At 46.8% G+C, this 57,671-nt stretch carries 46 protein-coding genes, 6 tRNA genes, 6 rRNA genes, 1 pseudogene and 1 riboswitch (2 of these 60 only partly in view); of the genes and pseudogenes, 44 read left to right on the forward strand and 15 right to left on the reverse strand.

What is annotated here, in order from left to right; all coding sequences use genetic code 11:
* A protein-coding gene (locus M1D72_RS07920) for a class I SAM-dependent methyltransferase (protein WP_456296560.1) crosses the window boundary here: on the forward strand, positions 1-167 show its 3' portion. 646 nt of this gene lie to the left of the window's left edge; only the last 167 of its 813 coding nucleotides appear in the window; the start codon falls outside the window, past its left edge; its stop codon occupies positions 165-167.
* Positions 168-211: 44 nt separating this feature from the next.
* Complete coding sequence (gene dinF / locus M1D72_RS07925) at positions 212-1,546, forward strand: MATE family efflux transporter DinF (protein ID WP_456296561.1); 1,335 nt, start codon at positions 212-214, stop codon at positions 1,544-1,546.
* Between the two features lie 63 nt (positions 1,547-1,609).
* Here the strand turns inward: dinF and sthA are convergent, their stop codons facing one another.
* Entirely contained in the window at positions 1,610-3,010 is a 1,401-nt protein-coding gene (gene sthA / locus M1D72_RS07930; RefSeq protein ID WP_456296562.1) for a Si-specific NAD(P)(+) transhydrogenase, read from the reverse strand.
* A 285-nt stretch (positions 3,011-3,295) separates the two neighbouring features.
* Between sthA and fabR the strand changes: the two genes are divergently transcribed.
* Entirely contained in the window at positions 3,296-3,937 is a 642-nt protein-coding gene (gene fabR / locus M1D72_RS07935; protein ID WP_390197201.1) for an HTH-type transcriptional repressor FabR, read from the forward strand.
* Entirely contained in the window at positions 3,937-4,311 is a 375-nt protein-coding gene (locus tag M1D72_RS07940) for a YijD family membrane protein (RefSeq protein ID WP_390197204.1), read from the forward strand. Before fabR ends, M1D72_RS07940 begins: the two co-directional genes overlap by 1 nt.
* A gap of 49 nt (positions 4,312-4,360) precedes the next feature.
* Here the strand turns inward: M1D72_RS07940 and trmA are convergent, their stop codons facing one another.
* A complete protein-coding gene (gene trmA, locus M1D72_RS07945; RefSeq protein ID WP_456296563.1) occupies positions 4,361-5,467 on the reverse strand; it encodes a tRNA (uridine(54)-C5)-methyltransferase TrmA in 1,107 nt (368 codons plus the stop codon).
* Between the two features lie 149 nt (positions 5,468-5,616).
* A riboswitch (cobalamin riboswitch) is annotated at positions 5,617-5,817 on the forward strand.
* A gap of 45 nt (positions 5,818-5,862) precedes the next feature.
* On the opposite strand from trmA, the gene M1D72_RS07950 reads away from it, so the two are divergent.
* Together M1D72_RS07950 and murI are read left to right on the forward strand one after the other, a co-directional pair.
* Positions 5,863-7,695: a TonB-dependent receptor domain-containing protein gene (locus M1D72_RS07950; protein WP_456296564.1), complete on the forward strand. Its 1,833-nt coding sequence runs from the start codon at positions 5,863-5,865 to the stop codon at positions 7,693-7,695.
* Positions 7,696-7,825: 130 nt separating this feature from the next.
* Complete coding sequence (murI, locus tag M1D72_RS07955) at positions 7,826-8,626, forward strand: glutamate racemase (RefSeq protein ID WP_456296565.1); 801 nt, start codon at positions 7,826-7,828, stop codon at positions 8,624-8,626.
* On the opposite strand, the gene M1D72_RS07960 is transcribed toward murI, so the two are convergent.
* Positions 8,589-9,047, reverse strand: a complete 459-nt coding sequence (locus M1D72_RS07960; protein WP_456296566.1) for an RNA recognition motif domain-containing protein — start codon at positions 9,045-9,047, stop codon at positions 8,589-8,591. The genes murI and M1D72_RS07960 overlap by 38 nt on opposite strands.
* Before the next feature lie 543 nt (positions 9,048-9,590).
* Between M1D72_RS07960 and M1D72_RS07965 the strand changes: the two genes are divergently transcribed.
* From M1D72_RS07965 to M1D72_RS08020, 12 genes are all read left to right on the forward strand, one after another.
* Positions 9,591-11,143: ribosomal RNA gene (locus M1D72_RS07965) — 16S ribosomal RNA — on the forward strand.
* Between the two features lie 67 nt (positions 11,144-11,210).
* Positions 11,211-11,287 (forward strand) — tRNA-Ile (locus M1D72_RS07970).
* A 39-nt stretch (positions 11,288-11,326) separates the two neighbouring features.
* Positions 11,327-11,402: transfer RNA gene (locus M1D72_RS07975), tRNA-Ala, on the forward strand.
* A 361-nt stretch (positions 11,403-11,763) separates the two neighbouring features.
* A 23S ribosomal RNA gene (locus M1D72_RS07980) occupies positions 11,764-14,654 on the forward strand.
* 123 nt (positions 14,655-14,777) lie between these two features.
* Positions 14,778-14,894: ribosomal RNA gene (gene rrf, locus M1D72_RS07985) — 5S ribosomal RNA — on the forward strand.
* A gap of 350 nt (positions 14,895-15,244) precedes the next feature.
* Positions 15,245-16,797: ribosomal RNA gene (locus tag M1D72_RS07990) — 16S ribosomal RNA — on the forward strand.
* An 89-nt stretch (positions 16,798-16,886) separates the two neighbouring features.
* Positions 16,887-16,962 (forward strand) — tRNA-Glu (locus M1D72_RS07995).
* A 1-nt stretch (position 16,963) separates the two neighbouring features.
* Positions 16,964-17,039, forward strand: a tRNA-Lys gene (locus M1D72_RS08000).
* A gap of 44 nt (positions 17,040-17,083) precedes the next feature.
* Positions 17,084-17,159 (forward strand) — tRNA-Val (locus tag M1D72_RS08005).
* Between the two features lie 405 nt (positions 17,160-17,564).
* Positions 17,565-20,455 (forward strand): 23S ribosomal RNA (locus M1D72_RS08010).
* A gap of 161 nt (positions 20,456-20,616) precedes the next feature.
* Positions 20,617-20,732: ribosomal RNA gene (gene rrf, locus M1D72_RS08015) — 5S ribosomal RNA — on the forward strand.
* Together the 16S, 23S and 5S rRNA genes with 6 tRNA genes alongside form the textbook arrangement of a ribosomal RNA operon.
* 44 nt (positions 20,733-20,776) lie before the next feature.
* A tRNA-Asp gene (locus tag M1D72_RS08020) sits at positions 20,777-20,853 on the forward strand.
* Positions 20,854-21,184: 331 nt separating this feature from the next.
* Here the strand turns inward: M1D72_RS08020 and M1D72_RS08025 are convergent.
* Both M1D72_RS08025 and M1D72_RS08030 read right to left on the reverse strand, forming a co-directional pair.
* Positions 21,185-21,802 (reverse strand): uracil-DNA glycosylase family protein, encoded by a 618-nt coding sequence (locus M1D72_RS08025; protein WP_456296567.1) that lies wholly within the window; start codon positions 21,800-21,802, stop codon positions 21,185-21,187.
* The gene (locus tag M1D72_RS08030) at positions 21,802-22,728 is read right to left on the reverse strand and encodes a D-2-hydroxyacid dehydrogenase (RefSeq protein WP_456296568.1); all 927 of its coding nucleotides are present in this window, start codon (positions 22,726-22,728) and stop codon (positions 21,802-21,804) included. Before M1D72_RS08030 ends, M1D72_RS08025 begins: the two co-directional genes overlap by 1 nt.
* A gap of 71 nt (positions 22,729-22,799) precedes the next feature.
* On the opposite strand from M1D72_RS08030, the gene M1D72_RS08035 reads away from it, so the two are divergent.
* Positions 22,800-23,390, forward strand: coding sequence for a YjaG family protein (locus M1D72_RS08035; RefSeq protein ID WP_390196315.1), 591 nt, complete (start codon positions 22,800-22,802; stop codon positions 23,388-23,390).
* A gap of 35 nt (positions 23,391-23,425) precedes the next feature.
* On the opposite strand, the gene M1D72_RS08040 is transcribed toward M1D72_RS08035, so the two are convergent.
* Complete coding sequence (locus tag M1D72_RS08040; protein ID WP_390196318.1) at positions 23,426-24,490, reverse strand: CNNM domain-containing protein; 1,065 nt, start codon at positions 24,488-24,490, stop codon at positions 23,426-23,428.
* Positions 24,491-24,824: 334 nt separating this feature from the next.
* On the opposite strand from M1D72_RS08040, the gene hupA reads away from it, so the two are divergent.
* A complete protein-coding gene (gene hupA / locus M1D72_RS08045) occupies positions 24,825-25,097 on the forward strand; it encodes a nucleoid-associated protein HU-alpha (RefSeq protein WP_390196320.1) in 273 nt (90 codons plus the stop codon).
* 49 nt (positions 25,098-25,146) lie between these two features.
* Positions 25,147-25,845 (forward strand): DUF1481 domain-containing protein, encoded by a 699-nt coding sequence (locus tag M1D72_RS08050; RefSeq protein WP_390196324.1) that lies wholly within the window; start codon positions 25,147-25,149, stop codon positions 25,843-25,845.
* A gap of 44 nt (positions 25,846-25,889) precedes the next feature.
* Here the strand turns inward: M1D72_RS08050 and purD are convergent, their stop codons facing one another.
* The 3 genes and pseudogenes from purD to M1D72_RS08065 all read right to left on the reverse strand — a co-directional run.
* Positions 25,890-27,179, reverse strand: coding sequence for a phosphoribosylamine--glycine ligase (purD, locus tag M1D72_RS08055; RefSeq protein ID WP_456296569.1), 1,290 nt, complete (start codon positions 27,177-27,179; stop codon positions 25,890-25,892).
* Between the two features lie 167 nt (positions 27,180-27,346).
* Positions 27,347-28,939, reverse strand: a complete 1,593-nt coding sequence (gene purH, locus M1D72_RS08060; RefSeq protein WP_456296570.1) for a bifunctional phosphoribosylaminoimidazolecarboxamide formyltransferase/IMP cyclohydrolase — start codon at positions 28,937-28,939, stop codon at positions 27,347-27,349.
* Positions 28,940-29,086: 147 nt separating this feature from the next.
* A pseudogene (locus M1D72_RS08065) lies at positions 29,087-29,155 on the reverse strand (phosphoribosylamine--glycine ligase); the annotation flags it as partial.
* Positions 29,156-29,216: 61 nt separating this feature from the next.
* On the opposite strand from M1D72_RS08065, the gene zntR reads away from it, so the two are divergent.
* The 11 genes from zntR (at position 29,217) to M1D72_RS08120 (ending at position 40,508) form a co-directional block, all read left to right on the forward strand.
* A complete protein-coding gene (zntR, locus tag M1D72_RS08070; RefSeq protein ID WP_390196333.1) occupies positions 29,217-29,618 on the forward strand; it encodes a Zn(2+)-responsive transcriptional regulator in 402 nt (133 codons plus the stop codon).
* A 78-nt stretch (positions 29,619-29,696) separates the two neighbouring features.
* Positions 29,697-30,275 (forward strand): aminodeoxychorismate/anthranilate synthase component II, encoded by a 579-nt coding sequence (locus M1D72_RS08075; protein WP_390196628.1) that lies wholly within the window; start codon positions 29,697-29,699, stop codon positions 30,273-30,275.
* A 380-nt stretch (positions 30,276-30,655) separates the two neighbouring features.
* Complete coding sequence (locus M1D72_RS08080; protein ID WP_456296571.1) at positions 30,656-31,867, forward strand: aspartate aminotransferase family protein; 1,212 nt, start codon at positions 30,656-30,658, stop codon at positions 31,865-31,867.
* 91 nt (positions 31,868-31,958) lie between these two features.
* Entirely contained in the window at positions 31,959-32,978 is a 1,020-nt protein-coding gene (gene astA, locus M1D72_RS08085; protein ID WP_456296572.1) for an arginine N-succinyltransferase, read from the forward strand.
* Between the two features lie 28 nt (positions 32,979-33,006).
* Positions 33,007-34,467, forward strand: a complete 1,461-nt coding sequence (gene astD, locus M1D72_RS08090; RefSeq protein WP_456296573.1) for a succinylglutamate-semialdehyde dehydrogenase — start codon at positions 33,007-33,009, stop codon at positions 34,465-34,467.
* A 134-nt stretch (positions 34,468-34,601) separates the two neighbouring features.
* Entirely contained in the window at positions 34,602-35,393 is a 792-nt protein-coding gene (locus tag M1D72_RS08095) for a 2-oxoadipate dioxygenase/decarboxylase family protein (RefSeq protein ID WP_456296574.1), read from the forward strand.
* 298 nt (positions 35,394-35,691) lie between these two features.
* The gene (gene kduI, locus M1D72_RS08100; RefSeq protein WP_456297370.1) at positions 35,692-36,531 is read left to right on the forward strand and encodes a 5-dehydro-4-deoxy-D-glucuronate isomerase; all 840 of its coding nucleotides are present in this window, start codon (positions 35,692-35,694) and stop codon (positions 36,529-36,531) included.
* A 167-nt stretch (positions 36,532-36,698) separates the two neighbouring features.
* Complete coding sequence (locus tag M1D72_RS08105) at positions 36,699-37,688, forward strand: TRAP transporter substrate-binding protein (RefSeq protein ID WP_456296575.1); 990 nt, start codon at positions 36,699-36,701, stop codon at positions 37,686-37,688.
* Between the two features lie 59 nt (positions 37,689-37,747).
* The gene (locus tag M1D72_RS08110) at positions 37,748-38,278 is read left to right on the forward strand and encodes a TRAP transporter small permease (RefSeq protein WP_390196347.1); all 531 of its coding nucleotides are present in this window, start codon (positions 37,748-37,750) and stop codon (positions 38,276-38,278) included.
* A gap of 9 nt (positions 38,279-38,287) precedes the next feature.
* On the forward strand, positions 38,288-39,595 hold the full coding sequence (locus M1D72_RS08115; RefSeq protein WP_390196350.1) for a TRAP transporter large permease: 1,308 nt from the start codon (positions 38,288-38,290) through the stop codon (positions 39,593-39,595).
* Between the two features lie 145 nt (positions 39,596-39,740).
* Positions 39,741-40,508, forward strand: coding sequence for an IclR family transcriptional regulator (locus M1D72_RS08120; RefSeq protein ID WP_390196353.1), 768 nt, complete (start codon positions 39,741-39,743; stop codon positions 40,506-40,508).
* Between the two features lie 66 nt (positions 40,509-40,574).
* On the opposite strand, the gene crp is transcribed toward M1D72_RS08120, so the two are convergent.
* From crp to M1D72_RS08150, 6 genes are all read right to left on the reverse strand, one after another.
* On the reverse strand, positions 40,575-41,207 hold the full coding sequence (crp, locus tag M1D72_RS08125; RefSeq protein ID WP_011079297.1) for a cAMP-activated global transcriptional regulator CRP: 633 nt from the start codon (positions 41,205-41,207) through the stop codon (positions 40,575-40,577).
* A 243-nt stretch (positions 41,208-41,450) separates the two neighbouring features.
* The gene (locus M1D72_RS08130; RefSeq protein ID WP_390196360.1) at positions 41,451-42,320 is read right to left on the reverse strand and encodes a phosphoribulokinase; all 870 of its coding nucleotides are present in this window, start codon (positions 42,318-42,320) and stop codon (positions 41,451-41,453) included.
* Positions 42,321-42,486: 166 nt separating this feature from the next.
* Positions 42,487-42,699 (reverse strand): YheU family protein, encoded by a 213-nt coding sequence (locus M1D72_RS08135; protein WP_456296576.1) that lies wholly within the window; start codon positions 42,697-42,699, stop codon positions 42,487-42,489.
* A 42-nt stretch (positions 42,700-42,741) separates the two neighbouring features.
* A complete protein-coding gene (locus M1D72_RS08140; protein ID WP_456296577.1) occupies positions 42,742-43,716 on the reverse strand; it encodes a hydrolase in 975 nt (324 codons plus the stop codon).
* A gap of 10 nt (positions 43,717-43,726) precedes the next feature.
* Positions 43,727-44,206: a TIGR02444 family protein gene (locus tag M1D72_RS08145; protein ID WP_456296578.1), complete on the reverse strand. Its 480-nt coding sequence runs from the start codon at positions 44,204-44,206 to the stop codon at positions 43,727-43,729.
* Entirely contained in the window at positions 44,203-46,125 is a 1,923-nt protein-coding gene (locus tag M1D72_RS08150) for an ABC transporter ATP-binding protein (protein ID WP_456296579.1), read from the reverse strand. The genes M1D72_RS08145 and M1D72_RS08150 overlap by 4 nt, the downstream gene beginning before the upstream one ends.
* A gap of 146 nt (positions 46,126-46,271) precedes the next feature.
* Between M1D72_RS08150 and kefG the strand changes: the two genes are divergently transcribed.
* From kefG to rplD, 12 genes are all read left to right on the forward strand, one after another.
* Positions 46,272-46,841, forward strand: coding sequence for a glutathione-regulated potassium-efflux system ancillary protein KefG (kefG, locus tag M1D72_RS08155; protein WP_390196372.1), 570 nt, complete (start codon positions 46,272-46,274; stop codon positions 46,839-46,841).
* Positions 46,831-48,633: a glutathione-regulated potassium-efflux system protein KefB gene (gene kefB / locus M1D72_RS08160; RefSeq protein WP_390196374.1), complete on the forward strand. Its 1,803-nt coding sequence runs from the start codon at positions 46,831-46,833 to the stop codon at positions 48,631-48,633. The genes kefG and kefB overlap by 11 nt, the downstream gene beginning before the upstream one ends.
* Before the next feature lie 16 nt (positions 48,634-48,649).
* Complete coding sequence (locus M1D72_RS08165) at positions 48,650-48,847, forward strand: YheV family putative zinc ribbon protein (RefSeq protein WP_390196376.1); 198 nt, start codon at positions 48,650-48,652, stop codon at positions 48,845-48,847.
* Between the two features lie 87 nt (positions 48,848-48,934).
* On the forward strand, positions 48,935-49,453 hold the full coding sequence (gene slyD / locus M1D72_RS08170) for a peptidylprolyl isomerase (RefSeq protein ID WP_390196379.1): 519 nt from the start codon (positions 48,935-48,937) through the stop codon (positions 49,451-49,453).
* 159 nt (positions 49,454-49,612) lie between these two features.
* Positions 49,613-50,554: an isoaspartyl peptidase/L-asparaginase family protein gene (locus tag M1D72_RS08175; protein WP_390196381.1), complete on the forward strand. Its 942-nt coding sequence runs from the start codon at positions 49,613-49,615 to the stop codon at positions 50,552-50,554.
* A gap of 137 nt (positions 50,555-50,691) precedes the next feature.
* The gene (locus M1D72_RS08180) at positions 50,692-51,990 is read left to right on the forward strand and encodes an adenylosuccinate synthase (protein WP_456296580.1); all 1,299 of its coding nucleotides are present in this window, start codon (positions 50,692-50,694) and stop codon (positions 51,988-51,990) included.
* 213 nt (positions 51,991-52,203) lie between these two features.
* Complete coding sequence (gene motX / locus M1D72_RS08185; RefSeq protein ID WP_390196385.1) at positions 52,204-52,839, forward strand: flagellar protein MotX; 636 nt, start codon at positions 52,204-52,206, stop codon at positions 52,837-52,839.
* A 168-nt stretch (positions 52,840-53,007) separates the two neighbouring features.
* Positions 53,008-55,461, forward strand: coding sequence for a ribonuclease R (rnr, locus tag M1D72_RS08190; protein WP_456296581.1), 2,454 nt, complete (start codon positions 53,008-53,010; stop codon positions 55,459-55,461).
* A gap of 14 nt (positions 55,462-55,475) precedes the next feature.
* Entirely contained in the window at positions 55,476-56,225 is a 750-nt protein-coding gene (gene rlmB / locus M1D72_RS08195) for a 23S rRNA (guanosine(2251)-2'-O)-methyltransferase RlmB (protein ID WP_390196393.1), read from the forward strand.
* A gap of 416 nt (positions 56,226-56,641) precedes the next feature.
* Positions 56,642-56,953, forward strand: coding sequence for a 30S ribosomal protein S10 (gene rpsJ, locus M1D72_RS08200; protein WP_001181007.1), 312 nt, complete (start codon positions 56,642-56,644; stop codon positions 56,951-56,953).
* 14 nt (positions 56,954-56,967) lie between these two features.
* Positions 56,968-57,597 (forward strand): 50S ribosomal protein L3, encoded by a 630-nt coding sequence (rplC, locus tag M1D72_RS08205; RefSeq protein WP_390196447.1) that lies wholly within the window; start codon positions 56,968-56,970, stop codon positions 57,595-57,597.
* Positions 57,598-57,613: 16 nt separating this feature from the next.
* Positions 57,614-57,671, forward strand: the beginning of a protein-coding gene (gene rplD / locus M1D72_RS08210; protein WP_093278417.1) for a 50S ribosomal protein L4. It continues 545 nt past the right edge of the window; only the first 58 of its 603 coding nucleotides appear in the window; it begins with the start codon at positions 57,614-57,616; its stop codon lies beyond the right edge, outside the window.

Raw genomic sequence — 57,671 nt, forward strand, 5'->3', positions numbered from 1 at the left:
AACCTTCTGAAGCCTTGGTGAATTACTTGCCTTGGGTACGTTGGAGTCAAACTTTCTCACCATTAGAACGTCAGTGCCAGCGTTGGAAGTTTTGGCAACGTTGCCTTAAGCGTTTTCCCTACCTAAAACATCGTTTAACCCCAGTTTTGGTTCAGCTTCGCTGGTGATCACGGTACACTCTCGGGTTGTTTTTCTCCGCAAGAGTGTGTCCGTGCAAATCTTTAAAATCCTGTCCGATCGTGCGATGCACAAAAGTGTGCTGCTGCTGGCCATTCCTATGGTGCTGTCCAATATTACCGTTCCGCTATTGGGCTTGGTGGATGCGGCGGTCATTGGTCATTTGGAGCATGCCTATTACTTAGGTGGTGTTGCTTTAGGGAGCACCATGCTGAGTGTGACTTTTTGGTTACTTGGTTTTCTTCGAATGTCGACCACCGGATTAACCGCACAAGCTTATGGGGCAAAAAATCCTCATCAACTTGCTCTAATATTGGTTCAGGGGCTGACGATGGCATTGGCGTTCGCTGCTCTATTTTTGCTGCTCAAACCTTGGTTATCTGACTGGGTCTTTTCTTGGAGTGATGCCAGCCAAGACGTAAAGTTTTACAGTCAGCAATATTTTGCTATTCGTGCCTGGAGTGCTCCGGCGGCGCTGAGTAATTTTGTCCTGCTAGGGTGGTTACTGGGCACTCAAAATAGCCGTGCGCCGATGTGGATGGTCATTATCTCCAACGTTACCAACATCGTTTTAGATGTATGGTTTGTCATTGGATTAGATTGGAAAGTACAAGGCGCCGCACTCGCATCGGTGATTTCCGACTACACCGCCATGAGTTTTGCCTTGTGGTGTGTGTACCGAACTTGGCAAAGTCAGTCGCTGGTGAAGTGGACTGAATTACTGGCTCAAGTCGGCTCAGGTATTGGCCGCTTTATTAAACTCAACCGCGATATTTTCTTACGCTCATTGTGCTTACAAGCCGCCTTCAGTTTTATGACGTTTCAAGGGGCGAGCTTTGGTGATCAAGTCGTTGCCGCTAATGCGGTGCTTATGAGCTTTTTAATGATCATTTCCTACGGGATGGATGGTTTTGCTTATGCAATGGAAGCGCTGGTGGGTAAGGCGGTTGGTGCCAAAGTTCGCACTGAGCTAACTGCATCGATGGTGGGGACGAGCTTTTGGGGTATCGTGATCTGTTTGCTACTAACCCTAGTATTTGGCGTGTGGGGAACTCAATTGATTGCGATGATTACTGATATCCCAGCGGTTCAACAGCAAGCGAACGTTTATCTTCCTTGGTTAATTGCGATGCCGCTTATTTCGATGTGGTGTTTTTTGCTTGATGGTGTATTTATTGGGGCCACGAAGGGAAGCGAGATGCGTAATGGTATGGTGGTCGCGACCAGCAGCTTTTTTCTAGTATTTTGGCTGTTCTCGGCATGGGGTAATCATGCTTTGTGGGCGGCAATGTTGACCTTTATGGCGATGCGCGGAGTAAGTTTAGCGTGGATCTTCGGACGTCAGTGGCGGCAGCAGACGTTTTTGTAACTTCTCGAATAGGCAAATGAAAAGCCGCTCATATGAGCGGCTTTTTGATGAACGTTGCCTGTATTAAAATAATCGGTTCAAGCCATTTAATGCTGCGACACGGTAGGCTTCCGCCATGGTGGGGTAATTGAAGGTGGTATTCACGAAGTACTCGATGGTATTGGCAGTACCTTTCTGCTCCATAATGGCTTGGCCAATGTGAATAATTTCTGCCGCGCGTTCACCAAAACAATGGATACCTAAAATCTCTTTGGTTTCTCGGTGAAAGAGGATTTTTAAGCTGCCGACATCTTTGCCGGCAATTTGCGCTCTTGCGAGATGTTTAAATGATGATCGACCTACTTCATAAGGCACTTTGGCCGCGGTCAGCTCTTGCTCTGTTTTTCCGACCGAGCTGATTTCAGGAATGGTATAAATGCCCGTTGGAATATCTTCAATCAAGTAACCTTGTGCTTCGCCTTGAGTAATTGCCTGAGCGACAAAGCGCCCTTGGTCATAAGCCGCGCTGGCAAGGCTTGGATAGCCAATTACATCGCCGATCGCATAAATATGGTCGACTTCGGTTTGATAGTTGGTGTTGACTTTGACTTGTCCGCGCGAGTCAGAAGCTAATCCCACCGCTTCTAAATTGAGCTTATCGGTATTACCGGTGCGTCCATTGGCGTAGAGCAAGCAATCGGCTTTCATTTTCTTACCCGATTGCAAATGCACAATCACGCCATCATCGGTACCTTCGACTTTTTCGTAAGTTTCATCATTACGAATCACCACTCCGTTGTTCCAGAAGTGATAGGAAAGCGCGTCTGAGACTTCGTTGTCAAGGAAAGACAACAAACGATCACGGGTGTTGATCAGATCCGTTTTGACACCTAAGCCACGGAAGATAGAGGCATACTCACAGCCAATCACACCCGCACCATAAATAATAATGTGTCGAGGGTCATGTTTTAGATTGAGGATAGAGTCACTGTCGTAGATACGGTCATGAGCGAAATCGACATCCGCAGGGTGATAGGGGCGTGAGCCTGTCGCGATAACAAACTTATCCGCTGTATAGTGCTCAATGGTGTTATCCGCTTTCGTGACCGAAACGGTATTGTTGTCTGTAAATTGTGCGGTGCCGAAAATCAAGCTGCAGTGGTTGCGATCATAAAAACCTTGGCGAAGCCGAGTCTGTTTGTCGATAACCGACTTAGCATGACCTAAAATATCAGAAAAGGTGGCATGAACATTGGGTTGATTACGGCTAAACAGTGGGTTGCTATTAAATTCAATGATGCGGCTGACTGCATGGCGCAGGGATTTGGAGGGGATAGTCCCCCAGTGGGTACAACCACCACCGATACTGCTTTCTTTTTCGATCACCGCAACATTGAGCCCGGCCTTGGTTAATCCCATTGCGGCCCCTTCACCGCCAGGACCACTACCGATAACGATGACATCAAAGTGGTTGGTCTGCGCCATAATCTAATCCTTGTTATATGCTGTAACATTGCTTTAGCGAGATTTTAACTCATATGTTGTAGTGGTAAATGAATTGCATAGCAGAGAGTGGGGGGGATCACGGAGTTTGTAGCGAAGTTGAAAAATTGCGACGATTATTATTGACCGCGCGTCGGGAAGATTGAAAAAGTGCGCAAACTCGATTTAATTGAGAGTCGGATTAGATGCTGACGGTTTTACGCTTATGTCTGGCAAGGAATCGCGGTATATTAGCAATAAATCCAAAGACAACAATGAATAAACTCCATGGGAATCCGTGCTCAACAGAAAGAAAAAACTCGCCGTTCGCTGATTGATGCCGCTTTTAGCCAGCTGAGTGCTGATCGAAGCTTTTCAAATTTAAGCCTACGCGAAGTCGCTCGAGAAGCGGGGATCGCCCCAACGTCGTTTTATCGTCATTTTAAAGATATGGATGAGCTAGGCTTAACCATGGTTGATGAAGGCGGTTTGTTGCTGCGTCAACTCATGCGTCAAGCTCGGCAACGTATCGTTAAAGAAGGCAGTGTAATTCGAACTTCAGTGGAAACGTTTATGGAGTTTATTGAAAGCAGCCCCAACGTCTTTCGTCTGTTACTACGTGAACGCTCAGGCACATCAGCGGACTTCCGTGCTGCTGTCGCGCGTGAAATTCAACATTTTGTTGCAGAATTAAGTGAATATTTGATCACGACAGGGGTCACACGAGAAGAAGCATATGCTCAGGCGGAAGCTTCAGTGACCTTGGTTTTCAGTTCTGGAGCCGAAGTATTGGATTTAGAGAGTTGTGAACGAGATGCGTTAGCAGAAAGGTTGATTATTCAATTGCGAATGGTGGCCAAAGGGGCACATTGGTACCGAAAGGAACGTGAACGTCATCAAACTCGAATAATAAAAGGTGGATTAGATTAATGTCGAATGAAAATATTCAAATCGAGCAGGGGTCAGAGAAAAAGACGCTATTGCTGGCTTTGATTGCAGGGATGTGTGGCGATGCACTATTGTCATGGTTAACAATGAGTGAAGTTTCGTTTTCCATTTTTCCAGTTATTGCTCTCGTGCTTTCTGTACAAGCGCTGTATCAAGAGTATCTGCGCCATCCGGTGTCTGAAGATATCCCTCTGGTGGGATTGGCGTGTTTCTTTGTCGGGGCATTTGGGCACTCGGCGTTTCTTAAAGCGCAATATCCCGAAGCCGGGTCGAACTTCTTCTCCATTGTCATCGCATTATTATTGCTGCTATGGATTGGCCATCGAATGGGTTACATCGGCCGTAAAGAAGAGTAAAAAGCAAAAACGAGCCATTTGGCTCGTTTTTTATCACTATCGCGTAAGATTATTTACGCTCTAGCATCACACCCGCTTCCATGTGGTGGGTATAGGGAAATTGGTCAAAGAGCGCAAATCGTGTCACGCGGTGAGTTTCACAGAGTACATCCAAGTTTTCTTTTAATGTATCTGGATTACAAGAGATATATAGGATGCGCTCATAGCCCTGCACCATTTTACAAGTATCGATGTCCATACCAGCCCGAGGGGGATCGACAAAAATGGTGTTGCAGTTATAGCTACTGAGATCAATACCAGCTTGTTTCAGACGGCGAAATTCACGTTTGCCTTCCATCGCTTCGGTAAACTCTTCTGCCGACATTCGAATGATCTGAACATTCTCGATGTTATTCGCAGCAATATTATATTGTGCAGAGTCAACAGAGGGTTTGGCTAACTCAGTCGCGAGAACGCGCTCAAAGTTTTGTGCCAAAGCCAAAGAGAAGTTACCGTTTCCGCAGTAAAGCTCTAATAGGTCACCTTGGCTATCCTGAGTACAATCGACCGCCCAAGCTAACATTTTCTCCGCGACTTTACCGTTTGGTTGAGTAAAGCTATTTTCCACTTGCTGATACACATAGCTCTCTCCATTAACATCAAGCTTCTCGACCACAAAATCACGATCCAACACGATTTTCATTTTACGTGCTCGGCCAATAAGGTTGAGATTAAAACCTTCATCATTCAATCTTTGTTTGAGAGCTTTCGCCTCTTCAATCCAAGCTTCGTCGAGTTGGCGGTGATAAAGCAGTGACACCAACATTTCACCGCTAAGCGTAGACAGAAAATCAACCTGAAACAGTTTACGACGTAGTGTGTCGTTCTCTTTCATTGCATCAATCAACAGCGGCATCAAATCGTTAATCAAACGGCTAGCTGCAGGGAATTGATCAACACGATATTTTTCTCGCGTTTGCTGATTGAACATGATGTAAAACAAGTCATCACCTTCGTGCCAGACACGAAACTCTGCTCGCATGCGGTAATGCTGCTCTGGTGACTCATACACTTCCAGCTCTGGAACATCGAATGGCGCGAACATGTCGCTTAGGCGTTCGGTTTTTTCAGCCAGTTGCTGAGCGTAGTGCTGAGGGTTTACATCGAGAGAAGCCATGGTTTTACCTGTTGGTGCATTTAAACAAAGAGCGCAGATTTTATTCAATCCAAATCTGATGTCCAGTATTGTCGGTCAATTGTTGGTTTTCTGAGTAATTGTTGAATAGCTTAGTTGATTATGAACTAGACATTGGTTCCATTGCTGACTAATATCAGCGCCAAGCTGGTGCCATTTTAGATGTATAGATGGCTGAAAAGGGAATCTGGTGAAATTCCAGAACTGACGCGCAGCGGTAAAAGAGAACGAACATCCATATGACACTGCATCAAAGTATGTGGGAAGTCGGATTAGTAGGCGGCTTGGCCAAGCTCTTGAGTCCGAAGACCTGCCAGCCACTAAGCCACCATAAGCATGGCTTGGTCGGACTTACTACGCGAATCTAGGACAACATAATGAACAAAACATTTATAGCGGTCGCAGTGGCATCGCTGGTGTCGTATGCCCCAACATCTCTTGCCCAGTCTGCAGATGACACCATTTTGGTAACCGCTAATCGCATCGAGCAGACACAATCTTCGGTATTGGCATCAGCGAGTATTATTACTCGCCAAGATATCGAAGCAATGCAGGCTGATAGCGCAATTGAAGTATTGCGTACACTGCCTGGAGTAGAAATCAATTCTCTTGGTGGTAAAGGCCAAGAAACTTCCATTTATTTACGTGGTACCGCAACCCAACACACTCTTGTGTTGATTGATGGCGTTAAAGTCAACTCTGCGACTTCTGGCGGCGCTTCTATCGGTTTGATTCCCGCATTTGCTATTGAGAAAATTGAAGTAATCCGTGGTCCTCGAGCTGCGATTTACGGCTCCGATGCGCTTGGTGGTGTGATCAGTATTACGACGGCCGGAAACGGCCAACCATTACATAAAGCCACAGTCGGATACGGCGAAGATGATCATAAGCTTTTAGGTTGGCACTCTTCTGGTCAGCTCAATGAACAGACCTACGGTTCGTTTATTGCTGCTAAGGAGCAAAGTGATGGTTACCGTGTCTATCAAGGCGCGCCAAGTACGGATACTCATGGTTTTGATACCACAAGCTTCTTCGGTAGTGTCAACCATGACATAAATGCGCAGTGGAGTGTGAATGCCAGTGCTTATAAGCAAGAGTCCGATAATGAATATGCCGGGCAATATGGTGGGCCAAAGCAAGAAAGTAATAATGACTTTTATACGTTAAATGGTGGATTAAACTTTCAAGCCGAAATTTATAGCAGTAAGCTGACCCTATCAACAATGCGCAGTGAAGCATGGGATGGTGATGCTGACGGAGCTTCTGGAAAAACTGCACTATTTACACGGCGAAATAACGTAACCTGGCTGAATACTCTGTCTCCAAACGATTGGCTTGCGGTGAATCTTGGTTTGGATTACACCAAAGAGGAAGCAAACCGTGGCGGCACCAATTCCACGGACTACGAAGATACGGATAAGAACAACAAAGCGGCCTTTTTGACCTCTTTGATTGGCGTGAATGATTTTACCGCCGAAGCCAGTTTACGACATGATGATGATAGTTCATTTGGTGATCATACAACTTGGAACTTAGGATTAGGGTATCAACTGCTTGAGGGTCTTCAAGTGGTCGCAAATTCTGGCTCAGGTTTCAAAGCTCCGACATTCAACGATTTATATTGGCCAGGACAAGGTAACCCAGACTTAAAGCCAGAAGAATCGGTATCCAATGAAATTAGTTTGCGTGGTTATTCAAGTTGGATTGATTGGGAAGTGTCGGCATATAAAACAGAGATCGATAATCTTATCGACTGGGCACCCGTTGGTGCGGGTGGTACTTGGATTCCATCTAATGTCGATAAGGCTGAAATCAAAGGGCTTGAAGTGGCAGCAGCTTTTGACACGGGACCTGTTGAGCATAAAGTTTCGGTAGGATGGAAAGATCCTATCAACAAGGAAACCGGGGCTCAATTGGAAAGAAGGGGTAAACGTAATCTTAGTTGGGTTATGAATTACCAAGTCGCTCAATTTGACCTATCTATGGTGGCGAACTACGTGGGAGACAGAACCGATAAGAATGCGGATAAACTTGAGTCTTATACCACGGTAGACTTAGCGACTCGTTATCACTTCACTGAACACTTTAGCCTTGGTGCAAAGCTGAGTAACGCATTTAATGAGTCACACTACACAGGGCTCGGATCAAGTGGTAATTACTATTTAGCACAGGGACGTAACTTATTCGCTAACGCTGAATATAAGTTCTAAACATAAGCCGCCAATAGGCGGCTTTTTTATAAAATAAGTTTTGAGATTGACGTAAAGATAAATGTCTACTGATTGATAAATAGACTTTAGGGAGTATGATCATTGTGTTTTCATTCCTCGGAATATAAAAGTGACAGAGCAAGTTTATAAAACCGTACTTATTTTCGATTCAGGTGTCGGGGGGTTATCCGTTTATCAAGAAATACAATCGTTGTTACCTCAACTAAATTATATTTATATATTTGATAATCAAGCGTATCCCTATGGAGAGCTGGAGCAAAATACATTAATTAAACGTGTCGAAGCATGTATTACAACGTGTATAGAAAATAACCCGGTCGATATTGTTGTTATCGCTTGTAATACTGCGAGTACCATCGTACTACCTAGTTTACGCGCGGGGTTAGATATTCCGGTTGTCGGAGTGGTCCCAGCCATCAAACCGGCTTCTTCTCTGGCAAACAAAGCGATAGGCTTGATTGCGACGCCTGCCACAGTCACTCGTGAATACACTCATGAGCTGGTTCGTAACTTCTCTCCCAATAAAAATGTTGAAATGCTGGGTTTGACGCGTCTTGTCGATATGGCAGAAGAAAAGCTGCGAGGTAAGCCTGTTGATATTCAGGAGCTGACTCAGCTCCTCACTCCGCTTATCGGGATCATCGATGTCGCGGTATTGGGATGCACTCACTTTCCGCTCATCAAATCCGAAATTGCTCAAGTGTTGGGCTCAGAAGTCATATTAGTCGACTCTGGAAAAGCAATAGCACGAAGAGTGCAACAATTATTGCAGTTGGAGACAGGTGAGGAAAGGGGAGTGAAACATAAAATTTTAAGTAGTGCACTTCCTTGGCAAGAAAGTGCACTGAATGAAAGGGTTGGCAAAATGGGCTTTAGTCCAGTTCAGAATCTGGTGATTCCCCTGACTTAGGCTCATTCGCAATTCGTACTTTTAAAGTCCTTTGCATATATTCATTGTCATTTAAAGCATCGATTGCACCTTGGGCATCAGCCGAAGCCATCACGACAAAACCGAAACCACGGCGTTTACCAGTACGTTTGTCTTTCATTAAACGAACGGCAAAAACTTCTCCGTGCTGAGCAAAAAGCTCTTTCACATGAGATTCATTCGCTTTATAAGGTAAATTTCCAACATAGAGGGTTTTTGTAGAAGGTGTTGGTTGGTTACCTTTCACGGGTGAATTTTCAATTAGCTTTATTAATACTGCGGTGATAAGGACACCCACAACATAAGCGACAGCTGGTGGAACTTGTGTTGCTACCTGTGAAAATATAATTCCGCCTATAACCACTAAGGCGATAATCAATAAGGTCGTTTTATTTGAACTCATATCTGAATACAACTAGTTAAGTAATAGAGAATATCCGTTGTCTTTTTAACATAATAGACACAGCGATATTACGTATATGCTTCTTGTTTTTCCAACAGATTGATGTGACGAGTCTCAAATGTTGAAATTTTATTCTATTTTCGTGCTCTTGGTTTGATTTTAATCGATCGAAATTAAATTTTTCAAAAAGGCTTGCTCTTTATATTTGGATCCCTATAATTCCGCCTCACCGCTTGGGAAGAGACACAAATTTTTGCAGAAAACTCACGGTGTTTCGAAAAGTTAAAAATAAACCTTGACTCAATCGAAAGTAAGCGTATTATACGCATCCCCGATAACGAGCAATGCTCAAAAGTCGGAAGCTCTTTAACAATATAAACCTATCAATCTGTGTGGGCACTCGTTGATGATAATCAAAGATGATTCTAAAGAATCAACTGAGGTTTCAATGAACTGAGTGACCAATCAAGACTTCGGTCTTGGCACAGTCAATTCAACATTACTATGTAATGTAATCAGTATTCATTGAGCCACAAAAACTTTAAATTGAAGAGTTTGATCATGGCTCAGATTGAACGCTGGCGGCAGGCCTAACACATGCAAGTCGAGCGGAAACGAGTTAACTGACCCTTCGGGTGACGTTAACGGCGTCGAGCGGCGGACGGGTGAGTAATGCCTGGGAAATTGCCCTGATGTGGGGGATAACCATTGGAAACGATGGCTAATACCGCATGATAGCTTCGGCTCAAAGAGGGGGACCTTCGGGCCTCTCGCGTCAGGATATGCCCAGGTGGGATTAGCTAGTTGGTGAGGTAAGGGCTCACCAAGGCAACGATCCCTAGCTGGTCTGAGAGGATGATCAGCCACACTGGGACTGAGACACGGCCCAGACTCCTACGGGAGGCAGCAGTGGGGAATATTGCACAATGGGCGCAAGCCTGATGCAGCCATGCCGCGTGTGTGAAGAAGGCCTTCGGGTTGTAAAGCACTTTCAGCAGTGAGGAAGGCAATGTATTTAATAGATGCATTGTTTGACGTTAGCTGCAGAAGAAGCACCGGCTAACTCCGTGCCAGCAGCCGCGGTAATACGGAGGGTGCGAGCGTTAATCGGAATTACTGGGCGTAAAGCGCATGCAGGTGGTTTGTTAAGTCAGATGTGAAAGCCCGGGGCTCAACCTCGGAATAGCATTTGAAACTGGCAGGCTAGAGTACTGTAGAGGGGGGTAGAATTTCAGGTGTAGCGGTGAAATGCGTAGAGATCTGAAGGAATACCAGTGGCGAAGGCGGCCCCCTGGACAGATACTGACACTCAGATGCGAAAGCGTGGGGAGCAAACAGGATTAGATACCCTGGTAGTCCACGCCGTAAACGATGTCTACTTGGAGGTTGTTCCCTTGAGGAGTGGCTTTCGGAGCTAACGCGTTAAGTAGACCGCCTGGGGAGTACGGTCGCAAGATTAAAACTCAAATGAATTGACGGGGGCCCGCACAAGCGGTGGAGCATGTGGTTTAATTCGATGCAACGCGAAGAACCTTACCTACTCTTGACATCCAGAGAACTTGGCAGAGATGCCTTGGTGCCTTCGGGAGCTCTGAGACAGGTGCTGCATGGCTGTCGTCAGCTCGTGTTGTGAAATGTTGGGTTAAGTCCCGCAACGAGCGCAACCCTTATCCTTGTTTGCCAGCGAGTCATGTCGGGAACTCCAGGGAGACTGCCGGTGATAAACCGGAGGAAGGTGGGGACGACGTCAAGTCATCATGGCCCTTACGAGTAGGGCTACACACGTGCTACAATGGCGCATACAGAGGGCGGCCAACTTGCGAGAGTGAGCGAATCCCAAAAAGTGCGTCGTAGTCCGGATTGGAGTCTGCAACTCGACTCCATGAAGTCGGAATCGCTAGTAATCGTGGATCAGAATGCCACGGTGAATACGTTCCCGGGCCTTGTACACACCGCCCGTCACACCATGGGAGTGGGCTGCAAAAGAAGTAGGTAGTTTAACCTTCGGGGGAACGCTTACCACTTTGTGGTTCATGACTGGGGTGAAGTCGTAACAAGGTAGCGCTAGGGGAACCTGGCGCTGGATCACCTCCTTAATACGAAGATTATTGCGATGAGTGTTCACACAGATTGATACGGTTTAAACGTTAAGAGTTTAATGTTGGGTCTGTAGCTCAGCTGGTTAGAGCGCTCGCCTGATAAGCGGGAGGTCGGTGGTTCAAGTCCACTCAGACCCACCAATTCTTTGCCGATAAGGGTTGGCTTCAACATTAAGTTTTGGGGCTATAGCTCAGCTGGGAGAGCGCCTGCCTTGCACGCAGGAGGTCTGCGGTTCGATCCCGCATAGCTCCACCATTCTCTTAACGAGAAAAGCATCATCAAAATGTTCGTTGTTGGAATATTTGAATGATGTTTTTTAACATCTGCTCTTTAACAATTTGGAAAGCTGACGAATAACAACAATCCCCTTATCTTTTGATAAGCGTTGTTATTCAAATAAAAGTTCTCAAATCCTATTCTCTATGAGAGTAGGTACCAAAATACACATTCAAGTGTTCTTGGGAACAACATTACGTTGTTCATATTTGAGTCCGGCAAAATCGAAATGTCTCTCGCTCATTCAAATAATGAGAGACACAAACCTTGGTTGCTTATTTGTCTTCACTTTAAAAAGTGAAATCAAATGAGCCATACGTAAGACCCTTTGGGGTTGTATGGTTAAGTGACTAAGCGTACACGGTGGATGCCTTGGCAGTCAGAGGCGATGAAGGACGTACTAACTTGCGATAAGCGTAGATGAGGCAGTAAGAGCCACTTGAGTCTACGATTTCCGAATGGGGAAACCCAAGTGCATAAGCACTTATCTTGCAGTGAATACATAGCTGTAAGAGGCGAACTCGGGGAACTGAAACATCTAAGTACCCGAAGGAAAAGAAATCAACCGAGATTCCGACAGTAGCGGCGAGCGAAATCGGATTAGCCCTTAAGCTTTTAATGATGCAGGTGAACAAGCTGGAAAGCTTGGCAATAAAGGGTGATAGCCCCGTAGCCGCTCCATCATTTTAAGTGAAAACGAGTAAGGCGGGACACGTGATATCCTGTTTGAAGATGGGGGGACCATCCTCCAAGGCTAAATACTCCTGACTGACCGATAGTGAACCAGTACCGTGAGGGAAAGGCGAAAAGAACCCCTGTGAGGGGAGTGAAATAGAACCTGAAACCGTGTACGTACAAGCAGTAGGAGCACCTTCGTGGTGTGACTGCGTACCTTTTGTATAATGGGTCAGCGACTTATATTCAGTGGCAAGGTTAACCGTATAGGGGAGCCGTAGGGAAACCGAGTCTTAACTGGGCGATTTAGTCTCTGGATATAGACCCGAAACCGAGTGATCTAGCCATGGGCAGGTTGAAGATTGAGTAACATCAATTGGAGGACCGAACCGACTAATGTTGAAAAATTAGCGGATGACTTGTGGCTAGGGGTGAAAGGCCAATCAAACTCGGAGATAGCTGGTTCTCCCCGAAAGCTATTTAGGTAGCGCCTCGGACGAATACTACTGGGGGTAGAGCACTGTTAAGGCTAGGGGGTCATCCCGACTTACCAACCCTTTGCAAACTCCGAATACCAGTAAGTACTATCCGGGAGACACACGGCGGGTGCTAACGTCCGTCGTGGAGAGGGAAACAACCCAGACCGCCAGCTAAGGTCCCAAATTATTGCTAAGTGGGAAACGATGTGGGAAGGCTTAGACAGCTAGGATGTTGGCTTAGAAGCAGCCATCATTTAAAGAAAGCGTAATAGCTCACTAGTCGAGTCGGCCTGCGCGGAAGATGTAACGGGGCTAAGCAATAAACCGAAGCTGCGGCAATGCGATTTATCGTATTGGGTAGGGGAGCGTTCTGTAAGCGGTTGAAGGTGTGTGGTAACGCATGCTGGACGTATCAGAAGTGCGAATGCTGACATGAGTAACGATAAAGGGGGTGAAAAACCTCCTCGCCGGAAGACCAAGGGTTCCTGTCCAACGTTAATCGGGGCAGGGTAAGTCGACCCCTAAGGCGAGGCCGAAAGGCGTAGTCGATGGGAAACGGGTTAATATTCCCGTACTTCTTACAATTGCGATGGGGGGACGGAGAAGGCTAGGTGGGCCTGGCGACGGTTGTCCAGGTTCAAGTGCGTAGACTTAAGAGTTAGGTAAATCCGGCTCTTTCTAAGGTCGAGACACGATGTCGAGCCACTACGGTGGTGAAGTCATTGATGCCATGCTTCCAGGAAAAGCCTCTAAGCTTCAGATTGTAAGGAATCGTACCCCAAACCGACACAGGTGGTCGGGTAGAGAATACCAAGGCGCTTGAGAGAACTCGGGTGAAGGAACTAGGCAAAATGGTACCGTAACTTCGGGAGAAGGTACGCTTCTGACGGTGAAGTCTCTTGCGGATGGAGCTATCGGAAGTCGCAGATACCAGGTGGCTGCAACTGTTTATTAAAAACACAGCACTGTGCAAAATCGTAAGATGACGTATACGGTGTGACGCCTGCCCGGTGCCGGAAGGTTAATTGATGGGGTTAGACTTCGGTCGACGCTCTTGATCGAAGCCCCGGTAAACGGCGGCCGTAACTATAACGGTCCTAAGGTAGCGAAATTCCTTGTCGGGTAAGTTCCGACCTGCACGAATGGCGTAATGATGGCCACGCTGTCTCCACCCGAGACTCAGTGAAATTGAAATCGCTGTGAAGATGCAGTGTACCCGCGGCTAGACGGAAAGACCCCGTGAACCTTTACTACAGCTTGGCACTGAACATTGAGCCTACATGTGTAGGATAGGTGGGAGGCTTTGAAGTAATCACGCCAGTGGTTATGGAGCCATCCTTGAAATACCACCCTTGTATGTTTGATGTTCTAACTTGGTCCCCTAATCGGGGATGAGGACAGTGCCTGGTGGGTAGTTTGACTGGGGCGGTCTCCTCCCAAAGAGTAACGGAGGAGCACGAAGGTGGGCTAATCACGGTTGGACATCGTGAGGTTAGTGCAATGGCATAAGCCCGCTTGACTGCGAGAATGACAATTCGAGCAGGTGCGAAAGCAGGTCATAGTGATCCGGTGGTTCTGAATGGAAGGGCCATCGCTCAACGGATAAAAGGTACTCCGGGGATAACAGGCTGATACCGCCCAAGAGTTCATATCGACGGCGGTGTTTGGCACCTCGATGTCGGCTCATCACATCCTGGGGCTGAAGTCGGTCCCAAGGGTATGGCTGTTCGCCATTTAAAGTGGTACGCGAGCTGGGTTTAGAACGTCGTGAGACAGTTCGGTCCCTATCTGCCGTGGGCGTTGGAGAATTGAAAGGGGCTGCTCCTAGTACGAGAGGACCGGAGTGGACGAACCTCTGGTGTTCGGGTTGTGTCGCCAGACGCATTGCCCGGTAGCTAAGTTCGGAATTGATAACCGCTGAAAGCATCTAAGCGGGAAGCAAGCCTTGAGATGAGTTCTCCCTGGCGCTTTAAGCGTCCTAAAGGGTTGTCGTAGACTACGACGTTGATAGGCAGGGTGTGTAAGCGTTGTGAGGCGTTGAGCTAACCTGTACTAATTGCCCGTGAGGCTTAACCATACAACACCCAAGGGGTTTTGTGGGCTCAAAGCAAGAACAGAATTGAATGTGTAAGAAACAGAACGAAAAACAGCTTTCCAGATTATTAAACTTGCTTGAATAAGCGGGTTTAAAAAGAATTTGCTTGGCGACCATAGCGATTTGGACCCACCTGATTTCCATGCCGAACTCAGAAGTGAAACGAATTAGCGCCGATGGTAGTGTGGGGCTTCCCCATGTGAGAGTAGGACATCGCCAGGCTCCTATTTATTTTCACTTTTTTAAAAAAGTGAAGACAAAAGGTTCGACTTTGTCTACTTGTTAGGCAAGTCACCATAAAACTTTCGAAAGCGTAGAGTTTTATGTTGACTTAGAAAGTCAGTCGCGTATTATACGCGTCCTGCCTAAGTGCTAAGGCACTGAAAGCAAAGCTCTTTAACAATATAAACCTATCAATCTGTGTGGGCACTCGTTGATGATAATCAAAGATGATTCTAAAGAATCAACTGAGGTTTCAATGAACTGAGTGACCAATCAAGACTTCGGTCTTGGCACAGTCAATTCAACATTACTATGTAATGTAATCAGTATTCATTGAGCCAAAAAACTTTAAATTGAAGAGTTTGATCATGGCTCAGATTGAACGCTGGCGGCAGGCCTAACACATGCAAGTCGAGCGGAAACGAGTTAACTGACCCTTCGGGTGACGTTAACGGCGTCGAGCGGCGGACGGGTGAGTAATGCCTGGGAAATTGCCCTGATGTGGGGGATAACCATTGGAAACGATGGCTAATACCGCATAATAGCTTCGGCTCAAAGAGGGGGACCTTCGGGCCTCTCGCGTCAGGATATGCCCAGGTGGGATTAGCTAGTTGGTGAGGTAAGGGCTCACCAAGGCAACGATCCCTAGCTGGTCTGAGAGGATGATCAGCCACACTGGGACTGAGACACGGCCCAGACTCCTACGGGAGGCAGCAGTGGGGAATATTGCACAATGGGCGCAAGCCTGATGCAGCCATGCCGCGTGTGTGAAGAAGGCCTTCGGGTTGTAAAGCACTTTCAGCAGTGAGGAAGGCAATGTATTTAATAGATGCATTGTTTGACGTTAGCTGCAGAAGAAGCACCGGCTAACTCCGTGCCAGCAGCCGCGGTAATACGGAGGGTGCGAGCGTTAATCGGAATTACTGGGCGTAAAGCGCATGCAGGTGGTTTGTTAAGTCAGATGTGAAAGCCCGGGGCTCAACCTCGGAATAGCATTTGAAACTGGCAGGCTAGAGTACTGTAGAGGGGGGTAGAATTTCAGGTGTAGCGGTGAAATGCGTAGAGATCTGAAGGAATACCAGTGGCGAAGGCGGCCCCCTGGACAGATACTGACACTCAGATGCGAAAGCGTGGGGAGCAAACAGGATTAGATACCCTGGTAGTCCACGCCGTAAACGATGTCTACTTGGAGGTTGTTCCCTTGAGGAGTGGCTTTCGGAGCTAACGCGTTAAGTAGACCGCCTGGGGAGTACGGTCGCAAGATTAAAACTCAAATGAATTGACGGGGGCCCGCACAAGCGGTGGAGCATGTGGTTTAATTCGATGCAACGCGAAGAACCTTACCTACTCTTGACATCCAGAGAACTTGGCAGAGATGCCTTGGTGCCTTCGGGAGCTCTGAGACAGGTGCTGCATGGCTGTCGTCAGCTCGTGTTGTGAAATGTTGGGTTAAGTCCCGCAACGAGCGCAACCCTTATCCTTGTTTGCCAGCGAGTCATGTCGGGAACTCCAGGGAGACTGCCGGTGATAAACCGGAGGAAGGTGGGGACGACGTCAAGTCATCATGGCCCTTACGAGTAGGGCTACACACGTGCTACAATGGCGCATACAGAGGGCGGCCAACTTGCGAGAGTGAGCGAATCCCAAAAAGTGCGTCGTAGTCCGGATTGGAGTCTGCAACTCGACTCCATGAAGTCGGAATCGCTAGTAATCGTGGATCAGAATGCCACGGTGAATACGTTCCCGGGCCTTGTACACACCGCCCGTCACACCATGGGAGTGGGCTGCAAAAGAAGTAGGTAGTTTAACCTTCGGGGGAACGCTTACCACTTTGTGGTTCATGACTGGGGTGAAGTCGTAACAAGGTAGCGCTAGGGGAACCTGGCGCTGGATCACCTCCTTAATACGAAGATTATTGCGATGAGTGTTCACACAGATTGATGGTTTATACGGTTTTAGAGTATTAAGCGTTCCCAAACGCTTACGATTAGTGTCCCGTTCGTCTAGAGGCCTAGGACACCGCCCTTTCACGGCGGTAACAGGGGTTCGACTCCCCTACGGGATACCATGGGTCGTTAGCTCAGTTGGTAGAGCAGTTGACTTTTAATCAATTGGTCGCAGGTTCGAATCCTGCACGACCCACCATTTCCTCCCGCGGAAATGCTTACGTTTCGGTAAGAAAATAATGTGGGCGATTAGCTCAGTTGGGAGAGCACCTGCCTTACAAGCAGGGGGTCACTGGTTCGAGCCCGGTATCGCCCACCACTCTCTAAGAATTCTTGGATACACAATTCCAAACCAGTTCTCAATGAATATGGTTCGGATTCTGACCGTCTGAGAATGTTTAGAAAGTGGTTCTTTTTATAGAACAACACTTGCTCTTTAACAATTTGGAAAGCTGACGAATAACAACAATCCCCTTATCTTTTGATAAGCGTTGTTATTCAAATAAAAGTTCTCAAATCCTATATCTCTCAGAGATGTAGGTACCAAAATACACATTCAAGTGTTCTTGGGAACAACATTACGTTGTTCATATTTGAGTCCGGCAAAATCGAAATGTCTCTCGCTCATTCAAATAATGAGAGACACAAACCTTGGTTGCTTATTTGTCTTCACTTTAAAAAGTGAAATCAAATGAGCCATACGTAAGACCCTTTGGGGTTGTATGGTTAAGTGACTAAGCGTACACGGTGGATGCCTTGGCAGTCAGAGGCGATGAAGGACGTACTAACTTGCGATAAGCGTAGATGAGGCAGTAAGAGCCACTTGAGTCTACGATTTCCGAATGGGGAAACCCAAGTGCATAAGCACTTATCTTGCAGTGAATACATAGCTGTAAGAGGCGAACTCGGGGAACTGAAACATCTAAGTACCCGAAGGAAAAGAAATCAACCGAGATTCCGACAGTAGCGGCGAGCGAAATCGGATTAGCCCTTAAGCTTTTAATGATGCAGGTGAACAAGCTGGAAAGCTTGGCAATAAAGGGTGATAGCCCCGTAGCCGCTCCATCATTTTGAGTGAAAACGAGTAAGGCGGGACACGTGATATCCTGTTTGAAGATGGGGGGACCATCCTCCAAGGCTAAATACTCCTGACTGACCGATAGTGAACCAGTACCGTGAGGGAAAGGCGAAAAGAACCCCTGTGAGGGGAGTGAAATAGAACCTGAAACCGTGTACGTACAAGCAGTAGGAGCACCTTCGTGGTGTGACTGCGTACCTTTTGTATAATGGGTCAGCGACTTATATTCAGTGGCAAGGTTAACCGCATAGGGGAGCCGTAGGGAAACCGAGTCTTAACTGGGCGCTTTAGTCTCTGGATATAGACCCGAAACCGAGTGATCTAGCCATGGGCAGGTTGAAGATTGAGTAACATCAATTGGAGGACCGAACCGACTAATGTTGAAAAATTAGCGGATGACTTGTGGCTAGGGGTGAAAGGCCAATCAAACTCGGAGATAGCTGGTTCTCCCCGAAAGCTATTTAGGTAGCGCCTCGGACGAATACTACTGGGGGTAGAGCACTGTTAAGGCTAGGGGGTCATCCCGACTTACCAACCCTTTGCAAACTCCGAATACCAGTAAGTACTATCCGGGAGACACACGGCGGGTGCTAACGTCCGTCGTGGAGAGGGAAACAACCCAGACCGCCAGCTAAGGTCCCAAATTATTGCTAAGTGGGAAACGATGTGGGAAGGCTTAGACAGCTAGGATGTTGGCTTAGAAGCAGCCATCATTTAAAGAAAGCGTAATAGCTCACTAGTCGAGTCGGCCTGCGCGGAAGATGTAACGGGGCTAAGCAATAAACCGAAGCTGCGGCAATGCAATTTATTGTATTGGGTAGGGGAGCGTTCTGTAAGCGGTTGAAGGTGTGTGGTAACGCATGCTGGACGTATCAGAAGTGCGAATGCTGACATGAGTAACGATAAAGGGGGTGAAAAACCTCCTCGCCGGAAGACCAAGGGTTCCTGTCCAACGTTAATCGGGGCAGGGTAAGTCGACCCCTAAGGCGAGGCCGAAAGGCGTAGTCGATGGGAAACGGGTTAATATTCCCGTACTTCTTACAATTGCGATGGGGGGACGGAGAAGGCTAGGTGGGCCTGGCGACGGTTGTCCAGGTTCAAGTGCGTAGACTTAAGAGTTAGGTAAATCCGGCTCTTTCTAAGGTCGAGACACGATGTCGAGCCACTACGGTGGTGAAGTCATTGATGCCATGCTTCCAGGAAAAGCCTCTAAGCTTCAGATTGTAAGGAATCGTACCCCAAACCGACACAGGTGGTCGGGTAGAGAATACCAAGGCGCTTGAGAGAACTCGGGTGAAGGAACTAGGCAAAATGGTACCGTAACTTCGGGAGAAGGTACGCTTCTGACGGTGAAGTCTCTTGCGGATGGAGCTATCGGAAGTCGCAGATACCAGGTGGCTGCAACTGTTTATTAAAAACACAGCACTGTGCAAAATCGTAAGATGACGTATACGGTGTGACGCCTGCCCGGTGCCGGAAGGTTAATTGATGGGGTTAGACTTCGGTCGACGCTCTTGATCGAAGCCCCGGTAAACGGCGGCCGTAACTATAACGGTCCTAAGGTAGCGAAATTCCTTGTCGGGTAAGTTCCGACCTGCACGAATGGCGTAATGATGGCCACGCTGTCTCCACCCGAGACTCAGTGAAATTGAAATCGCTGTGAAGATGCAGTGTACCCGCGGCTAGACGGAAAGACCCCGTGAACCTTTACTACAGCTTGGCACTGAACATTGAGCCTACATGTGTAGGATAGGTGGGAGGCTTTGAAGTAATCACGCCAGTGGTTATGGAGCCATCCTTGAAATACCACCCTTGTATGTTTGATGTTCTAACTTGGTCCCCTAATCGGGGATGAGGACAGTGCCTGGTGGGTAGTTTGACTGGGGCGGTCTCCTCCCAAAGAGTAACGGAGGAGCACGAAGGTGGGCTAATCACGGTTGGACATCGTGAGGTTAGTGCAATGGCATAAGCCCGCTTGACTGCGAGAATGACAATTCGAGCAGGTGCGAAAGCAGGTCATAGTGATCCGGTGGTTCTGAATGGAAGGGCCATCGCTCAACGGATAAAAGGTACTCCGGGGATAACAGGCTGATACCGCCCAAGAGTTCATATCGACGGCGGTGTTTGGCACCTCGATGTCGGCTCATCACATCCTGGGGCTGAAGTCGGTCCCAAGGGTATGGCTGTTCGCCATTTAAAGTGGTACGCGAGCTGGGTTTAGAACGTCGTGAGACAGTTCGGTCCCTATCTGCCGTGGGCGTTGGAGAATTGAAAGGGGCTGCTCCTAGTACGAGAGGACCGGAGTGGACGAACCTCTGGTGTTCGGGTTGTGTCGCCAGACGCATTGCCCGGTAGCTAAGTTCGGAATTGATAACCGCTGAAAGCATCTAAGCGGGAAGCAAGCCTTGAGATGAGTTCTCCCTGGCGCTTTAAGCGTCCTAAAGGGTTGTCGTAGACTACGACGTTGATAGGCAGGGTGTGTAAGCGTTGTGAGGCGTTGAGCTAACCTGTACTAATTGCCCGTGAGGCTTAACCATACAACACCCAAGGGGTTTTGTGGGCTCAAAGCAAGAACAGAATTGAATGTGTAAGAAACAGAACGAAACCAGCTTTCCAAACTTTTTGTTTTCACTTTTTTAGAAAAAGTGAAAGTAAAACAGATAAACTTGCTTGAATGAGCGGGTTTAAAAAGAATTTGCTTGGCGACCATAGCGATTTGGACCCACCTGATTCCATGCCGAACTCAGAAGTGAAACGAATTAGCGCCGATGGTAGTGTGGGGCTTCCCCATGTGAGAGTAGGACATCGCCAGGCTTTAAATTTAGTGAACTTGCTTTATTAAGCAGGTATACCACTGCGGAGTGGTAGTTCAGTTGGTTAGAATACCGGCCTGTCACGCCGGGGGTCGCGGGTTCGAGTCCCGTCCACTCCGCCATTTATACTAAGCCTCAGTCGAAAGACTGGGGCTTTTTTACGTCTGGAGAAAGGTGAGTAATGCAGAAGTGCTCGTTCAGTGGGTTCGCTTATTGACCTTGAAAGAAAAGCGGCCTGTCACACTGCCGAAGGTATTTATGGGTTCGGGCCCCGCAGGGTGCCAGTCCAACCGCTCCGCCATCATACTAAGCCTCAGACTAGGCGTCCCCACCGAAATGTTGGCGCTTTTCTCAGTCTATAAAAAATAGTTAGTTTACTTATCTTGAAACAAGCGCCTTCAGTTCTTGATCTCGAGCTTATTCATTCGGCCCAAGGTGTTTTCGCCGCATTACTTACGCTCTATTCGGTGAGTTATGATTATCCAACGTGTTGGGATCGATCGCTAAGTGTTGATGAACATAGCGACGAATAAAAGGAATGACTTCTTCCTCGAACCAAGGATTTTTCCTTAACCAAAGCGTATTTCGCGGCGAAGGGTGGGGCAATGGTAAGTATTGTGGTGCCCACTTTTCCCATTGCTTTACAGTTTCCGTTAGTGTCTTGGGTTTGTCGGACAAATAATAGTTTTGCGCATACTGACCAATAAGCAGCGTCATACCAATATTCGGCAGGCAATTCAGTACGGGTTGATGCCAAAGCGGCGCGCACTCTTTACGAGGTGGTAAATCACCACTTTTGGCCTTTCCTGGGTAACACAGACCCATCGGCATGATGGCAATATTGTCTGGATCATAAAATGCGTCTTTATCAAGCTCAAGCCATTGCCTTAGTCGATCGCCGCTAGGATCATTCCAAGGGATTGAGGTTTTGTGTACTCGAGTACCAGGGGCCTGACCAATAATCATTAGCTTAGCACTCTCGCTCGCTTGTATCACTGGATTAGCGCCAAGCGGTAGTTCCGGTTCGCATACTCTGCATTGACGAACTTGGTTTAATAATTGGTCAAGCATCAATAGCCTCGAATAAAATCGACTTGATGATTGAGAGTGAATCCATCTCGCCATTGTAAATAATTATCGGCAAAGATGCCCGCGACCTGTTTGGGAAAGCTTGGGGCTGCGACGTGAGGCGTAATCGTTATTGCTGGATGGTGCCATAAAGGGCTGTCTTGGGGTAGCGGTTCTTGGTCGAATACATCAAGGTACGCATGAGCAATATTCTGCTGTTCAATGGCGGATAGCAACCCTGTAATTTCCAGCGTATTCCCTCGTCCAACATTAAACAGCAAAGCTTGCTTGGCAAAAGACAATGACTCTTGGTTAAGTAAATGATGCGTTTGCTCGGTATTGGGTAATGTATTGACGATGATATCCGCATTCTCCAGTGCTAATTCCAGCTGCTGAATATGATAAACAGTATCAAAGGGTGAGCCCTTTGGTGGAATACCACTGCGATTGATACCCATTGTTTTGATGCCAAAATGATTTGAAGCGTGAGCTAAGTGCGCCCCAATCGAGCCTGTCCCTAGTATGACCATTGTTTTGGTCGCTAAAGAGTCAAACGAGTAAGCATGCCATTCTTGATTGCTTTGTTGCTGCTTATACTGAACAAAATGACGATAATACTGGAGGCTATAGCCGAGAACATATTCGGCAATCAGCGGGCCAAATATGCCCTTGATATTAGTAAGTTGGTAATCTTGACGCAGTGATGGCGTCATCAGAGGTTCAACTCCTGCATAAACCGACTGCAACCATTGTAGATTGGGGAACTCATCCAACTGCTTGGCTGCTAGAGGTGGCGCTGCCAGTAAGATTGTGGCTTGTTGTTTGTCTTCAGTGATCTCGAGATCCTCAAGATCACGCTCAGCAAGCAATTGGCGGTAAGTTTGGTCTTGTTTAGTCAGAATATAGAGCTTATGAGTAAAATTGTTCATGTTCTTCGCTTTTTTCCATTCGGTAGATCAAGTACACTTCCGCTGTCTTCTTCAGCAACGAATGAGTAACCATGCTACAGAATCCACTTCAGGTTCGTCTAGAAAAGTTAGAACCTTGGCAACAGATTACCTTTATGGCTTGCCTATGTGAGCGTATGTATCCCAACTTTGCGATGTTTTGTGAGCAAACGGAGTTCGCTGAAGCGCGAGTTTATCGTGATATTTTAGATAGTGTTTGGGAAATACTGACGGTTAAAAATGCCAAAGTGAATTTTGAACGTCAGCTTGAAAAGCTGGAAGACGTCATTCCGAGTTCTGAAGATTTTGATATTTATGGTGTGCTACCAGCGATTGATGCCTGTGTCGCACTGTCTAGCTTACTTCATGGCTTACTTGACCGTGAGGAAGGTTTGTATGAAAGCATGCAAGAAATTAGTCAACAGTCGGTGTTAACAGTCGCTCAGTTGGAGCTTGCCAATACGGGCGTCGAGATTACCAACGACAATCAAAAACAAAATGAAGCGGTGTGTGAAGAGTGGGATGTCCAGTGGGCTATTTTCCGCCCGTTACGTGAGGCGACAGAGCGCGACATCGATCTGATTAAAGATTTACGTCAGGAACTCAGAGATGAGTGCGTGAGTAATATCGGTATTGAGTTATAAAAAAGGAGCCTTCAGGCTCCTTTTTACTCTTTGGCTTACTCTTCTTCTTTTTCATCACGGCTTTCTATGACGCCGTGAGTTTGTTTCCATTGCTCCCACTTCTGAAAAGCAAGCTGCTGCATGTCGGTGGTTTTGTCTGCTTCATCGATGATTTCTTCACCCAGTAAGTATTCAAAAATATCTTCTAAAGTGACAATGCCTTGCACCGTGCCATATTCATCAACCACAAGGGCAAGTTGTAGACGCTGTGCCATCATCTGCTCAAACACTTTAGGCAGAGACAAGGTATTCAGTACCACATGGATAGGACGCATAATCGCACCAAGTTGCTTTTCTCCCATCCCTGCCTGTTGCAGCTTAAATAACTCCAAACGATGAGCAAAGCCGATGATGTTATCCTTGGATTGACTGTAAATGAGCGGTCTTGAGAACGGCGTTTCTTTATAGTCTTTGAGGAAGCGGTTGATGGTCATCTCTGCTTTTACTCGAAACAGTACCGTTCTTGGTGTCATCACTTGAGTAATCGGAACGTTTTGAATACGCAGTAAGTTATCAAGAATTTTCGATTCTCCTTCGGCAAATTCCCCGCTCTCTCTCGCTAGGATTGCCATTGCCGATAATTCATCTCGCATTAGCGGTGTGCTTTGTTCTTTGGAGAGACGTTTCGTTATCAACTCGGAGAACCACACGAAGGGTTTTAGCCACCAGATCATCGCAATCAAGACACTCGCAGTAAGTGGAGCGAGCTCTCGCCAATAAGTCGCACCGAGCGTTTTCGGTACGATTTCAGAAAGTAGAAGAATCCCCAGGGTTAACACTGCTGAAAATAGTCCAAGCCACTGACTGCCAAAGACGACAGCGGCTTGCGCACCAGCGCTCGCTGCGCCAATCGTATGGGCAATGGTATTGAGGGTCAGGATGGAAGCCAGTGGGCGATCAATATCCTGTTTTAGGCGTTCGAGTTTTTCAGCAGAGCCATGAGACTGCTGTTTAAGTTGAGCGATATAAGTAGGAGTGATACTTAATAACGTGGCTTCAAGTACCGAACAAATAAACGAAATGCCAATAGCGATGGAGACATAAAGTGTCAGCAGCAGCATATAATTCCTTACAGAGTAATCGACCCGAAAGGGTAGAAAGTTCCGCTATGTAGACTGATTTTAGGTGCGGAAACGTATTATATTTGAGAGTGAAAATAGGTGAAAGCCCTTATTTCGTAGGGGCTCCAGAGCTCTCCACCTTAGTACATATGGTTTGAATGTCATGAAATCAAGTATGCTTTTTAACCAGCTCTATGACAAATTGTGAGTTGATGCTCAGAATATGGTTAAAAGTACGTCATGAAAGTCAAAGATCGGCTACAAACCTTTGCCAGATGGGGCGTTTATGCTTTAGAGTGAGGAGAATTCAATAACATATAAGAAGGGAAACCTAATGAACAAGACCCAATTAATCGACTTTATCGCAGAGAAAGCAGACCTTTCAAAAGCTCAAGCGAAAGCTGCTCTTGAAGCTACTCTTGACGGTGTGACTGGCGCACTTACAGAGGGTGACCAAGTTCAACTAATTGGTTTTGGTACATTCAAAGTTAACCACCGTGCAGCACGTACTGGTCGTAACCCTAAAACTGGTGCTGAAATCCAAATCGCCGCTGCAAACGTTCCTGCATTTGTTGCTGGTAAAGCACTGAAAGATTCAGTGAAGTAATTTATAAACTGCACTAAGCTTGTCTTAGTGCAGTTCTTTTTGGAACACTATGAAAAAGATCCTTCTTCCTTCATTAATAAGTTTATTCTTGCTTGGCTGCTCCTCAGCCGTCGTCCCTACTAAAAATCCCGATTTATATGTTAATTATACGGGTGGGCAAACCATGGGCGACACCACCAGTTTCTACTGGTATACCGAAAAATCCTCCAATCCTGATTCCGCCGCCGATTACGTTTTTTCGGGAAATTACGGTTGGTATAAATCGGATTATCGTTGGGAAGGCAACCAAGTCCGTGAATTTATTCGTGAAGGTGAACAAATCAAGCCGGAAGAGGGGTTAGTCCCTTATAAAATCCATGCTCGCTTCAATAAAGCGGGAGAGGCGGTTTATCAGCAATACCGAATTGATGGTAAGGTATTGCCCTTAAGTTCTGAGCAATTACTTCGCTATCAACAAGAAGCTAAGACGCTACAACAAACCTCTGTCGCCCAAGAAGAGGTCGGTTTAGAGTTATTGCAAGGGGTTTGGGATGGTTCTTCACTTGAATTGTGCTCCGGGCAGACGTATGAGCGTGTTGAGTTCAACCAAACGCTACCAAGCTTTGTGATTAATCGGTTAGCCACTATTGATAGCTACGTGGCATTTATGGGGTCTTTGCGAAGCAATCGAGTCGTGGTTGCTGAGCTACTTAGCTTAGCCGATGAAGACCATGGGTGTGTGGAACGCCCAGTGCTGATAGAAGATTAAAAAAGGCGCTCATTGAGCGCCTTTTTTGTCGCGATAATAAAGAGTTAGCTGTTTTGTTCACGAGCAATGGCACGGTAGCCAATATCATTCCGATAGAAGACGCCATCCCACGAAATTTGCTTGCTGAGTGCATAAGCGCGTTGCTGAGCTTCTAGCACCGTGTTACCTAGAGCGGTGGCACACAGTACGCGTCCGCCACTGGTCACGACATCGCCGTTATTCTCGCTTGTTCCAGCGTGGAAAACTTTTTCGCCGTCGATTTCCTGCTGCGGCAGACCAGAAATGACATCACCTTTTTGATAATCACCTGGATAGCCGCCAGCCGCCAATACGATGCCAATAGAAGCACGTGGGTCCCATTTGGACTCCGCTTGATCCAATTTGCCATCAATTGCGGTTAAGCACAGCTCAACTAAATCGGATTGCATGCGCATCATGATAGGTTGAGTCTCTGGGTCACCAAAACGGCAGTTATACTCAATCACTTTTGGAGTGCCGTCTGTATCGATCATCAAGCCAGCGTATAAGAAACCTGTGTATGGATGACCTTCCTGAGCCATTCCATTTACGGTTGGATAAATCACTTCTTGCATGATGCGATCATGAATTTCTTGCGTGACTACTGGAGCAGGTGAATACGCGCCCATCCCACCAGTGTTAGGCCCAGTGTCTTTATCGCCTACTCGTTTATGATCTTGGCTCGTCGCCATTGGCAATACGTTTTTGCCGTCAACCATCACGATAAAGCTTGCTTCCTCGCCATCGAGGAATTCTTCAATAACCACGCGGCTGCCTGCATCGCCAAAGGCATTGCCAGCAAGCATGTCTTTGATTGCGTCTTCGGCTTCTTCTAGCGTCATGGCCACAATAACGCCTTTACCTGCGGCCAAGCCGTCGGCTTTAACCACAATCGGCGCACCTTGAGCTCGTACGTACTCGATGGCTGGTTCGATTTCAGTAAAGTTGGCGTAAGCGGCTGTTGGAATCTTATGGCGTGCTAAGAAGTCTTTAGTGAACGCTTTTGAACCTTCCAATTGCGCAGCGGCTTGCGTTGGGCCAAAGATTTTCAGGCCAGCTTGACGAAACGCATCAACCACACCAATCACCAAAGGTGCCTCTGGACCGACAATGGTTAAATCGACCGCATTGTCTTTAGCGAATGCCACGAGCTTTTCGATGTCTTCAACCTGAATTGAAACATTGGTCAGCTTTGGCTCAAGCGCCGTTCCTGCGTTGCCTGGTGCAACAAAGATATTGTCAACTTCTGGGTTTTGCGCCACTTTCCAACCGAGAGCGTGCTCGCGACCGCCGCCACCAATAATCAATACATTCATTTTTTAATCCTTACTGCTGGGCCATTTCTAAGACCCCCGTATCAAGCATGTGGATTTATAGCGATAAACCGTACGTGCTTTTGTTGAGCTCTCAAAAATGGCTGTGCATTAAATTCTTAAAACGTTGCTTTAACGAATTTTTAAACTTATCTCATCTAAATGCTGAATTAGTGACGGAAGTGACGCATGCCTGTAAAGATCATTGCCATTCCGTGCTCGTCTGCCGCGGCAATGACTTCTTCGTCACGCATAGAACCGCCCGGCTGAATGACACATTTGATTCCCGCTTCTGCTGCCGCATCGATACCATCACGGAATGGGAAGAAAGCATCAGAAGCCATCACGCTACCAGCCACTTCAAGGCCTTCATCGGCCGCTTTAATACCAGCAATCTTAGCGGAATAAACACGGCTCATTTGGCCTGCTCCGACACCAATAGTCATGTCGCCTTTGGCGTAAACAATGGCATTCGATTTCACGTACTTCGCCACTTTCCAGCAGAACAGCGCATCTTTAAGCTCTTCAGCGCTTGGTTGGCGTTTAGAAACGACTTTGAGATCTTCCAAACCGACCATGCCTTGGTCACGGTCCTGAACCAATAAGCCGCCATTGACGCGTTTTAGATCAAAGCCAGAAGTTTTGGTCGACCACTCGCCACATTCAAGCAAGCGAACATTTTTCTTCGCGGCAACCACTTCAGCAGCCTGAGCTGAAACGCTTGGTGCAATGATGACTTCAACGAACTGACGTTCAACAATCGCCGCCGCCGTATCTGCGTCTAACTCTTGGTTAAACGCGATGATGCCACCAAAAGCTGATGTTGGATCGGTTTGATACGCTCGGTTATAGGCTTCAAGAATGTCGTTGCCCAGAGCGACGCCACATGGGTTCGCGTGTTTAACGATCACACAAGCCGGTTCTCTGAATTCTTTGACACACTCAAGTGCGGCGTCTGTGTCGGCAATGTTGTTGTAAGACAACGCTTTACCTTGTAATTGACGAGCCGTTGATACCGATGCTTCTTGAGGGTTCGCTTCAACATAGAAGGCGGCAGCTTGGTGACTATTTTCACCGTAGCGCATGTCTTGTTTTTTCTCGAATTGCTGATTGAAGGTGCGAGGGAATTTGGATTCTTGGTCACCTTCTTTATTTTCGCCGTAGCTAGGCACCATGGTACCGAAGTAGTTGGCGATCATACCGTCGTAGGCTGCGGTGTGTTCAAAGGCAGCGATGGCAAGGTCAAAGCGAGTATCCAGCGTAAGTGATTGGTTGTTGCTGTCCATTTCGCTAATTACACGCGTGTAATCTTTCGCATTCACGACGATGGTGACATCTTTATGGTTTTTCGCTGCCGAGCGCACCATCGTTGGTCCGCCGATATCAATGTTTTCAACGGCATCTGCGAGTGTGCAACCGTCTTTAGCCACGGTTTCTGCGAAAGGGTATAGGTTGACGACAACCATATCAATTGGGTTAATGCCGTGCTCTGCCATGATGGCATCATCTTGACCACGACGGCCCAGTACACCACCGTGTACTTTTGGGTGGAGCGTTTTTACACGCCCGTCCATCATTTCTGGAAATCCGGTATAGTCAGAAACTTCAGTCACTGATAAACCGTTGTCGGCAAGTAGGCGAGCGGTGCCGCCAGTAGAAAGAATATCGACGCCACGCTCTGCTAGAGCGGTAGCGAACTCAACAATACCGGTTTTGTCTGATACGCTGATCAAAGCGCGACGAATAGGACGAGCGTTGTTCATGCTTCCTTGTTCCTCAAAATAAGTGGAGTTTTAAGATGTTTGCCAAAAGTGAACATGGGTTACTTGAGCGGTAACAACTTGGCCAATTTTGGTAAAAACCTTAGTCTGGGTTTTCATCCGTGAAGTGAAAGTGTTGCAGACAATCCAAATTTTGATGGCGCGTATTCTAACTAATTTATTACAAAAAAGCTCGCGCAATCGTTTGGCATGATGAAATTATTTGCAAATCCCACGATATTTCGCGTTTTAGATAACAACAATGCAAAAAGGTATCACGATGTTCCAGATAGGTGAATTAGCGAAACGCTGCGGCGTAAGTACTGATACGTTGCGCTTTTATGAAAAGAACCAATTGATCAAACCAGCAGGTCGGAGTGAATCTGGTTATCGTTTGTATAACGATAACAATCAACAGCAAGTGGCATTTATTCTCAAAGCCAAAGCGTTAGGCTTAAGTTTGGAGGACATTCGGGAGTTACTGGAGATCAAATTGGAAGCGACGGAGCACAGCTGCGCCGAAGTTAAGGCCATTACCTCAAGCAAACTCGAGATCATCGACAATAAAATTGCCGAGCTGAGAGAGATTCGCAGCGCGTTGAGTAAAATTAATAGTGCGTGTTGTGGTGGTGTGGATGAAGACGCAACCCATTGTTCGATTCTTGCTGCATTGGAGAAGTAACGGCAGTTTATACTTGCCTTTCGCTGCGGCTACTGCAAAATACGCTCACTTCAACATGCTGACATGACTTTATTTCTTATGCTGCTGATTATCGATAACTACGATTCATTTACCTATAACCTTTACCAATACTTTTGTGAGTTGGGCGCTGAGGTTAAAGTGGTTCGTAATGACGAGATTGATATCGCGGGTATTGAGGCTCTTGCTCCTTCTCACTTAGTTATCTCTCCTGGGCCATGCACACCCAATGAAGCGGGTATTTCATTGGCGGCGATTCAGTACTTTGCTGGTAAGTTACCGATTCTAGGTGTTTGTCTCGGCCACCAAGCGATCGCACAAGCCTTTGGTGGTGAGGTGGTCAGAGCCCGTCAAGTTATGCATGGAAAAACCTCCCCGATTGTTCACACCGGAAACAGTGTGTTTAAGCAGCTCAATAACCCCTTAACTGTCACGCGGTATCACTCACTGGTGGTGAAAAACGGGACATTGCCTGATGAATTTGAGTTGACGGCTTGGACGCAATTCGCGGACGGTTCGATGGATGAAATTATGGGCTATCAACATAAAACGCTGGCGATAGATGCCGTACAATTTCACCCTGAATCGATCAAAACGGAGCAAGGGCACCAACTTTTGGCCAACTTTTTAGCGCGCTAACTCCCTCAGAACTCTGATAACGATCACCTTTCTCAACATTCCTCAGCTTCCTTTTCACTGGTTGTCTTGGTTGCAATTCTATGCGCAGCTGAGTACGTTGCTTTACGTCAACCTAATGATTTATCGATGGTTTGAAATTTTTTTTTGCGCTAGTTCAAAAAAACACTTCATAAAAGAAGTGGCATGATGCATAAATAATCATAGGCGTCTCAAAAGACGCTAAGTGGTTGCTAGTAAAAAGAATAAATCACTATTGAAATGGTTAATTAAATGTAAATACAATGCTGCATCAAGCAAAAGTCGAAACAATCTCCGTTAAACTTAGTTTATAAGACAATGGATTACTCGACTCGCGGTGCGGTATTGAGAGGGAATGTGCAATGACAATGGAACAAAACGTAGAGCGCGGTTTATTCGATGAGGTAATGGTGCCTTGTTATAACCCGATGGAAATGATCCCAGTGAAAGGGGAAGGCTCTCGAGTATGGGACCAGCAGGGCAACGAATACATCGACTTTGCTGGCGGGATCGCGGTGAGCTGTTTAGGACATTGTCACCCAGCGATGGTCAAAGCACTGAACGAACAAGGCAACAAGTTGTGGCACCTTAGCAACGTGATGACCAATGAGCCCGCACTGCGTTTAGCCAAAAAACTGACTGACATCAGTTTTGCCGAGAAAGTGTTTTTTGCTAACTCTGGCGCCGAAGCTAATGAAGCGGCATTAAAATTAGCTCGTCGCTATGCCGCCGATGTGTATGGTTCAGAGAAGTCAGAAATTATTGCGTTTAAGCAAGGGTTCCATGGACGTACTTTCTTCACTGTCACGGTGGGCGGACAAGAAGCTTATTCTGATGGCTTTGGGCCAAAGCCAGGTAACGTAACCCATTTGCCATACAATGATATCGAAGCGCTCACGCAACACATTTCTGATCGCACTTGCGCGATTATGATGGAACCCCTTCAAGGTGAGGGGGGAATTGTGTCTCCAACACCTGAGTTTGTACAAGCTGTGCGAGAATTATGCGATAAGCACAATGCATTACTGATTTTTGATGAAGTGCAAACGGGCAATGGCCGTACGGGTGATTTTTATGCGTATCAAGGGCTTGGTATTACACCTGATATTCTCAGTACCGCAAAATCGTTGGGGGGCGGGTTCCCAATAGGCGCAATGTTAACAACGACCAAACTAGCTCAGCACATGAAAGTGGGCGTACATGGTTCGACATATGGCGGTAATCCCCTCGCATGTGCGGTGGCCGAAGCGGTGGTTGATATCACGAGCCAGCGAGACACCCTAGCGGGTGTTAAGCAGCGTGAAGCTTTAATGCGTGAAGGCTTAGAGAAGATTAATCAAAAATACCAAATTTTCAGTGAAATTCGCGGTAAAGGTCTATTACTGGGTGGCGCTCTAACCGAGCAGTGGCAAGGCCGAGCTCGCGATGTTTTGGTAGCTGCAGGAAAACATGGCCTATTGATGCTGGTTGCAGGTGCCAATGTCGTGCGCTTTACACCATCATTAGTGATAAGTGAACAAGAAATTGAACAAGGTTTAGCGAAACTGGATAAGGCGATAGCCTCTTTGGTTTAACTAAGCATATCGCCCCTTGCGCGGAAGCGAGGGGCGCATCCATCACCTGAGAATCGACTCAGGAGCTACTTGCATCAGGAGGGAAGTAACGATGCTGGTTGTTCGTCCTATTGCGATGTCTGATTATGACTCGCTGCATACTTGTGCCGTTGAATCCGGCCACGGTTTTACCTCTTTACCCGTCAACGAAGAATTATTAACCAATCGCATTCAGCACTCGGAATACAGTTTTAGTAAATCTAGCGTGACTGAGCCCGGTGATGAAGGTTATTTGATGGTTGGTTTTGATAGTGAAACGGGTGAGGTTGCAGGGTGTACTGGCATCGAAGCATCCATTGGCTGGGATGTGCCATTTTACTCGTATCACATCAGTACCATTGTGCACTCTTCGCAGAAGCTGGGTGTCAATAATGTGGTTAAGTTGCTGACATTTGGCAATAACTACACGGGATGTTCGGAGATCTGCACTCTCTTTTTGCGTCCTACGTTTCGCGGTGGATTAAATGGACGATTAATGTCCAAATGCCGTTTTTTAATGATGGCTGAACATCCGCATCGTTTCTCGAAGACCATTTTTGCTGAAATGCGTGGCGTTTCTGATGAAGAGGGCAATTCACCTTTCTGGCAGTGGCTACAAGAGCACTTTTTCTCGATTGACTTCACTATGGCTGATTACTTGACTGGTATCGGTAATAAAGGCTTTATTGCCGACCTGATGCCTAAGCTACCGATTTACATCAACTTATTGAGTAAAGAGGCGCAGGCGGTGATCGGTCAAGTTCACGAGAATACTCGTCCAGCGTTAAAGCTGCTGGAAAATGAAGGTTTCACTTGCCGTAACTACGTCGATATTTTTGATGCGGGCCCAACCGTCGAATGCGATTTAAAAAACATTAACTCGGTGCGTGACTCGTTTCGTGCCAAGGTGCAAATCGCTGAACACTCGAGTTCACAAGATTATTTAATTGCGAATACGTTGTTTGAAGATTTTCGTGCGACTGCGGCGAAAGCGGCGTATGACAAAGAATCTGAGAGTGTGATTATTTCTCCTCAGGTCGCCGAAGCGTTGAACTTAGTCGTGGGTGATTATGTGCGTATGCTCGCGCAATAAATGGTTCGAATAATACAAGGATACTAAGATGACACATTGGATTGCAGGTCAATGGGTAGAAGGACAAGGTGAACAACTGCATTCAACCAGTCCATACAATGAACAGACAGTTTGGCAAGGTAAAGCCGCTAGTGCTATTCAAGTTGATCAAGCCGTGAGTGCGGCTCGTCATGCCTTAATTGAATGGAAGCGATTAAGCTTCGAGCAACGTGAAAAGGTAGTGTTGACCTTTGCGGAATTGGTGAAAACCAATAGCGAGCAAATTGCCGAAATCATTGCCCAAGAAACCGGTAAGCCATTGTGGGAAACTCGAACCGAAGCCGCGGCGATGGCTGGCAAGATAGCCATTTCTATTCGTGCTTATCACGAACGCACCGGAGAAAGCACGCGAGAAGCCAATGGTAACCAAATTGTATTGCGTCATCGTCCACTCGGGGTCATGGCAGTGTTCGGTCCTTATAACTTCCCTGGTCACCTGCCGAATGGTCATATCGTGCCAGCGCTTCTGGCTGGCAATACCGTGGTATTTAAGCCTTCTGAACAAACGCCAATGACGGGCGAGTTTGCCATGAAACTTTGGCAACAAGCCGGTATTCCAAATGGTGTAATTAACTTAGTCCAAGGCGCAAAAGAAACAGGTATCGCTCTGGCAGAGTCTAAGGGTATTGATGGCTTACTGTTCACGGGCAGCGCGAACACAGGTCATGTTTTGCATCGCCAGTTTGCCGGGCAACCGGGTAAGATGCTGGCATTAGAAATGGGGGGGAATAACCCCATGGTAATCTCCGAACACTATGGCGATCTTGATGCCGCGGTTTATACCATTATCCAATCCGCGTTTATCAGTGCTGGGCAGCGCTGTACCTGCGCGCGTCGCTTGTATATTCCGCAAGGTGAAAAAGGCGATCGGCTTTTGGAAAAGCTGGTGGTTGCGACAAAAAACATTCGAGTGGATCAGCCTTTTGCTGAGCCTGCGCCATTTATGGGTCCGCAAATCTCAAAAGCGGCGGCGGATTTTATTTTGGCAGCGCAAGCCAATTTACTTTCATTGGGTGCCACGAGTTTAGTCGACGCTCGCGCTGGTGATGCCGCATTTGTTACTCCCGGGATTATTGATGTCACTGCGATTGAACAGTTGCCAGATGAAGAGTACTTCGGCCCGCTGCTGCAAGTCGTCCGTTATCAACACATAGAGCAAGCCGTAGAGATGGCCAACGACACGCGATTTGGCCTCTCTGCGGGGCTGGTTTCGACACAAGACAGTGAGTGGGACTATTTTGTTGAACATATTCGTGCTGGGATAGTGAATCGTAATCGCCAACTGACAGGTGCCAGTGGTGATGCGCCATTTGGGGGGCCTGGAGCGTCAGGAAACTTACGCCCAAGCGCGTATTACGCAGCAGATTATTGTGCTTATCCGATGGCATCGATGGAAGGCGAAACGCCGGTACTTCCAGCAACCTTTAGCCCCGGCTTGTCGCTTGACTAAACCGATTAGCCTGCGACTCAGTGAGCGATAACACTCAGCGCAGGCTTAATGATATAGAAGACCGTCACAGGCTGATGATTGTGGATCTCAGCAAATCTTACCTCTCTTTTTGCGTGAATAAATGAGGAGGCGATATGACGCCCTGCGCTCTGTTTGATTGTTTATGGCAAGACTATATTAAGCGCTTGTGCCCATCGGCGCAGCGTGTACACCAATTGCTTGAAGAAGACCAAGCTCTGATTAATGATCATATTGCTCTGCGTACTTTTAACCTAGCGTCGCTCGGGCTGGCAACATTGGCCAAACCTTTTCTTGAACTCGGTTATCGAGAAGGAGGCGATTATGTGTTTGAAAGCAAAAAGTTGGTCGCTAAGCATTTTGAACATGATGACCCATCCTTACCTAAGGTGTTCATTAGCGAGTTAAAGGTTGAAGAGTGCTCATCTGAGCTGCAGGAAATTGTTACACGTTTAGTGGCTCAGGTTGATAGTGCGTATTTCGCTGGCAACCAGTTTCTCTATCAAGGTCGCCCTTGGTCGTTAAGTTTTGCAGAGTATCAAACACTGGCCTTGGAAAGTGAATACGCCGCATGGTTAGCGGCGCATGGGTACGGAGCCAATCATTTTACGGTGAGTGTCAATCAGCTCAATCGCTTTGAGCAAGTGAAACAAGTGAATGACTATCTACGTGAGTCAGGGTTTACCATCAATACGTCAGGAGGTGAAGTTAAAGGCACGCCGGATGTTCTGTTAGAGCAATCATCGACGATGGCGGATAAGGTCATGGTGTCATTTGCTGATGAGTCACAGGAGATTCCCGGGGGCTTTTATGAGTTCGCCAAGCGTTATCCGCAAGCGGATGGCAAATTATATTCTGGCTTTGTAGCGGCTTCAGCCGACAAAATTTTTGAGAGTACCGACCGCTAAGATTGACTTTCCCCAATCGTTATTCGTTAAAGCCTCGCAATCGCGAGGCTTTTTTGTTGCGTATTGATTCCCTGCCATAACCGCATTATGACCTTTTTTGACCTCTCAATAACCACACGTTTTCCCTTCATTTACCTTACTGTTACCTGGCCATTTTAGCCATCAGTGCGCTAGCTCAAAAAATATTGGCATTCGATAGCCAAAAAGTATCCGCTGATCACAATTTATAAAAATCATATATAAATGGAATTGATCAAATATGAATAAGTGGTACTTTTTGCTCACCAAGGAGGCTGCGATGCACATTAATTACAACAGTAACCCTACCGATGCGAAATCTTACGACACTGATCGTTTACGCTCGGAATTTCTGACTGAAGAGTTTTTCAAACCTGGTGAGATCACCATGGTGTATAGCCACATTGATCGTATTGTTGCCATGGGCGTTAGCCCAAGTGAACAAGCATTAAAGCTGGACGATGTTGCTGATAAAAAAGCATTTGGTACGGACTTTTTCTTGCAGCGACGTGAGCTAGGCATTGTGAATTTAGGTCAGCGAGCGATGGTGAAAACCAGTACCAGCGAATACACGCTTGAGCATCTTGACGCGCTTTACTTAGGACAAGGCGAGCAAGAGATTGAATTCGTATCTTTGGTCGACGGTGAGTATGCAACGCTTTATTGCTTGAGTGCGCCAGCACATCACGCTTACCCAACACGAATGATTTTACGTGATCAAGCACGCCAAGTGGATTTAGGGGCACAAGAGAATGCCAATGCTCGTTTGATCACTCAGTACCTCCATCCAGATGTATTGCCAACTTGCCAGCTATGCATGGGCGTCACCCATCTTAAGCCGGGTAGTGTTTGGAATACGATGCCGGCTCATACTCATGAACGTCGTATGGAAGCGTATCTCTACTTCAATATTAAGCCTGAACAAGTGGTGTTCCACTTTATGGGCGAACCGACTGAGACGCGCCACATCATTGTTCGTGATAAGCAGCTCGTATTATCACCCAGTTGGTCTATTCACTCAGGCTGCGGCACACAAAACTACAGTTTCGTGTGGGGCATGCTGGGTGAAAACCAGACCTTTGATGATATGGATTTTGTCGATATGAACGCGATTCGCTAATTCGGCATCACATAGTCACAGATGCAGTGCATTTTTAGCGCATAACTTTATTCGTCATAAGTCGTTATCTGCGTTGATATCGCAATCCATTTTCATCAAAGCGTATTTGTCCTCGACGCGAAATGATTAGAACAACATAAAGATTTGTACCCTACGGAGACTTTTTCATGTTTAAACCTTCTGCCCTAAAGCTCGCAACTATTGCGACAGTTATCGCCAGTTCTCTAAGCTATTCAAGCTTAGTGAGTGCCGCCACTGAGTTAAAAGCGGCGTTTAACCAATCTGATAAACACCCTCAGTATCAGGCGCTGAAAGATTTTGGTGACAAACTGAGTGAGCAAACAGACGGCCGCTACAAGCTGACCATTTATCCTAATGAATTGCTTGGTGACCAACGTGCCGCGCTTGAACTCGTACAAAACGGGGCTATCCAAATGGCCGTGGTGGCCAACCCATTGGTTGAAAACTACGACAAGACGTTCCGCGTGATTGGGATGCCTTATGTCTACTCAGGTTCCGAACATCAAGAAAAAGTCTTCACATCGGGTGCGCTTGATGAGTTGTTCGCCTCGACACAAAAGTTTGGTTTTGAGGTGCTAACGGCTTATACCGCAGGTGCCCGTAGCATGTATACCAAAGGTGGGGCAGTCACTTCCGTAGAGGACATGAAAGGTAAGAAGATTCGTGTCATGCAATCTGACACCATGATCAAGATGCTTTCATGCATGGGTGGTACTGGTGTGCCAATGAGCCAAGGGGAAGTGTACACCGCAGTACAACAAGGGGTTCTTGATGGTGCGGAAAACAACGAAATCACCTATGCCGATTTGAAACAATATGAAGTCGCGCCTTACTTCTCAACCACTCGCCATCTGATGGTGCCCGATTTAGTGGTTATCAGTAGCTACTTCTTGTCTACGATGTCTGCAGAAGACCAGGCGACCATCAAACGCTTAGCCAAAGAGAGCACGCCAGAAGAGTTTAAGATCTGGAATCAGCAAATCACTGAAGCGAAGAAAGTGGCGCAAGATAAGGGTGCAACGTTCACTGAAGTGGATATCAAGCCGTTCCAAGAAGCTTGCCATTCTTTGCAAGACCAACTGTTAGAAACACCCGCTCAAAAAGCGTTATTTGAAAAAATCACCGCATTGCAATAATTGCGCGTGTATCGATGTGGTCGAGGCGAATGCCTCGGCCTGATAAAGGTTAAGAAGTTATGTTGAACAATGATCAAAGTGGCCTACTTGGTGTCGTGTCTATGCTCAAGCGTTGGCTCGATAAGCTGGTTGCGAGTACATGCATTGCCATTGTTGCGGCGATGACCGTTCTGGTGACTTACCAAGTCGTAGTGCGATACCTGTTTAATAGTCCTAGTGCCGTTAGTGAAGTGATGTCGCGCTACCTGTTTATTTGGTTAGTGCTGATTGGCAGTGCGTACGTGTTTGGGTTGAAAGAGCACATGGCGATTTCGTTCGTGAAAGAAAAGTTCTCTGCCAAAGCGCAAGTGATTGTCGAAATGTTTATTGAATTGACCACGGTCGTTTTCGCTCTGGCAATTATGCTGGTGGGGGGCTACAACAGCGCCGTTCGACAAATGTGGCAGTTGGACTCTGCACTGCAAATTCCAATGGGGGCTATTTATGCCGCGATTCCAATCAGTGGCGGTTTGATGGTGTTTTACTTTTTACATAATGAATTGCAGCTGTTCTCGCGTTGGAAGCAATTGCGTTCTTCAACGGTGAACTAGGGGTAGGGTATGGACATTGCTTTAACAGCTGCCTTAATCATGTTTTGTGGTGTGGTGTTCTTTTTAGTCATTGGCGCGCCAATCGCGATTAGTGTGGGGATTTCTTCTTTTGCGGCCATGATGATGATCTTGCCTGCGCAAGGTGCGATGGTAACCTCTGCGCAGCGCATGTTTGTTGGCCTTGACTCATTTGCTTTATTGGCGATTCCCTTCTTTATTCTGGCTGGTAATATTATGAATAACGGGGGCATCGCGATACGGCTGATTAACTTTTCAAAGATTGTTAGTGGTTTCTTCCCGGGCTCTTTAGCGCAAACCAATGTGGTTTCAAACATGTTGTTTGGGTCGATCAGTGGCTCTGGCGTTGCTTCTGCGGCGGCAGTCGGCGGAATCATGTCACCGATTCAGCAAAAAGAAGGCTATGACAAAGCGTATAGTACCGCGGTGAATATCGCGTCAGCGCCTACCGGAATGTTAATTCCACCAAGCAATACCTTAATCGTCTATGCAACGGTTGCAGGTAGTGTGTCTGTCTCGGCTCTATTTATGGGCGGCTACATTCCCGGTATTTTATGGGGATTGGGCGTGATGATTGTCGCGGGTATCATGGCAAAACGCCGCGGGTACATCGCCAAAAATCGAATGACGTTGGCAGAGTGTATCAAAGTCTCATTGGAAGCGATTCCAAGTTTATCACTGATCATCGTGGTCATTGGTGGGATATTGGGGGGAATATTTACTGCAACCGAAGCTTCAGCGATTGCCGTGGTGTACGCCTTATTCTTGAGCCTATGTTATCGTTCCCTAGATTTTCGCACTTTGCCAAATATCTTTTTACAAACTGCGAAAATGTCGGCGATTGTGATTTTCATGCTGGCAACCTCTTCGATTATGTCGTGGGTAATGGCGTTCACGCAAATTCCAGGCATGATTGCGGATTTCTTATTGTCGCTGACCGACAACCCAATCATCATCTTACTGATCATCAATATTGTGCTGTTGTTTATCGGTACCTTTATGGACCCAACCCCAGCCGTATTGATCTTTACACCCATCTTCCTACCCATTTGTATGGGGTTAGGCATGGATCCCGTGCAGTTTGGTATTTTGTTGGTATTCAACTTATCGCTTGGTACGATCACACCGCCCGTTGGGCCGATACTGTTTACCGGCTGTAAGGTGAGTGGTATCAGTATTGATGCAGTGATTAAAACCTTACTACCGTTTTTCATCGTTATCTTTGGCGTGTTAATGCTGGTTACCTATATTCCAGCAATTTCGATGACGCTGCCTGAGTTGATGGGACTGATTAAGTAATCAATGAAACGTGAATAACACTTTGTTTATAGCCCCAATTTCGATTGGGGTTATTTGTTTTTTTGCTTGTTATTCAAGCCTGCAGGAATGATTGCAGGCAAAGAGTAGTGTAATCTAAGCCAACATTTGTCAAACGAACCTATCTATGGAACCGAGTAAAAAGACTGAGTATCGCGCGCCTGCCTTAGAGAAAGGGCTCGATATTCTTGAATTGCTGGCAGCCCATGGCGAGCCTTTAACCAAAAAGCAGATTGCTGACAGTCTAAATCGCAGCGTGAACGAGATCTTTCGAATGCTGTCGGTATTAGTAGAAAGGCAATACATTGAGTTTGATGCTTGGAGCTCAGGCTACTCGTTAACCTTAAAAATGTTTGCGTTGTCGAATCAACATCCACCAACATCACAACTACTAAAGCGCGCCGCGCCGCTGATGGAAGAGTTGTGCAGCAAAGTGAATCAATCTTGCCATTTGAGCAGTTATAAAAACGGTGAAATGGTGGTGATTGCTCGCGAAGAAAGCCCTTATAAAATGGGCTTTGGTTTGCGTTTAGGCTCAAAAATCGACATTTGCTCCTCGGGCTCCGGTATTGTTTACTTAAGCTTTAGTTCTGAGCAGCAACGTCAGCAAGTGTTAAGCCGTGTTGATGCGACTGAAGAAGAAATCGCGCATGCGCTTAGTCATGTTGAAGGAACTCAACAGCAAGGTTATTACGTGGGGGATAGCCCTCAGATTTCCGGGGTAACCAACATCAGTGTCCCAATCATTGGTGTGCAAGGGGACGTGTTAGCGGTGATTACGATTCCGTATATGACCTTGAATTCACGGACGGTTCACCATCATATTGAAGATATTGAAAATACCAAGCAAGAGTTGCTCAGTGTGGCTCAGCAGTTGAATCAAGATCTCTGCTAGCAGGCTTACCAATGCTTAGAAACAAAAAAGCCACCTGAGCGGTGGCTTTTTCTGACAGCAAATTGCTTAGCGAGTACCGTAAACCACGATGGTTTTACCGTGCGCTGAAATCAAGTTTTGCTCTTCAAGCATTTTCAAGATACGACCAACGGTCTCACGTGAACAGCCAACAATTTGGCCGATCTCTTGGCGAGTGATCTTAATTTGCATACCGTCAGGGTGAGTCATTGCATCTGGCTGTTTTGCTAGGTTAAGTAGCGTTTGCGCGATGCGACCAGTCACGTCAAGGAATGCTAGGTCACCAACTTTTTGGCTTGTCACTTGTAAGCGGCTTGCCATTTGCGCTGATAGGCGCATTAGGATGTCCGGATTCACTTGAATCAACTGACGGAATTTTTTGAATGAAATTTCTGCCACTTCACATGGTGATTTTGCACGAACCCAAGCGGTACGCTCTTGGCCTTCTTCAAACAAGCCAAGCTCACCGATGAAGTCACCTTGGTTTAGGTAAGAGAGAATCATCTCTTTACCTTCTTCATCTTTGATTAATACCGCAACAGAACCTTTAACGATGTAGTACAAGGTCTCTGCTTTTTCGCCCGCATGAATCAGCGTGCTCTTTGAAGGGTATTTATGAATATGACAGTGTGAAAGAAACCACTCTAATGTTGGGTCGGTTTGAGGTTTACCTAGAACCATAATATCTCACTTCCTCTGCAGGGTACGCTTGCTTCTTTTCCATATTGTAGCGAAGCTTTTAATACGAGCTTCCTAGAATAAGAGCACTTTAACAATGCTGCAAGCTATCTTGTGTTTCGGTAAGAAATAGTATCCTTTTTAGAAAACGATTTCTTGATTTTAATCGGGTCATACACCGATAAATCTACGCAAAAATGTGCACATGATCACGGTATGAAAAGTAATCACCAAATGTAGGAAAAATTACCCTATCTTTCCTGTCTCTATGAGCTGCTGTAGGAGCGGTCGAACGATCAACTCCATGGCAAAACTCATCTTACCGCCAGGCACCACGATGGTGTTATGACGCGACATAAACGACCCATCAATCATCGCAAGTAAGTACGGATAGTCAACATTTTTAATCCCTCTGAGGCGAATGACGACGAAACTTTCGTCCAAACTTGGAATCCCTTTGGCATTAAGTGGGTTGGATGTGTCGACCGTGGGGACGCGTTGGAAGTTGATATGGGTTCGTGAAAACTGCGGAGTAATGTAGTTAAGGTAGTCATCCATCGAGCGTACGATGGAATCCATCACGGCTTCACGCGAGTGACCTCGATCGCGTGTATCGCGGACAAATTTCTGAATCCACTCTAAGTTGACGATCGGCACCATGCCAATCAAAAAATCGACGTGCTGCGAGACATTCACGTCACCATCTACCACACCACCGTGCAAGCCTTCGTAGAATAAGACATCGGTATCACTAGGGAGTTCTTGCCAGGGAGTAAAGGTGCCCGGCATTTGGTTGTATGGGACGGCTTCATCAAAAGTATGTAAATAGCGGCGGATTTGTCCAACACCTTCATGGCCGTATTTACGAAAGAACTCCGCTAAGGCTTCGAAATCATTCGCCGCAGGACCAAAGTAGCTGATATGACGCCCCTGTTCACGCGCTTTACGAATTTCAACGTCCATTTCGGGACGCGTAAAACGGTGGAAGCTATCACCTTCAACCCAAGCGGGTTTAATGTTCATCATATTGAACATTTTGCGAAACGCTTCTGAAGTTGTGGTTGTACCGGCACCGGAAGAGCCCGTTACCGCAATGATCGGATGTTTTGCTGACATGACAAACCTTGTCTAATTGAATACCGTCCTGAAAGCCACCAAGTGTTGGCGACGATAAGCCGCTGGGTGATTTTTAACCCAGCCACTATAGCACGAAGTTATCGCATGTCATCGAATGGTATTCTGTAAATAAAATGAGACGCGTAAAAACGGTCAAAATGAAGCGCTAGAATTTATTTTTAACTTGAATATCAACTGATTCGTGCAGCTCTGAATAAACCACTACCGCTTGATTGGTTCTAAGTTGATGTTTGACCTGCTCTATTTTATGGTCAAGAGAGACTTCGGAACTGCCGTAATCAGTCCCTTCCCGCAGAACAAACTCACGAATTAAGTTATCCAATGTTTCTGGCGCGATGTCTTGCCATGGAACAATCATAAATACCTCGTTCTTTTATGATAAGTAACCCGTCGAGTTCTATTATGCCGTCTTTAAACTGCGATAGTAAGCGGGGAGTGTATCCTCAAGCCAAAATCGCGGTTTGAAAGCGCTACCTGAAACAAAGCCGACATGACCGCCATGGTCAAACAAGCGATAGTCGATATTCTCGGGTAGGACAAACTTAGGAATCACGGCATCGGTCATAAAAGGATCGTCTTTAGCGTGAATGATTTGAGTGGGCAGGGTGATGTCTTTGAGGCGATGGATGCCTGAGCACTTCTGATAGTAATCTTGAGCGTCATTAAAGCCATGCAGCGGGGCGGTAATCAAATCATCAAACTCAAACATGCGAGTAACGCGCTTGATGCTTTGATAGGTCACACCCAATTCACCTTTGAGCAGCTGATGTTTGCGTAAGGCGTTGCTTTTCATTGAACGCAATAAATAAGTGCGATAAACCTTAGAAAAGCCCACTTCCATCTGTTGAGAACAGGCGGAGAGATCCAACGGTGCAGAGATGAGCGTTGCCGCATCTAAAAGTGGTGTGGTGGCGTAGTTAGCTAGATAGTTGGCGAGCATGTTGCCACCAAGCGAAATGCCTGCGGCGACTTTACGCTGCTGAGGAAAGAGCTGGTGGAGGTACTCTAAAAATAATCGCGCATCTTCCACTTCCCCGGAATGGTAGGCGCGGGCAAGACGATTGGGCTTACCGCTGCAGCCTCGAAAATGCATCATTACTGCTAGCCAACCTTCCTCGGCGAAGGCGTGCATTAACCCATTGGCATACGGACTGTAAAAACAGCCTTCTAACCCGTGAAACAAAACAAAAATCGGCTTGTTTTGAGCACCATCACTTTGCCAGTCCTCACTCCAAGCAAGATCGAGAAAATCGCCATCGGGCGTATCAATGGTTTGCCAATGCGGTTCAAACAGAGCACGCTTTCGAATAAAACGCGGCGCTAAGGTTTGTAAATGTGGGTTGGTTAATCCAGTTGCTGCGATAAAGTGCGTCATAAGTATCCGTTTACAAATGAGGGTTTTCAGCCGGAGGAGTGCAAAACGCTGTATAAAGGTGCTCCCCTCCTAATTGGCGACAGTAGCGCAGTGTCAGAGAGTCTCCGTGATTGGTGGTCAGCCCAAGTTGATTGATGCAATTGACTAGGTCTGACTGTTGCTGACGCTCCAGTTGCAATTCAAATTGTAGTGATTCGCGATACAGTGTATCTGGCAGGTGCGATTTGAGCTTTTTACGCAGTTCACGGTAACTATGCAGTAAGGTCTCAGACCGACCAAGACAGGCTTCGAGCTGAAGCCACTGCTGATCATGGATAGTGATGTGCTGAACGTCGAGCCATTTCAGCAACATCAATAAATTCACGTTACCATTGAACTGGTTTTGTAGCTTTAAGCATGCTTCTTTGACTTCTCTAACACTGTAATATTGTAAGCTAAATTGCCATAAACGCTCTAAGGTTAAAGAAACTCGAACCTGCTCATCACTCATTCGTCATTGAACTCCTCTTCCATGGTTTCCAGCATTTCTTGCTCGGTCATCCACTCCATTTCAACACTTTCTAGTTCCGCTTTCGCCTGAGCTTGCAGCGAAAGTATCTCATTCAGTTTAGCCTTATTTTCGAGTTCATACAGACTGTTGTCTGCAAGCTGAGACTCTGCTTCGGCTAATTGCTGGTTGAGTTTGTCCATCTGCGCTTCCAGTTTTGTTAACTGTTTACGAATTGGTGCGGTTAATTTACGGAACTCCGCCTCGCGACGTTTTTGCTCTTTACGATTGGCTGCGCTGTTGGCGGTATTCTTTTCGGGTTGCTGTGCTTGTGCTTCTTTTCGCAGCACTTTTTGTTGCTCTGTCAGCCACTTGTAGTAATCGTTGAGATCGCCATTAAAAGGGGCGGCTTGGCGATCATGGACGAGGTATAAATCGTCGGCAGTCGCGCGCAGTAAGTAGCGATCGTGACTGACAATCACCATTGCCCCCTCAAAGGTTTGCAGCGCCATCGTTAAGGCTTGACGCATATCGAGATCCAAATGGTTAGTCGGTTCATCGAGGAGTAACAGGTTCGGCTTTTGCCACACAATCAAAGCCAGCACTAAGCGAGCTTTTTCCCCGCCAGAAAAAGGGGCTACTTTTTCCAGTGCTTTGTCACCTTGAAACCCAAAACTACCTAAGTAATCACGCAGTTGTTGCTCGGTATGACTCGGGGCGATTTGCATCATGTGCTGCAATGGTGTTTCTTCGGGGTGCAGGGTTTCCAATTGATGCTGAGCAAAGTAGCCAATTTTCACACCTTGTGAATAGCGAAATTCACCAGACATCGGGTTTAAGTCGCCAGACAGCAACTTAATCAGCGTTGATTTACCTGCGCCATTTCGTCCGAGAAGTCCAATGCGGCTACCCGGGACCAAATTCAGACGGATTTTATCTAGAATCAGATTATCGTCATAGCCGGCTGATACCTCATCCATCATCAAAATTGGGTTGGGCAGTGCGGCTGGTTCGCGAAACTCAAAACTAAATGGGTTATCAAATTGAGCTGGTAACACTTTCTCTAAGCGATCAAGGGCTTTAATTCGGCTTTGAGCTTGGCGAGCTTTTGACGCTTTATAGCGGAAACGGTCGATATAACTTTGCATGTGCGCCATTTGTTTTTGCTGTTTCTCAAACTGGGCTTGTTGGAGAATCATTTTTTGTGCGCGCTGCTCTTCAAAAGATGAGTAGTTGCCGGTGTATTCGTTCAGTTGCTGGTTTTCGACGTGAATGATTCGTCCAACAATGGGATCAAGAAAGTCACGGTCGTGAGAGATGAGAATCAGAGTACCAGGATACGTTTGCAGCCAGCGTTCGAGCCACATTACCGCATCAAGATCTAAGTGGTTGGTTGGCTCATCGAGAAGCAGTAAGTCAGAGCGACACAATAGGGCTTGAGCTAGGTTAAGACGCATCCGCCACCCACCCGAGAATTGGGTGAGATTCCAATCCATTTGCTCTTGGCGAAAGCCCAAACCATCGAGCAACTCAGCAGCTCGGGCTCGAATACTGTAACCCCCAATGGTTTCGATCTTGCCATGCAGTTCAGCCACCAATGTGCCGTTATCTTGTTGCTCGGCCACCGCTAATTGGCTTTCGAGTGCGCGATATTCACGGTCACCGTCGATCACATATTCCAGAGCCGTGCGTTCTAAGGCGGGGGTTTCCTGTGCAACCCAAGCTAATTCCCACTGACTCGGCAGGTTAAATGACCCAGCATCAATGCTTAGTTCATCTTTCATTAAGGCAAACAGTGTAGACTTACCACAACCGTTTTTGCCAACCAGGCCGATTTTGTCACCTGGATGGATGGTCGCGCTGGCCTGATCAAGAAGAGGTTTGCCACCGCGCAGTAATTGGATGTCAGAGAAGATAATCATAGTGTGTCGACTTTTGGTTTCCGCTTATCGTCCCGCATAGTAGGGGCATTGACTGAAAAAGTCGATTATTGCGTTATTGATGACAAAAACGTATAACAAACTGATAACCAAGATCGAATTCATTTATAGGGTGGGCGAATAAGGGAATGACACAGGCACGTACTACGCAACCCAAGGTGTTGGTGATTTATGCGCATCCAGAACCTAATAGCTCCATAGTCAATCAAGTATTGATAAATCGCATTCAAGCGCTCGATCATGTCACGGTGCATGATCTTTACGGTAATTATCCTGATTTCTTTATTGATGTGCATATCGAACAACAAAAATTGCTCGAACACGATGTGATTGTGTTTCAGCACCCTCTCTATATGTATTCGTGCCCAGCGCTGTTGAAAGAGTGGCTTGACCGCGTACTGAGTAAAGGCTTTGCTTTCGGCGGGGGGAATGCCATGCAGGGCAAGATTTGGCGGAGCGTCATTTCGACAGGGGGGCGCGAAGAAGCCTTTGGTGAAGAAGGCTATAACAAGTACCCGCTCGAACAGATTCTTCAACCTTTCGAGTTGACGGCCGCGTTGTGTCGTATGACTTGGCTTGATCCTTTGGTGCTGTACTGGTCGCGTAATGTTTCTGATCTCGAGCGAGAGCAGCACGCTGAACAATATTGTCACTGGTTACAAAGTCTCTCGCCATTCGGAGGTCAGAATGCAGGCTGAAAGTGATTTCCTGGTTATTGCAATGGTGTTTTTAACCGCGGCAGTAGTGGCGGTACCCGTCGCTCAGCGGATGGGAATGGGCTCAGTGATTGGTTACTTACTCGCGGGTGTGACTATCGGGCCTTGGGGACTCGGGCTCATCAACGACGTTGAAGCCATTCTCCATTTTGCTGAATTTGGTGTGGTGCTGTTACTGTTTTTGATTGGTCTTGAGCTGAATCCGAAAAAATTGTGGCAAATGCGAGGTCCTATTTTAGGTCTTGGGGGCGCACAGGTGGTGGTAACCACGGCGATGATCGCCAGTGTCGTTAACTTAATGGGGCTGAGCTGGCAAATTAGCCTCGTGATTGGTATGGGTCTGGCACTGTCTTCTACCGCCATTGCTTTGCGGGTGATCGAGGAGCAAGGCTTAGCGCGTACTGAAACTGGGCACTCGGGTTTTGCGGTATTGTTATTTCAAGATATTGCCGTGATTCCAATGCTGGCCTTTATGCCGTTATTGGCGGGCAGTTCCGGTGGTGATTGGCAAGATGCCGTCTGGATGCTGGTTGGCGTGATCGGACTGATGTTCGGAGGGCACTTTTTACTGCGACCACTTTTCCGTTATGTGATAGCCAGTGGCGTACAAGAATTATTTACGGTTGCGGCTCTATTGATGGTTATTGGCATCGCGTTAATGATGCAAAAGCTTGGTCTTTCTATGGCGTTAGGTGCCTTTCTAGCCGGGGTACTTTTGGCCGAGAGTGAATACCGACATGAGCTAGAAATTACCATTGAGCCGTTTAAAGGCTTGCTCTTAGGGCTGTTTTTTATTGCGATTGGTATGGCGGTCAACTTGGGCTTGTTGGTTGACCAGCCCTTGCTGATTATTCTATCGGTCATTGGCTTGGTGGTAGCAAAGGGTCTAGTGCTGTACCTGCTTGCGAGAATCACCGGAACGCGCTCTAAAGCGCGTAGTCGTATGGCGGCGATATTAAGTCAAGGCGGTGAGTTTGCCTTTGTTATCTTTACCGCGGCGAGTTCAGAAGGATTACTCGATAAATCACAAACAGAACTGCTGCTGGTGATTGTGAGCTTGTCGATGGTGACCACTCCTCTTTTGCTCACCGCGCAAAACCGTTGGTATGCGCGAGGCTTTAACCAGCAAGAGGATGATGAAGACGTTAAGCATAACGAGCTGCCTAATAGCCAACCTAGAGTGATTATTGCCGGGTTTGGGCGCTTTGGGCAAATCGTTGGTCGTTTGATGTATGCCAACAAAATTAAGTTGACGGTATTGGAAAGCGATCCGAGTCAAATTCGTCTGCTTAGAAAATATGGCTACAAAGTATTTTATGGAGATGCCACTCAGTTACATTTACTGCGTTCAGCGGGCGCCGATGAAGCTGAAGCACTGGTCATATGTACGGATTCGCCGGATGAGATCGTAAAAATTGTCGAACTGTGTCAACAGCATTTTCCTCATCTCAAATTGCTGTCTCGAGCTCGAAGCCGCGTCGAAGCTTATCAGCTCCTGAGCTACGGCGTGGTGAATTACTCACGAGAAACGTATCTGGGCGCGTTAGATTTAGGACGCCAAGCTTTGGTTGAACTTGGGATGCATCCATATCAAGCGAAGCGCGCCGAAGCACATTTTCGTAAGTTAGATAATGCTATGCTTAAAGAGTTAATTCCTCAGCATAATGAGGATAAGAAGTTAGCTCTGCGCGCTAAAGAAGCTCGTAAAGAGTTGGAAGAGATCTTTGGTCGCGAAATGGAAAGCGACCAACAATCAAAGCATTATTGGAATTAGGAAGTAGGTACTTAAGGTGGCCAAAAAGAGATTCATTGCTGGAGCCAGTTGTCCCAAATGTCAGCAACAGGATACGTTGCGCTGGTGGATCGAAAATAACATCGAGTTAGTTGAATGTGTTGACTGCGATTATACCGAACAGCGAAAACCCCAGTCTGTGGAACAAGCGGGTCATAGTGAACAACAAATGATCGGAATTTTTAAGCCAGATTGATTGAGTTTCGCTGTCGGATCTTCATAATACGCGGGTAAATACATTGATCTTGAGTCCAATCCTCAAGCCAGATGCCTCGGAGCAAATATGAAAATTGAAAATAACGTAGTCGTTAGTCTTGCGTACCAAGTGAAGTTAGAAGATGGTGCGGTTGTTGACCAATCAACAGTAGACGCGCCACTTGATTACCTACACGGTAACAACAATCTGATCCCTGGTCTTGAGAAAGCCCTTGAAGGTCAAGCGGCAGGTGATAAGTTCTCTGTGACTGTAGGTCCAGAAGAAGCGTACGGTGAACACAGCGATGCGCTTGTTCAACGTGTTCCTGCGAACGTTTTCCAAGGCGTAGACCAAATCGAAGTGGGTATGCGTTTCCTTGCGGATACCGATCAAGGTCCAATCCCAGTTGAAGTTACTGACGTTGATGGCGACGAAGTCGTGGTTGACGGTAACCACATGCTAGCGGGCCAAACCCTAACATTTGACGTAGAAGTGGTTGCAGTTCGTGAAGCGACTCAAGAAGAGCTAGACCACGGTCACGTTCACCAAGCGGGTGATCACGACCACGGTCATGAGCATGGCGAAGGTTGTGGCTGCGGGCACTAATTCGCAACTCGCTTAATCACATCGAGTTTCAAAAAGGCGCACTGGGTAACCTGTTGCGCCTTTTTTGTGTCTGCGTTTGGCTCCACTTTACTACTTGCAATCGTTTTGCTTTAGCCGCATCCTCAAATAAAGGACTTTTTCTATTTGTCAGGAGCTTATATGACACAGCCATTCTCAATCGCCATTCATGGCGGAGCAGGAACCATCGTTCGCGAACAGATGAGCGAAACGTTAAAAACCGAGATTTTATCCGCGTTAGAAACGTCGGTCCGGGCTGGTTATAAGATACTTGAGCAAGGTGGCGATGCGCTGGATGCGGTTACCGCAGCCGTTCTAATACTTGAAGACTCACCTCATTTCAACGCCGGAAAGGGCTCTGTGTTTACTCACCAAGAGATCGTTGAGATGGATGCGTCCGTGATGCATGGTGCGCATAAACAAGCAGGTGCCATTGCTGGCGTTCGACATATCAAAAATCCTGTGTGCTTGGCGCGCGATGTTTTACGTAATAGCCAACATGTATTTTTGATCGGAGAAGGCGCAGAGGCGTTTGCTTTTGAGCAAGGCTATTCATTTACCGAGCAAGATTACTTCTATACCGACCGTCGGTATGAGCAGCTACAAACGATGAAAGAAAAAGGGGCATTTGCCTTATCGGAATCGAAATTTCCCGATGATCGTAAGTACGGAACGGTTGGCGCCGTTGCACTTGATCAGGCTGGTAATCTTGCTGCCGCGACCAGTACCGGGGGAATCACCAATAAGAAATACGGACGTGTTGGTGACTCTGCACTGATTGGGGCTGGAACGTATGCAGAAAACGGTAATGTCGCTGTCTCAACGACGGGAATGGGCGAGTACTTTATTCGACAAACCGTCGCGGGCGATGTCGCGGCACGTATGCGCTATCTTAAGCAAGATTTGCAAACGGCGTGTGATACGGTGATTAATGGTGAGCTCAAGGCGATGGGGGGAGAAGGCGGCTTAATCGCTGTGGATGGTGCGGGTCAAATTCATTTTGCGATGAATAGCTCTGGTATGTACCGAGCATCTATTGATGCTCAAGGGGAAGTTAGTATAAAAATCTACGCAGACGAGTAACTCTATTTCTCAGCAGTATGAAATATTGTCCAATCAGACTGTTACTGCTGAGATGGTTTTTTATGCTTAAAAAATGACTGCATCCTGCGCTTATCGGTGCTAGAATCCATTTTTAACTAGCAATCAGACTTGGAAAGATGGGAAATAACGTAGTCGTTCTAGGCACCCAATGGGGTGACGAAGGGAAAGGTAAAATCGTAGACCTTTTAACGGAAGATGCAAAATACGTGGTTCGTTACCAAGGCGGACACAACGCAGGCCACACTCTAGTTATTGACGGTGAAAAAACCGTTCTTCACTTAATTCCATCCGGTATTCTTCGCAATAATGTGAAATGCATTATTGGTAATGGTGTTGTTCTCTCACCGGAAGCCCTAATTAATGAAATGAAACCTTTGGAAGAGCGTGGTATTCCAGTACGCGAACGTCTTTTCATTTCTGAAGCTTGCCCACTTATTTTGCCTTACCACATTGCTCTAGACCAAGCTCGCGAAGCGGCGCGTGGTAAAAAAGCCATTGGTACAACTGGCCGTGGTATCGGTCCTGCCTATGAAGATAAAGTCGCACGTCGCGGTCTTCGTGTTGGCGATCTATTTGATAAAGAAGCGTTTGCTGAAAAACTGAAAGAAGTGATGGAATTCCATAACTTCCAGTTAGAGCACTTCTACAAGACAGAACCAGTGAGCTACGAAGCCGTGCTTGAACAAGCGATGGGCTATGCAGACTTACTGACTTCGATGGTGATTGATGTTACTGACGAACTTGATGCTGCGCGTAAACGCGGTGATAAAATCATGTTCGAGGGAGCACAAGGCACTATGCTTGATATCGACCATGGTACTTACCCGTATGTGACTTCTTCAAATACCACCGCGGGTGGTGTTGCTGCAGGGTCAGGTTTTGGTCCTCGCCACTTAGGTTACATTCTTGGTATCGTAAAAGCTTACTGTACTCGCGTTGGTGCGGGGCCGTTTACGACTGAGCTTGATGATGAAATTGGTAACCATTTAGGCACGAAAGGTGCTGAGTTTGGTGCAACTACAGGGCGTAAGCGCCGTTGTGGTTGGTTTGATGCGGTCGCACTGCGCCGTGCTATTCAAATTAACTCAGTGACTGGTTTCTGTTTAACTAAGCTTGACGTATTAGATGGCTTGGAAGAGCTTAAGATCTGTACAGGTTACAAAACTGAAGATGGTACTATTCTTGAAGTGTCGCCAATGGCCGCTGATGCCTTTGACAAAGTGACACCAGTTTACGAAACCATGCCTGGTTGGTCTGAGAATACATTTGGTGCGAAGAAGCTGGAAGATCTTCCTCAAGCTGCTCTAAATTACATCAAACGTATTGAAGAGTTAACTGGCGTACCTGTTGATATTATTTCAACTGGCCCAGATCGTAACGAAACGATTATCAAGGTGCACCCATTTGCATCATAATCGTGTTTAACGTTGCTCTGTGAGAACAACGAGTTAAAAAAAGCCGGCCGATGAGCTGGTTTTTTTATGCCCAATTTGCTGCTATGTTGAACAAACGCGGCAAAAGTTTGCCAGCAAAAGGCAAAAAGTGACTAAAGAGTGAGTGGCTATTGCCGATACCTTTATCAAGCCTGCCAGTTTAAATAAGGCGGAAGATTTGAAAAGAGTGACAATATGAAGCTACGAACGGTGGCTGCTTCGTTATTGTTTGCCCTGAGTTCCTCATTGAGCCAAGCCAATGTTCTCGATGTCGGGGAGCCAGTGCCGATCTATACAGAAGCTGAGCTAATCAAACTGATTGAACAAAATAAACATCTAGAGCGGGTGCGAGCAGACAATTGCCAGTTAGTGGAAGATATCGTGGCGCGTGCTACACGTATTAACCTTCCATCTTACGAATTTTTATATGGCGATATGTTGGCGTGGGGCGTATGTGTTGACCAAGACGTTGAGCTGGGCTTGTACTATATGGAAAATGCAGCGCATCAAGGCCTACCAGTAGCGCTTGAGCAATTGGGTCGCTATTACTCACATGGCACCTTAGTTCAACAAGATAAAGAACGTGCGATTCCCTACCTGCGCGAAGCGGCCGCCATGGGAAATTTGAATGCGCGTATTCATCTTGCCGAGCTTTTGTTGCGAGATTACGGCAGTCCACTCGATTACGAAGATGCGTATCGTTGGCTTTATAACTCAGTGACCGCGGATCAGCGTCAGCACAAGCGCATTTCAAGTTTACGCCATGGTTTAGAGCAGCGAATGCCACAAAACATCATTGCTCGAGCCAAGAAACGCGACACGTTTTGGTAAGCTCAGTCACTTTGTTGTTAAAGCCCACTCCGTTCGGTGGGCTTTTTTGTAGGTATGAATATGAATCACCTTAGCGTATAGAATCTGAGCTTTTATAAAGCAATTCTGTAGGTTAGGCTGTGAGTCAGATATACTTACTAAAACCTTCCCCTGTTAACAGGCGCAATTATGTCAAATACCACTTCGAATGATCCTTTTGCCGAGCGCGAATCCCAAAATTACGAAAATCCGATTCCAAGTCGTGAGTTTATTCTCGATTATCTCTCGAAAGCGGGAGTACCTCTGAATCGTAATGATCTCTTTGAAGCTCTGAAACTTGAGGGCGAAGATCAATACGAAGGATTACGCCGTCGTTTGCGTGCCATGGAGCGTGATGGTCAGTTAGTGTTTACTCGCCGTCAGTGCTACGCACTACCAGATAAGCTAGAGATGATTAAAGGGTACGTGATTGGTCATAAAGATGGCCATGGTTGGGTTCGCCCTGAAGGTAGCCTGAATAAAGAAAATGATATCGTGCTGCCACATCATCAAATGCGCACGTTGATTCATGGCGATTTCGTCTTGGTGCAACCGACAGATAATAGCAAACGGGGACGTAAGGAAGGGCGTCTGGTTCGCGTTTTAGAAGAGCGTCAATCACAAATCGTGGGGCGTTTCTTTCTCGAGCAAGGTTATGGGTATGTTGTCGCGGATGATTCACGTATTTCCCAAGATATCCTAATTCCTAATGATGCTCGCAATGGTGCGCGAATGGGCAATGTTGTGGTGATTGAAGTCACTGATCGCGGTGCGCGTTCGCGTGGCATGATGGGACGTGTGGTGGAAGTTCTAGGTGAAAATATGGCGCCAGGCATGGAAACCCAAATCGCTATTCGTACCCATCAAATTCCTCATGAGTGGCCTGAAACGGTCGAAAAACAAATTCAGGGTTTAGGCGAGGAAGTCCCCGAAGACGCAAAAGTAGGACGCGTTGATTTGCGTACCTTACCTTTGGTGACAATTGATGGCGAAGACGCTCGAGATTTTGATGATGCCGTGTATTGTGAAGCGAAAAAAGGTGGCGGCTGGCGCCTGTGGGTTGCGATCGCTGATGTGAGCTATTACGTCCGTCCAGATAGCGCGTTAGATAAAGAAGCGATCAATCGTGGTAACTCAGTGTATTTCCCATCTCAAGTCGTTCCTATGCTACCGGAAGTTTTGTCGAACGGGCTATGCTCGCTGAACCCACAAGTCGATCGCCTGTGTATGGTGTGTGAAATGACCATTTCTGAAAATGGCAAGCTTTCCGGCTACAAGCATTATGAAGCGGTCATGAATTCCCATGCACGCCTTACTTACAACAAGGTTGGCGATATTCTTGAAGGGGATGAAGCACTGCGTGAGCGTTATCAGCCATTGGTTGGGCATCTTCAAGAGCTCCACAAAATGTACAAAGTCCTCAAGGCTGCGCGTGATCAGCGCGGCGCCATTGAGTTTGAAACGGTTGAAACTAAGTTCATTTTTAACGCGGAGCGTAAGATTGACCGTATTGAACCTGTGATTCGTAATGATGCCCATAAGATCATCGAAGAATGTATGATTTTGGCCAATATCGCCTCAGCATCATTTGTGGAAAAAGCCAAAGAGCCGGCACTGTACCGAATTCATGAAACGCCAGGGGAACTTAAGCTCCAAGGTTTTCGAGATTTCCTTGGTGAACTTGGCTTGAACTTAGGTGGTGGGCTAGAGCCATCGCCGACCGATTACGCGAACTTGGTTCGCCAAATTGGTGAGCGCCAAGATAAAGAACTGATTCAAACCATGCTATTGCGCTCAATGAAGCAAGCCATCTACAGCGCCGATAATGCTGGCCACTTTGGCTTGGCACTGAAACGCTACGCGCACTTTACCTCGCCAATTCGTCGTTACCCTGACCTGCTATTACACCGTGCAATTAAGTATCTGATCGCCAAGCAACAAGGGCGCAACCAAGACCGCTGGACACCAACGGGTGGCTATCATTACTCATTTGATGACATGGACTTTTATGGCGAGCAGTGCTCAATGACAGAGCGCCGCGCTGATGATGCGACTCGAGATGTTTCTGATTGGCTAAAATGTGAGTACATGCAAGATCATGTTGGAGAAGAGTTAGAAGGAGTGATTGCCAATGTGACAGGCTTTGGCTTCTTTGTACGCCTCAGTGAACTGCATATTGATGGTCTGGTGCATATTTCAACCCTTGCCAATGATTACTATCAATTTGATCCCGTTGGTCAGCGCTTAATTGGAGAAAGCTTCGGGCTTATTTATCGTTTAGGTGATGCCGTCAAAGTAAAAGTCCTCGCGGTGAACTTAAATGATCGTCAAATTGACTTTGAATTGGTCGAAACAAGTCGTAAGCTACGCGGCAAAGGCAAGACGGCGAAAAAACGGGCTGCAGAAGCGCAGCAAAAAGCCAAAGCCAAAAAGCGTGCATCGAGTAAAGGCGAAGCTAAAGCCTCGCCAGGCATTGAGCCAACCGTAAGACCCGAACCTGCACAGCGCGGAGAAGAAGGCAAAAAAAACAAAGCCACTAAAGCTCGCAAGAAGAAGCCGAGTAGTAAGCCCAAAAGCAGAAGAAAACCTAAAGCGCAGGAATAACACAGGTTTAATTAATGAGTAATGAATTTATCTACGGCATTCATGCCGTCAAAGCAGTATTAGAACGAGAGCCAGAGCGTTTTATTGAAGCCATGGTACTAAAAGGCCGTCAAGACGAGCGGTTAATGCCAATACTAAATGACTTGCAAGCCATGGGTGTCTCTATTCAACAGATGGGCCGAAAAGCGCTTGATGACAAGGCGCGAGGTGCGAACCATCAAGGTGTCATCGCCCGTGTTAAACCTGCAAAGCAGTTGAACGAGCATGACTTAGACGCCATTGTTGCCAAGCATGACCAGCCGCTGTTATTGGTGCTCGATGGTGTGACTGACCCTCATAATTTAGGTGCGTGTTTGCGTAACGCTGATGCCGCGGGCGTTGCTGCCGTGATTGTACCAAAAGACAAATCGGCGCCTCTGACGGCAACCGTTAGTAAAGTGGCGTGTGGCGCGGCAGAAACCGTGCCTTTGGTCCGAGTGACGAACTTAGCCCGTACCATGCGTGCTTTGCAAGAGCAGGGGGTCTGGTTTGTCGGTACTGCCGGTGAGGCGACTCATGATATCTACGAGGCGAAACTAACTGGTCCATTAGCTATCGTGATGGGCGCAGAAGGGGATGGTATGCGCCGATTAACTCGAGAAACTTGCGATGACCTCATCAAGATTCCAATGGCGGGAAGTGTGTCTAGTCTGAATGTTTCTGTGGCGTCGGGCGTATGCTTATTTGAAGCGGTTCGTCAGCGCTTGAGCAAAGCAGCCTCTTAACCCCCGTTTACTTATCATTTCAATGTTGAGCCTTTCACTTTAATGGAAGGCTTTATTTTTAGGGCTTTGCATGGACAGGAAGATTAATTCGTTTAATTTTCGCTCAATGCTTGCATGTGAAGTCGCGATCTGTATAATGCAGCGCACTGGTTAAGCCAGTTGTGAACCAATGAGCATCGAGGAGCTGATTTATCTTAGGATAATGAAGGTAATGTATACTCAGCTTATGTTCGCAGTTAATAAAAATTTAGCTTAAAACTGTCGTTATGATAGTTCAGGTTAATCACCTATTAGCTGACAATGCGTCCTAATCTTGGATGCTACGGTTTCACATAAATCAATCGGCATTCTCTCGTCTTAGACGTGTATGAGTGGCGATATTGTTTGTGTAATTTATTAATTTGGAGCTCTGTCTCATGCAGAACCAACGTATTCGTATCCGCCTTAAAGCTTTCGATTACAAACTAATCGATGCTTCAACTGCGGAAATCGTTGAAACAGCTAAGCGCACAGGCGCACAGGTTCGTGGTCCAATCCCACTACCTACTCGTAAAGAGCGTTTCACAGTTCTTATCTCTCCACACGTAAACAAAGATGCTCGTGATCAGTACGAAATCCGTACTCACAAACGTCTAATCGACATCGTTGAACCAACAGACAAAACTGTTGATGCACTGATGCGTCTAGACCTTGCTGCGGGCGTTGACGTACAAATTAGCCTAGGTTAAGGGGAGATTAGAATATGATTGGTCTAGTCGGACGTAAAGTGGGTATGACCCGCGTATTTACCGAAGAAGGCGTTTCTATCCCAGTAACTGTTGTTGAGGTTGAAGCGAACCGTGTTTCTCAAGTTAAAACTCTTGAAAGCGACGGCTACGCAGCAATCCAGGTTACTGCTGGTGCTAAGAAAGCTAACCGTGTATCTAAGCCAGAAGCTGGTCACTTTGCGAAAGCTGGTGTTGAAGCTGGCCGCGGTCTTTGGGAATTCCGTTTAGAAAACGGCGAAGAGTTTGAAGTTGGTGCTGAGCTAACTGTTGAACTATTCAACGAAACTAAAAAAGTAGACGTTACTGGTACATCTAAAGGTAAAGGTTTCCAAGGCGCTGTTAAGCGTTGGAACTTCCGCACTCAAGATATGACTCACGGTAACTCATTGTCTCACCGTGCTCCTGGTTCTATCGGTCAATGTCAGACTCCAGGTCGCGTATTTAAAGGCAAGAAAATGGCTGGTCACATGGGTGCTGAGCGTGTTACGACTCAAAACCTAGAGATCGTTCGTGTTGACGCTGAACGCAATCTGCTTCTTATTAAAGGTGCAGTACCTGGCTCAACTGGCGGAAACGTCATCGTTAAACCAGCTGTAAAAGCATAACGTCTAGGAGTAAGTAATGGAATTGATGGTTAAAGGTGCTGATGCACTAACTGTTTCCGAAACTACTTTCGGAC

It is taken from the genome of Vibrio sp. AK197, assembly GCF_053903115.1.

What these genes read in the sequence shown, in the direction of transcription:
- M1D72_RS07940 (WP_390197204.1), top strand. Translation starts at nt 3,937, where the DNA reads ATGTCGAATGAAAATATTCAAATCGAGCAGGGGTCAGAGAAAAAGACG.
- M1D72_RS08080 (WP_456296571.1), top strand. Translation starts at nt 30,656, where the DNA reads ATGACAATGGAACAAAACGTAGAGCGCGGTTTATTCGATGAGGTAATG.
- kefB (WP_390196374.1), top strand. Translation starts at nt 46,831, where the DNA reads ATGCAGGCTGAAAGTGATTTCCTGGTTATTGCAATGGTGTTTTTAACC.
- M1D72_RS08075 (WP_390196628.1), top strand. Translation starts at nt 29,697, where the DNA reads ATGCTGCTGATTATCGATAACTACGATTCATTTACCTATAACCTTTAC.
- trmA (WP_456296563.1), bottom strand. Translation starts at nt 5,467, where the DNA reads ATGGCTTCTCTCGATGTAAACCCTCAGCACTACGCTCAGCAACTGGCT.
- astA (WP_456296572.1), top strand. Translation starts at nt 31,959, where the DNA reads ATGCTGGTTGTTCGTCCTATTGCGATGTCTGATTATGACTCGCTGCAT.
- M1D72_RS08150 (WP_456296579.1), bottom strand. Translation starts at nt 46,125, where the DNA reads ATGATTATCTTCTCTGACATCCAATTACTGCGCGGTGGCAAACCTCTT.
- rnr (WP_456296581.1), top strand. Translation starts at nt 53,008, where the DNA reads ATGTCAAATACCACTTCGAATGATCCTTTTGCCGAGCGCGAATCCCAA.
- rlmB (WP_390196393.1), top strand. Translation starts at nt 55,476, where the DNA reads ATGAGTAATGAATTTATCTACGGCATTCATGCCGTCAAAGCAGTATTA.
- fabR (WP_390197201.1), top strand. Translation starts at nt 3,296, where the DNA reads ATGGGAATCCGTGCTCAACAGAAAGAAAAAACTCGCCGTTCGCTGATT.
- purD (WP_456296569.1), bottom strand. Translation starts at nt 27,179, where the DNA reads ATGAATGTATTGATTATTGGTGGCGGCGGTCGCGAGCACGCTCTCGGT.
- purH (WP_456296570.1), bottom strand. Translation starts at nt 28,939, where the DNA reads ATGAACAACGCTCGTCCTATTCGTCGCGCTTTGATCAGCGTATCAGAC.
- M1D72_RS08135 (WP_456296576.1), bottom strand. Translation starts at nt 42,699, where the DNA reads ATGATTGTTCCATGGCAAGACATCGCGCCAGAAACATTGGATAACTTA.
- M1D72_RS08040 (WP_390196318.1), bottom strand. Translation starts at nt 24,490, where the DNA reads ATGCTGCTGCTGACACTTTATGTCTCCATCGCTATTGGCATTTCGTTT.
- zntR (WP_390196333.1), top strand. Translation starts at nt 29,217, where the DNA reads ATGTTCCAGATAGGTGAATTAGCGAAACGCTGCGGCGTAAGTACTGAT.
- rplC (WP_390196447.1), top strand. Translation starts at nt 56,968, where the DNA reads ATGATTGGTCTAGTCGGACGTAAAGTGGGTATGACCCGCGTATTTACC.
- sthA (WP_456296562.1), bottom strand. Translation starts at nt 3,010, where the DNA reads ATGGCGCAGACCAACCACTTTGATGTCATCGTTATCGGTAGTGGTCCT.
- M1D72_RS08145 (WP_456296578.1), bottom strand. Translation starts at nt 44,206, where the DNA reads ATGAGTGATGAGCAGGTTCGAGTTTCTTTAACCTTAGAGCGTTTATGG.
- astD (WP_456296573.1), top strand. Translation starts at nt 33,007, where the DNA reads ATGACACATTGGATTGCAGGTCAATGGGTAGAAGGACAAGGTGAACAA.
- M1D72_RS08180 (WP_456296580.1), top strand. Translation starts at nt 50,692, where the DNA reads ATGGGAAATAACGTAGTCGTTCTAGGCACCCAATGGGGTGACGAAGGG.
- M1D72_RS08095 (WP_456296574.1), top strand. Translation starts at nt 34,602, where the DNA reads ATGACGCCCTGCGCTCTGTTTGATTGTTTATGGCAAGACTATATTAAG.
- motX (WP_390196385.1), top strand. Translation starts at nt 52,204, where the DNA reads ATGAAGCTACGAACGGTGGCTGCTTCGTTATTGTTTGCCCTGAGTTCC.
- crp (WP_011079297.1), bottom strand. Translation starts at nt 41,207, where the DNA reads ATGGTTCTAGGTAAACCTCAAACCGACCCAACATTAGAGTGGTTTCTT.
- M1D72_RS07960 (WP_456296566.1), bottom strand. Translation starts at nt 9,047, where the DNA reads ATGAGTTCAAATAAAACGACCTTATTGATTATCGCCTTAGTGGTTATA.
- M1D72_RS08130 (WP_390196360.1), bottom strand. Translation starts at nt 42,320, where the DNA reads ATGTCAGCAAAACATCCGATCATTGCGGTAACGGGCTCTTCCGGTGCC.
- kefG (WP_390196372.1), top strand. Translation starts at nt 46,272, where the DNA reads ATGACACAGGCACGTACTACGCAACCCAAGGTGTTGGTGATTTATGCG.
- rpsJ (WP_001181007.1), top strand. Translation starts at nt 56,642, where the DNA reads ATGCAGAACCAACGTATTCGTATCCGCCTTAAAGCTTTCGATTACAAA.
- M1D72_RS08175 (WP_390196381.1), top strand. Translation starts at nt 49,613, where the DNA reads ATGACACAGCCATTCTCAATCGCCATTCATGGCGGAGCAGGAACCATC.
- kduI (WP_456297370.1), top strand. Translation starts at nt 35,692, where the DNA reads ATGCACATTAATTACAACAGTAACCCTACCGATGCGAAATCTTACGAC.
- M1D72_RS08115 (WP_390196350.1), top strand. Translation starts at nt 38,288, where the DNA reads ATGGACATTGCTTTAACAGCTGCCTTAATCATGTTTTGTGGTGTGGTG.
- M1D72_RS07950 (WP_456296564.1), top strand. Translation starts at nt 5,863, where the DNA reads ATGAACAAAACATTTATAGCGGTCGCAGTGGCATCGCTGGTGTCGTAT.
- M1D72_RS08105 (WP_456296575.1), top strand. Translation starts at nt 36,699, where the DNA reads ATGTTTAAACCTTCTGCCCTAAAGCTCGCAACTATTGCGACAGTTATC.
- hupA (WP_390196320.1), top strand. Translation starts at nt 24,825, where the DNA reads ATGAACAAGACCCAATTAATCGACTTTATCGCAGAGAAAGCAGACCTT.
- M1D72_RS08120 (WP_390196353.1), top strand. Translation starts at nt 39,741, where the DNA reads ATGGAACCGAGTAAAAAGACTGAGTATCGCGCGCCTGCCTTAGAGAAA.
- M1D72_RS08050 (WP_390196324.1), top strand. Translation starts at nt 25,147, where the DNA reads ATGAAAAAGATCCTTCTTCCTTCATTAATAAGTTTATTCTTGCTTGGC.
- M1D72_RS08110 (WP_390196347.1), top strand. Translation starts at nt 37,748, where the DNA reads ATGTTGAACAATGATCAAAGTGGCCTACTTGGTGTCGTGTCTATGCTC.
- M1D72_RS08030 (WP_456296568.1), bottom strand. Translation starts at nt 22,728, where the DNA reads ATGAACAATTTTACTCATAAGCTCTATATTCTGACTAAACAAGACCAA.
- slyD (WP_390196379.1), top strand. Translation starts at nt 48,935, where the DNA reads ATGAAAATTGAAAATAACGTAGTCGTTAGTCTTGCGTACCAAGTGAAG.
- M1D72_RS08035 (WP_390196315.1), top strand. Translation starts at nt 22,800, where the DNA reads ATGCTACAGAATCCACTTCAGGTTCGTCTAGAAAAGTTAGAACCTTGG.
- M1D72_RS08025 (WP_456296567.1), bottom strand. Translation starts at nt 21,802, where the DNA reads ATGCTTGACCAATTATTAAACCAAGTTCGTCAATGCAGAGTATGCGAA.
- M1D72_RS08140 (WP_456296577.1), bottom strand. Translation starts at nt 43,716, where the DNA reads ATGACGCACTTTATCGCAGCAACTGGATTAACCAACCCACATTTACAA.